The organism is Paraburkholderia sp., from assembly GCF_047605525.1.
Taxonomy (GTDB): Bacteria; Pseudomonadota; Gammaproteobacteria; order Burkholderiales; family Burkholderiaceae; genus Paraburkholderia.
In genome coordinates, this window is sequence record NZ_JASGFN010000039.1 from 1 (window position 1) to 49,937 (window position 49,937).

The window sequence follows — 49,937 nt, forward strand, 5'->3', positions numbered from 1 at the left end:
GGCGGCGCGCGCGCCACCGGCCGCGCGGTCGGCGCGCTGCGCGCCGGCCATCGCGCGGACTGGCTCGTGCTCGATGCCGATCATTCGGGCATCGCCGAACATGCGCGCGAGGCGTGGCTCTCGGGCGTTGTATTCTGTGAGCACGGCGAGACGCCGATCCGCGATGTCTATGCGGGCGGCGTCAAGGTCGTCGACAATCGCAGGCATCGCGACGAAGAGGGCGCTTATGCGCGCTATCGCGCGGCGCTCGCGGAACTGCTGAAATAAGCGCGGTTGCGCAGTGATGTGTCGAACCCATTCCCCGCTCCCATCGATTCCGGACTGACATGACTGCTTCGAACACTCCACCGGTTTTCTCGCTGCACCAGGGAAGCCTGCCGCTTCTGATCTCGATCCCGCATCTGGGCACGCAGATTCCCGCCGACATCGCCGCGACGATGACTCCCGTCGCGCAACGCACCGATGATTGCGACTGGCATCTCGATCGCCTGTATGCATTCGCGAAGCGCATGGGCGCGTCGATTCTGACGCCGACCTACGCGCGCTACGTCATCGACCTGAACCGTCCGCCGGATGGCGCGAATCTATACCCGGGGCAGGACACCACGGGCCTGCTGCCGGTCGATACGTTCGACAAGGAGCCGCTCTATCGCGACGGCCATCTGCCGGACGACGCCGAAGTCGCGCGTCGTCGCGACGCGTACTGGAAGCCGTATCACGACGCACTCGTCGGCGAACTCGCGGCGTTGAAGGCGAAGCACGGCAAGGTGCTGCTGTGGGAAGCGCATTCGATCCGCTCGCACGTGCCGCGTTTCTTCGAAGGACGTCTGCCGGATTTCAACTTCGGCACGTCGAACGGCGCGAGCGCGGCGCCGGGCATGGCGGACGAACTGGCCGCCATCGTCGGGCGGCATGGCGGCTATACGGCGGTGGCGAACGGCCGCTTCAAGGGCGGCTATATCACGCGCGAATACGGGCAGCCGGAGCAGGGCGTGCATGCGGTGCAGCTCGAACTGTCGCAGATCACGTATATGGAAGAGCGCATGCCCTATGCGTACGACGGGACCCTCGCGGCGAAGGTCGAGCCGCTGCTCGAAGCGCTCGTGAACGCCGCGCTGGAGCGCGTCAAGGCGGCCTGATAAACGCGACGAAGCCGGGCATTCAGGCTGCCGCGAAAGTGGCCTGAAAGCCGCACTGCCGGTTTCGTTCGATTCCTCTCCTTACCACGCGGGTCACTCACGCGGGTCGCTCATATAGCACCTTCGTCGGCACATCGCCTCGCGCCCCGGTCGAGCCGGACACCTCGCGTAGCGCGAACGTGTAACAGCATGTGTCCGTGATTGCACGCCAGCGTTTTCACGTGGAATGTATGGGACGTCGCAGGCGTGCGTGGCCGCTTTATACGCAGCCTGCGATAAAAAAAGAAGCCCCGCGCGAGCGGGGCTTTTCGATGCGTGCCGCGCTTCGTGGACACGGCATCGCCGCCATTAATGGCAGCGCTTTTCCCAGTGATGATGAACGCGCACCTTGTGGCATTCGCGGTGATGCTCATAAGCCTGAGCGGGAGCGATCGCGCTCAGGGTTGCGACGGCCGCGGCAATGGCGAGAACGATTTTCTTCATTACAAAACCCTTAAGTCAATGTTGTGGAGCAACCGATGCAGCACGGCGCGTACCGCATCGGCGTGTAAGCATGCCACATTGCGCGTTCGAAAACAGGAACGGCGCGCGAATCCGTGTGTCGATGCAACACGCGAAGCGCTGTCAATCCCATGTCATTCGACTTAGGCAGAGAACCGCCGCGCGCGAATCGCCGAGGCGGGATTGCATGCGATGCGCCGAAGCGGCTACCCTTTCAAAACGGTGACGCCCGCGAGGCTGTCATCGGTTCATCGGGCAACAGGAAGGAAGACCCGGCAATGGAAGATTCCGACGAATTGCTGCTGACAGTGTGGCGAGCAAATCTGGTGCTGTTGACCCGCGAGGTCGGTGCCGCGAACCGGCTCGCGCGCATGATGACGTTCTCCGTGAGCTATCTGAAGCTGATGCTCGCGGGCCAGCGCGAATTCAGCGAGGAATTCGTGCGCGGCGTCGAGGCGGTCACCGGCTTGCCGGTCGGCTGGATGGACGTGCCGCACACCGCGCACGAGGTTCCGGCCAATGCGCGCGAGGCGATCGACAACGAGCAGCCGCTTGCGCGCTTTCGCGGCACCGCGCATCCGGTGCGCAAGAAGGCGGTGCTGCGGCCCGAGCCGATTTTCGGCCAGTCGGGACCGGCGCGGCGCGGCGAGGAAGAAACGCTCGACGCCGAAGCTAACCGGCGTCACGCGCATTTTCGCAAGGTGCGCGAACTCGCGACGCAGGAGGTGCGGCGTTTCGAGCGGCATCTGCTGCATGCGCCGGTGGAACTCGCGTCGATGCGCGCGAAGGTCGAGGACGTGATCGCCGCGGCCGATCTCGACGACCGCATCGTGGCCGACCTCGCGGGGCGGCTCGAACAGATCGACAAGCATCGCCACATGCTGCTCAGGCATGTCGAGAAGCTGCAGGCATTGTTAAGCCAGCTTGCCGGCGGGGAGTGAAGTAGCTGCCGCCGCCGGGGCCGACACCGGAGCCACCCGCGCGGCGCGGCGCCGCGCGTGGAACTCGGCTTCGAGCCGCCACGTCACGCCGTCCGCTTCGAGCGCGACGCCGGTCCAGCGGAATGAATCGCGCGTGATGTCGGTGAAGTTCCAGCGGATGGGCGTACCGTCCGCATGCCGGCCGATCTGCACCAGATCGGCGCCGATGCGCCGGCCGGTCAGCTCGTCGTGCTGGCCGGTGCGCGGATTCACGTAGGTCACGCGCCAGAGCCGCGCCAGCGGATCCCACACGCGCAGCGTCGTGCCGTACATCGCGTCGCTGCTGTCGCGTTGTGGCCGCATGATCCATACGTCCTGCACCGCGCGGCCTTCCAGTATCCAGCCGAAATGAATCTCGCCGCGCCGCGGCGCGCTGCGCAGGTCGGCGCGATAGTGCATGACGTCCATGTCCCAACTGCCGATCAGCCAGCCGTACAGATCGTCGCCGGCGCTGATGTCGGCGGCGCGCGCGGGGGCGCTCAGCGTGGCGAGAAAATCGTTCGCAAGGTCGTTTTCGAGTCTGTCCATGTTGCTTGCTCCGTCAGGCAAATGCCGGTGAAATGTCGATCAGGTGTCGCGCGTGTTTCGACGCCGCGGCACCGGAGCCGGCGCGAAACGCGCCGGCCGCCGATGTGCTACAACCACGATACGGATCCGGCCGGAGTGCATCTTGGGGAAAATTGCCGTCACGTTGCAGCAGGCACTGGCGCGGCGCGAGCGGGAAGGCGCGCGCGGCGGGGTCGCGTCGCGCGTGCTCGCCGAAGGCGGCGGCTGGAACGTCGCCGATCTGCTGTGCACGTTCGGCCCGCGCGATCCGTCGTTCGAGGAGTGGCATGACGGCGTGCGCATCGCGATGGTGGTGGCCGGCTCGTTCGACTATCGCGCGGCGCCAGGCCGTGAACTGCTGACGCCGGGCGCGCTGCTGCTCGGCAATACCGGCGAGTGCTTCGAGTGCGGCCATCGGCACGGTCCCGGCGATCGCTGCATCTCGTTTCGCTATGCGCCTGAGTATTTCGAGCGTCTCGCCGCCGACGCGGGGTTCGCGGGCGGTCAACTGAATTTCCGGCACGCGAGCGTGCCGGCGCTGCGCAAGCTGTCGCCGCTGATCGCGCGAGCCTGCGCGGGAGCGGCCGACACGCGCGGTGAGGACGGTGAACGCGGAACGAGCGGAACGACCGTACGCCGGACCGCGTGGAACGAACTCGCCGTCGAGCTGGCCGCCGCGACGCTCGATGCGGCCGGCACGTTGAAACGCCAGGCGGCGCCCGCGAGCGCGACGGCCCGCTCGCGCGTCGCGCAGATCGTGCGCCTGATAGACGACACGCCGGGCGCGCCGCACACGCTGACGAATCTCGCGGTCGCCGCCGGCGTGAGCGACTTCTACTTTCTGCGCACGTTCCAGCAGGTGACCGGCGTGACGCCGCATCAATACCTGTTGCGCGCGCGCTTGCGGGCCGCCGCGCTGCGGCTGCGCGGTGGCGGCGAGAGGATCGTCGATATCGCGCTCGATTGCGGCTTCAACGATCTGTCCAATTTCAACCACGCGTTTCGCGTGGAGTTTGGCGCGAGTCCGCGCACCTGGCGCGTGCGGGGCGGGGCGCTTCGTTCATGACGCGCGCTCGCGCGTTCGTTGGCTTCAATGCAGCACTCGCGCGGGGCGCGCGCGTTGTCGCGCGGTTGGCGGTGGCATCGGCGGCGGGATGGGCGGCATTATCCGCGGCATCGTTGGCCGCATGCTTCGTCGCATTCCCCACGTCCGCGGCCGCAGAAGAAATCGCCACCTCCGGCGACGAACCCGCGCCCTCGACGATCGAGCGCGACGTCCATCTCTTCGTGATCCAGAAGGACGGCTCCGTCGAAGAACACGACGACACCGTGCTGCGCGCCGACACGGCGAGCGGCGTCGACGACATCGCGCAGCGCTACGTATGGTTCAACAAGGACATCGAGCAGGTGCAGTTGCTGGCCACCGAAACGATCGACCCGGACGGCACCGCGCACCCGGTCGGTCCCGAGGCGATTCGCGACGTGCAGGAGCCGCGCTCGGCCGGCGCGCCGAGTTTCGAGGACGGCGTGTTGCGCACCGTGATCTTTCCCGGCGTCGAGCGCGGCTCGCGCGTGCATCTCGCGTTTCGCAAGACCCGCGCGAGGCCGTTGCAGGCCGGCACGTTCGCGTATCTGGTCGAGCCGTCGCGCGACCCCGTCGAGCTGCAGCGGCTGATCTTCGATCTGCCCGCCGACGTGCCGCTGTATGCCGACGCGCGCGGCTATGACGCGCTGCCGCCGGTCACCGCGAACGGTCGCACCCGCTATGAGTTCGACTACCGGCACGGTCCGTATGCGCGGCTCGAAGCGGGCGCGGTCGGCTACGCGAACTGGGGCGACCGGCTGATGGTGTCGACGGTGCCGGACTTCGCGAGCTTCGCCGCGCGTTATCGCGGACCCGCCGGCAACGACGCGACGCGCGACGATCCCGCGATCGTCCGTCTCGCGCAGGGCCTGACGGCAGGGCTCACCGATCCGCGCGCGAAAGCCCGCGTGCTGTACGACTGGATGCGTCTGAACATCCGCTACGTCGCGCTCTTTCTCGGCGAGACGGCGGCGATTCCGCACAAGGCCGCCGATATCCTGCGTAACCGCTATGGCGACTGCAAGGACCACGTCGCGCTTTACGGCGCGCTGCTCGCCGCGGTCGGCATCCGCAGCGAGCCGGTGCTGCTTAATCTCGGACCGTACTACAGTCTGCCGGCGGTGCCCGGCTACGGCACCAGCGCGATCAATCACGCGATCATCTGGATTCCCGGGCTGTCGCAGTTCGCGGATACGACCGCGGGCGGCACCGAATTCGGCTATCTGCCGGCCGGCGTGATGGACCGGCCGGTACTGCTCGTCGATGAAGGCGTGCTCGCGCGCACGCCGGCCACGCAGGCGCGCGAGCGCAGCGCGCGCCTGCAGATCGATATCGACGACGACGGCGCCGCGAATTACGCGTACCGCGTCGAGGACGCGGGCTATACCGCCGAGATCGAACGCAATACGTTCCGGCGCGCGACGCGGCAGCGCGCGCAGCAGATCGCGGCGAGCCGTCTGCTGCAGACGGGGCTGCATGGCAGCGCGCAGTTGCAGACCGACGACGTCGCCGTAACGGGCGGACCATTCGCGACGTCGATGCAGGGCCGCGTGCCGCATCTGTTCTGGCGCGACGGCACGACGGCGGTGCCGGCGTTGACGAGCCTGTCGGGCGGGATGAGCTCGCAGGTCGAGGCATGGCTCGCCGAGCCGGTCAGGACGCAGCCGTGGGCGTGCATCGGCGGCGAGTTCGACGAGACGCTGGAAATGACGTTGCCGCGCTTCGCGCGCGTGACGGATCTGCCGGCCGACAGCACGGTCGACGATCCGATGCTCGCGTTTTCGTCGCGCTACGTATTCGATCCGGCGACGCGGACCTTGCAGGTGACGCGGCACCTGCGCGCCGCGTTCGGCCATCAGATGTGTTCCGCCGACGAATTCGCGGCGCTTCGCGATGACCTCGTGCGCATCGAGCGCGATCTCGATGCCGAGGTGGTCGTGAGGGCGCAGGCGCAATAGCGGCGCCGTAGCCCTGCATCGGCCCCACATGGGTCCGATGCCGTGCAGGGCGCGCTGTGGCGCGAGCGGATGGATACGACTGAGGCGATTACGAGCCGCTCTTCGTGACGATCGGCACCCACGCGCCGTTCTTCACCTGATACAGCGTCGATGCGCCGCTCTTCAGCGCGCCGGTGCTGTCGAACGAGATCTTGCCGGTCACGCCGTCGTAGTCGATGGCCTTCAGCACCGGACGGTACACGGCCGGCGAAGAGGACTTCGCCTTCTCCATTGCCTTGATCGCGACCCACGCGCCGTCATAGCCGAACGGCGCGTAAGACAGGATATCGACGCCGAACTGCTTCTTGAACTTCGCGGAAAACTCCTTGCCGCCCGGCAGTTGCGCGAGCGGACGGCCGTACTCCCAGGCCATCACGCCGTCGGCCGCGTCGCCCGCGAGCTTGATGAAGTCCTCGTCCATCACGCCGCCGCCGCCGACCAGTTGCGCGTTCAGGCCGAGCTGCTTCATGCGTCGCGCGAAGCCGGCCGCCTGGCTGTCGAGTCCGCCGAAGAACACGAGATCCGCATTTGCGCCCTTGAACTTGGTGATCTGCGTGCTGAAGTCGACCGCGTGGTTGTCGGTATAGTCGCGCGCGACGATCGTGCCGCCGTGCGCCTTCACCGCCTTCTCGAACTCGTCGGCCTCGCCCTGGCCGAATGCGGTGCGGTCGTCGATGATCGCGATGCGCCTGGCCTTCGTCACGTCGACCGCGTATGCGCCCGCGTTGCCGGCGTTCTGCGCGTCGGTCGAAATCACCATGAAGGCGTTCGCGAAGCCGCGGCCGGTGATGACCGGATTCGTCGCGGCCGGGTCGAGCATCGGAATGCCGGCCTGTTCGTAGACCTGCGAGGCCGGAATCGTCGTGCCCGAGTTGAAGTGGCCGACCACCACCGCGACACCCGAGTCGACCAGCTTCTGCGCGGCCTGCACGCCGATGCGCGGGTCGGCCTGGTCGTCCTGGGAGACGATTTCGAAGTGCGCGACCTTGTCGCCGATCTTGATCTTCTGCGCATTGGCTTCGTCGATCGCGAGCCGCACGCCGTTTTCCAGGTCCTTGCCGTAGCCGGCGTTGGCGCCCGTCAACGGCGCGGCAAAGCCGATCTTGACCGGCAGGTCGTCGGCGAAACTGGCGAGCGGAGCGATGGCGAACATGGCGCCAGCGAGCATGGCGATGGGTTTGAGCGTGTTGTAAATACTCATGGTCTCTCCTGGCATCGACGGTGTGATGAAAGCGGCAAGACAGCAACGCGATACGGCACGGCGAGCCGAAGCAACGCCTTGCGTATCGAAAGACTACGAACGATCGGTCGCCGCTCACAATGCTGGAATACGCTCAGTGGCGTTGTGCTTCGCAGCGTGTTCGGGCGATCAATCTGACGCGAATATAGGAAGCCAATTTGCGGTCGTCTTGGCAGTTCGTGGCGTTTTGGGTGCGCATTTCGGCACAGGCCGCGATACGTGCATCGCGTGCACAGAGAGCGTGCGTATGGGGTACAGGCTGGCTTGCCGCGAAAGACTCCGCATAGGGTGCGGATTGCGGCATATGCTTAAGAAGCCGGCGCGAGCGCGCCGGCCGGGGATGTCGCGTGCGTGCTTACCGCTCGCCTTGCTGGCGCAGCAGTTCTTCACGCAGACGCAGCAGCGGTGCCTTCGTGTCTTCGTCGGCCCACGTGTCGAGGTCGTCGATCGCGCGCTGGCAGCCGTCGAGCACGATGTCGAGATCGACCGGCACGCCGTTGTTCAGCGCGAATCCGATCGTTTCCGCAAACTGCTGGCACTCGTCCTCGCCGTACGAGATGTCGAGATTGTCCGCGATGATTGCGGCGATGTTGCTGCGCGCCTTGTCGTCGGGCGTCACCATGTCGACGATGCCGCTCGCGACGGCCGGCGAGTAGTAGAGCGCGATGTCGAGCCACTGCGCGGGATCGAAGTCGGGCTGGTCGAACTGGTTCTCGAAGAGCTCGATGGCTTCCTGCTCGTGCGCTTCGTCCGCGTCGACGCTGATGCACAACTGTTCAAAATATTCTTCCCGCTCGCTGCGGATATGACCGTCCATCGATGCCTCGTCTGCTGAATGCCGGATGCCTGAAAAATGCGGTGGAGAAGGGGCTTGCGCCTGCTGTCCACGCGGCACGCATTATAGGGCGGCGCCGGCGAGGCCGTGGCAGGCCCGGCATGCGGTGGCGAATCAACGAGACGGCACGCAACGCGCCTAAGCCGTATCCGCAACCCACGCATCGAACCACTCGTGCGGCTGCGCGATTTCGTTCTGCATCGCGACTAGTTCGAGTTCGTAACGGCCGGCCTGCCAGGTCGCCTTGACCACCGCGTTCACCGCGGCGAGCGTGTGCTCGAACGCCGAGCGGATCGAATCACCGAGCAGCGTGCGCGCGACGAACACCGCGCTGGTCAGATCGCCGACGCCGACCGGCTGCCGCGCGAACGGATAGAGCGGCCGCTGTCCCATCCACGCCTCGCGCTCGGTGACGACGAGCATGTTGAAACGGTCGGCGGGGCTGTTGCGATCGAGCAGATGCTTGACGAGCACGAGCTTCGGCCCGCGCGCGAGCACTTCGCGGCAGGCGGTCACGGCTTCTTCCAGCGTCTCGATCTCGCGGCCGACGAGGCGTTGCAATTCGGGGTGATTCGGCGCGATCGCGTCGGCCACTTCCGGCATCTCGCGCACGAGGAATTCCTGGATGCCCGGCTCGACGTTGCAACCGCCCGCGGCGCCCATCACCGGGTCGCAGAAGTACCACGCGCGCGGATTGACCGCCTTCACGGCCTTGACGATTTCGATCACCGCCCGCGCCTGCTCCGGTGTGCCGAGATAGCCCGAAAGCACGGCATCGCAGCGCGGCAGCATGCCGATCGCGCCGATCCCCTCGACGAGTTCTTCCATCTGCGATGCGTCGATCGCGCTGCCGCTCCAGTGCCCGTACTGCGTGTGATTCGAGAACTGCACGGTGTTGAGCGGCCAGACGTTGACGCCGAGCCGGCACATCGGAAACACGGCCGCGCTGTTGCCGGCGTGACCGAACACGACATGGGACTGGATGCTCAAAACGTTTTTCGTCATGGTAAGGCTCGCGCAACCGGTCGGGCGCGGTCAGGGAAACGGGAAGGGGGTGCCGCGCGGGCGGGGCGAGGGTCCCGGCGCCGCGCGGCGGACATGCCTGATCCGGATGGCGCAGGAAAAGTGCCTGCCCCGCACCGTCACGCGTTGCATCGTCAGTGAGTCAGCAAACAATACAGGAGTTTGCCGGATGCGAGTCGATCCGCCCCCATTGGTGTTGCGCCGAACCATCAAAAGTCATTCAATCTTTACGGAACCTGACAATCCCGCGCGCTGCCGCTGCTTCAGACGAGCTCGCGGTACAGCGCGAGATAGCGTTCGGCCGACGCGCCCCAGCCGAAGTCCTGGCGCATCGCGCGCCGTTGCGCCGCCTTCCATTCGGTGCGGCGCGCGTAGAGCGCGAACGCGCGCCGGATCGCCGACGCCAGTCCCTTCGGCTCGAAGCGTTCGAACACGAAGCCGGTCGCGAGATCGTCGGCGAGATTTTCGAGCGACGCGTCGGCGACCGTATCCGCGAGACCGCCGACGCAATGCACGAGCGGCAGCGACCCGTACGCGAGCGCGTAGAGCTGCGTGAGGCCGCAGGGCTCGAAGCGCGACGGCACCGCGACCACGTCGCTGCCCGCGATGATCGTATGCGCGAGCGTTTCGTCGAAGCCGAGCTCGACCGCGACCGATTCCGGGTGCGCCTGCGCGACCATCCTGAGGCCGGTCTCGAGCGCCGGATCGCCGCTGCCGAACACGACCAGTTGGCCGCCGCGCCTGACGATCTCGGGCACCGCGCCGAGCAGCAGATCGAGGCCTTTCTGTTCGGTCAGGCGGCTCACGACGCCGAACAGCAGCGCGTCGCTTTTCTGCGCGAGGCCGAAGCGCTTTTGCAGCGCTTCCTTGCACGCGAGCTTGCCGGCGAGGCGCGACGCGCTGTAGTGCGTCGCCAGCAGTGCATCGGTGGCGGGATTCCACACCGTGTAGTCGACGCCGTTGAGGATCCCGCTCAGATCGTGCGCGCGATGCCGCAGCAGCGCGTCGAGCCCGCCGCCTTGCGCGAGCGTCTGGATTTCGCGCGCATAGGTCGGGCTGACGGTCGTGATGCGGTCGCTGTAGTAGAGCCCCGCCTTCAGGAACGACAGTTGTCCGTAGAACTCGACGCCGTGCATGCTGAAGAAATCGTCCGGCAGGCCGAGCAGGCCGAACTGATGCGCGGGAAAAATGCCCTGATACGCGAGGTTGTGAATCGTGAACACGCTGCGCGCGAGCGCGCGCCCCTGCTCGCGCTCGGCGGCTTTCAGATAGGCGGGCGCGAGCCCCGCATGCCAGTCGTGCGCGTGGATGATCTGCGGCGACCACGCCGGGTCGAGCTGCTGCGCGAGTTGCGCGGCGACCCAGCCGAGCAGCGCGAAACGCTGCGCGTTGTCGCCGTAGGGCACGTGCTCGTCGTTCAGATACGGGTTGCCGGGCCGGTCGTATAGCGCCGCCGCGCGGATCACGTAGACGGTCAGCCCGTTGGCGGGCAGCGTGCCGCGCTCGAGCGTCACGCCCGGCGTGTCGAAACGGCGTCCCAGCTGCGCGACCGGCTGCAGGTCGCGCAAGCCGGCGAGCACCGCCGGAAAGCCGGGCAGCAGCACCCGCACGTCGGCGCCGCGCTCGATCAGCGCGGACGGCAGCGCGCCCGCGACATCGGCGAGGCCGCCCGTTTTGAGGAGGGGATACAGCTCGCTTGCGACGTGCAGGGCGCGAATCGTCATAGGCCGGGTCTCTGTCGGGTTGGTTGGGGCTGCCGGGTGCCGGTGGCGCGCGGCGCGTTGCTGGCCGCGCCGGCTCACTGCTCATTGCCGCCGGCGCGGGCACAGGCACGGGCACGGCGCGCTACTTCTGCTGTTTGCGCAGCGCCTCTTCGGTGACGAGCACGACGCCGTCGTCGGTGCGATAGAAGCGCTCGGCGTCGCGCGCCGGGTCTTCGCCGATCACCGTGCCTTCGGGAATCGTGCAGCCGCGGTCGATCACCACCTTCTGCAGGCGGCAGCTCGCGCCGACCGTGACCTGCGGCAACAAGACTGCCTCATTGATATTACAGAACGAACTCACTTTCACGTTCGACGACAGCACCGAGCGCGCAATCTGCGAACCCGAGATCACACAGCCGCCGCATACGATCAGATTGTTGGCCGAGCCCTGCAAGCCCTTCATGTCGCGCACGAACTTCGCGGGCGGCAACTGCTCCTGGTACGTCCAGATCGGCCAGCTACGGTCGTACAGGTCGAGCGTCGGGATCGTCGACGCGAGGTCGAGGTTCGCGGCCCAGTACGCGTCGATCGTGCCGACGTCGCGCCAGTACGGCTCGACGTTCGGGTCCGACGACACGCACGACATGCTGAACGGATGCGCGATCGCGGAGCCCTGGGTGACGACGCGCGGCAGGATGTCCTTGCCGAAGTCGTGATCGGTGTCGATCGCGGCGATGTTTTCTTCGAGCAACGTGTACAGGTAGTCGGCGTCGAACACGTAGATGCCCATGCTCGCGAGCGCGGTGTCCGGACGGCCGGGCATCGCGGGCGGGTCGGCCGGCTTTTCGACGAAGCCGGTCACGCGGCGGTTTTCGTCGACCGCCATCACACCGAACGCGACCGCGTCCATGCGCGGCACCTCGATGCAGCCGACCGTGCAGTCGGCGCCGCTGTCCGCGTGATCGGCGATCATGCGCGTGTAATCCATCTTGTAGATGTGGTCGCCCGCCAGCACGACCACGTACTTCGGGCGGATCGAGCGGATGATGTCGAGGTTCTGGAACACGGCGTCGGCGGTGCCGCGGTACCAGTGCGCGCCTTCGACGCGCTGCTGCGCGGGCCACAGGTCGATGAACTCGCCCATCTCGCCGCGCAGGAAGCTCCAGCCGCGCTGCAGATGACGCAGCAGCGAATGCGCCTTGTACTGCGTGACGACCGCGATGCGGCGGATGCCCGAATTCAGGCAGTTGGAAAGCGCGAAGTCGATGATCCGGTATTTGCCGCCGAAGTGCACCGCTGGTTTCACGCGCTTGTTCGTGAGCGGCCCGAGGCGGGTGCCGCGTCCGCCGGCGAGGACGATCGCGAGGGTGGTGCGTTGTAAGTCGTTCAGCCGTGCCGGAGTATTCATGTTCGTCTCCTTTGTCGACCGGAGTTAGTGCTTCAGCACTTACTCCGGTCCCATGCAGTTTTATCGCGGTCGACCGGAGTTATTGCTTGGCGCTTGCTCCGGTCCCATGCAAGGCAGTTGCTGATTGGTATGTCCCGGATGATCTGGTCGTTTGCTCTCCACTGATGATTCGACGGGTGCCGCCAGACGGCCCCGCCACGTTGCGTTGCCGCGCCTTTGCCACACTTTTCCGTATCGCCGCCGCTATTTTCGCGGGCCTGTCAGCTAGTTCTAGCACCGATTGGACACAAGCGAATAGGGTTTATTCAACAGACCCCGCACCGGACCACCTTCGCACGATCGGCTCCCGCCGCGCATCGCTCCGTGCGGCGAGACACATAGGGTGCGAGATCGCGCGTGTGAATCGAGCGCAAGCCGGGTGCAAACACGAGGCAATCCGCCAGCAAGCAATACGCATGCCACATTGCGGTGCGCCACGTGCGATGCTCGATCGGCGGCGCAATCCGGCGGCGCGTCGTAGAATCGTTGGCTCCCGGCAGGAGGAATGGGCGCCGGCCGCTGGCCGTCGCGACCGGCATCCGTTTCTCGTACGTTCACTGTTGTGTTTTTCAGAAAATCCCGATGAGCCTTCGCCGCCCAGCCCTGCTTGCCCTGTCGAGTGTCTGCACTGCTGTCGCGGTGTCCATGATGTCCGGTGCTTATGCCGCCACGCCGGCCAGCCCGATCGCCCCGAACGCCGCGGCCTCCGCCGTCGAGGATCCGGGCCCGGCCTACGGTCCGGAACTGCAAGGCTTCAACTATCCGTTGCCGGTCGAGCGTTTCGAGTTCACGTCGCAGGGCGTGCAGTTGCACATGGCCTACATGGACGTCAAACCGGCGCATCCGAACGGCCGCGCCGTCGTGTTGCTGCACGGCAAGAACTTCTGCTCGGCGACGTGGGACGCGACGATTCGCCGGTTGAGCGACGTCGGCTACCGCGTGATCGCGCCGGACCAGATCGGCTTCTGCAAATCGAGCAAGCCCGAGCACTACCAGTACAGCTTCCAGCAGCTCGCGCGCAACACGCGCGCGCTGCTCGAATCGATCGGCGTGAACGACGTGACGGTGGTCGGCCATTCGACCGGCGGCATGCTCGCGATCCGCTATGCGCTGATGTATCCGCACGAAACGCGGCAACTGGTGCTCGTGAACCCGATCGGGCTCGAGGACTGGAAGGCGAAGGGCGTACCGTCGCTGTCGGTGGACCAGTGGTATCAGCGCGAATTGAAGACGACGGCCGACGGCATCCGCCGCTACGAGCAGAACACCTACTACGCGGGCCAGTGGCGTGCCGACTACGAGCCGTGGGTGCAGATGCTCGCGGGCATGTATCGCGGGCCGGGCAAGCAGATCGTCGCGTGGAATTCCGCGCTGCTGTACGACATGATTTACACGCAGCCTGTCGTTTATGAACTCGGCCAGTTGCAGATGCCCACGCTGCTGCTGATCGGCCAGAAGGACACGACCGCGATCGGCAAGGACGCGGCGCCGCCCGCCGTGCGCGCGAAGCTCGGCCATTACCCGGAACTGGGCCGCGCGGCCGCGAAGGCGATTCCGCATGCGACGCTGGTCGAATTCGCGGGGCTCGGGCACGCGCCGCAGATGCAGGATCCGGATGCATTTCATAAGGCGCTGCTCGATGGGCTGGCGGCGGTGCCGGCTAATCGCTGAGCGTTCGAACGGTTTTTGGTCCTGCTACAGCATGCTTGTGCGAATGACTGCGAGGGGGCGTAAGCAGGTGAGACGGTCGTTTGTGCGCGGCCCCCTGGGATTTGCTACAGCTACTGCGAGGCAATCCACCAGGTCGTTCCCGACGAGTCTTGAACTCCACCACGCAAATCGTCATCCTCCCGCTTTCGCTGCGGCTCCTGGACGACAGTCGCGCCGGCCGCGACAGCACGATCGAAGGCAGCCATGGCATCCGGCACATAGAGATGGATATGCGGCGCGGTTGAGCGAGCCGCTGTAGCGCTCCCACCAATCATCAATATGCTGTCATCGATCCTGACCTCTGCGTGCATCAGCGAGCCATCTGGTCGATCAAAGCGGCGCATGAGCACCCCGCCGAACACCTGTTCGACAAACCCGATCAGCGCTTCCCCGTCGGAACAGATAAGGTACGGGCTCATCGATGGATAGTTTTCAGGTTTCCACGTCATCGTCACCTCTCCCGACAGTTGCGCGGCGATCGCGTCAAATGCCAAGACTAAGACGATGAGAACTCGATGACAATGGCAGGTGGACCTCTGACTCCCGGTAATCGAAGATCGAATTTCTTCGAGTCCGGCAGGAAGGGTTCATGAGCTCGTATATCAGCTATCAGCGGCGGGTGCTCACACCGGCTTCCTGTTCACAATGCTCACGGCCGAGCGACCCGGCGGCGCATTTCCCGTCGTGTTTGTTACTGATATCACTTATTCCCTGCCAGCAACTCCTCGCGCACCTCAGCGCCAATCTCGAACGAGCGCAGCCGCGCGTTGTGATCGTAGATCTGCGCGGTCAGCATCAATTCGTTCGCGCCGGTCTGCTCGATGATCGATTGCAGCCCTTCGCGCACCGTGTCGCGATCGCCGAGCACCGTGTACGCGAGCGCGTGCGAGACGTTGTTCAGCTCCATCTCCGACGCATCGAGCCGTTCGACCGGCGGCTGCAACTGCCCTGGCGTGCCGCGCCGCAGATTGATGAACTGCTGCTGCAGCGACGTGAAAAGACCCACGGCTTCATCGTGGGTGTCGGCCGCGAACAGATTGACGCCGACCATCGCATACGGCCTGTCGAGTGTCGCCGACGGCCGGAACTGCGCGCGATACACCTGCAACGCGGTCATCAGGTAGTCGGGCGCGAAGTGCGACGCGAACGCGAACGGCAGCCCGAGCGCCGCGGCCAACTGCGCGCTGTACAGCGACGAGCCGAGCAGCCACAGCGGGACGCGCAGGCCCGCGCCCGGCACCGCGCGAATGCGCTGACCCGCGACCGGATCGGCGAAGTAGCGTTGCAGCTCGACGACGTCATCGGGAAAGGTTTCGGCGCTCGCCTGCAGATCGCGGCGCAGCGCGCGGGCGGTGGTCTGATCGGTGCCGGGCGCGCGGCCGAGGCCGAGATCGATCCGGCCGGGGTAGAGCGACGCGAGCGTGCCGAACTGTTCGGCAATCACGAGCGGCGCATGGTTCGGCAGCATGATGCCGCCGGAGCCGACGCGAATCGTCTTCGTGCCGCCCGCCACGTAGCCGATCACGACCGAGGTCGCCGCGCTCGCGATGCCGGGCATGTTGTGATGCTCGGCGAGCCAGTAGCGCTTGTAGTTCAACTTTTCCGCGTGCCGCGCGAGTTCGAGCGTGTTCCTGAATGCGTCCGCCGGCGTGGCGCCCGCGGTGACCGGCGAGAGATCGAGGACCGAAAAGGGGATCATTGTGTGCATGGCTGTGGGCGGCGCTTTCGCGCGATGGGGCATTGTGGCAAAGCGCGCATTTTTCTGCTGACGGCGCGGCGATGTCCACGTCGGCGAAAGGGTCTGTCGGGGCTGCGCGGCCTTCGCGTGCGCCGCGGCGCGTGGCGCGGAAATTGCGCATGCGTAGCGTGTTCGTGCGTCGGCACTTTCCATTCACCGTATCGGCGTATAAGAAGTGCAATGAGAGGCATGCAAGCGGAACAAAACAGCGGGAACAATGCAATGAGCGACCGTGCGCCGAGCGGCATTCGAGTGTACGGTGGAAGCATCGGTGCGGTGACGCGACGTGTTGCCGAATATCTGGAAATGTTGTGAAGGAGTCTCCGATCCCATGAATGTCGTCAAAGAGTTTCGTACCCGATCATTCGAATATGTGTGCCACGCATTGCTCGACCGCGCGGAGATCGCGCTCGTCGACGTGCGTGAGGAAGCGCCGCACGCGCGCAGTCATCCGTTGTTCGCCGCCAATCTGCCGTTCTCGCGGCTCGAACTCGACGCGCCGTGGCTGCTGCCGCGCCCGGCGGTGCCGATCGTCGTGTTCGACAACGGTGAAGGTCTCGCCGGGCGCGCGGCCAGGCGTCTGACAGAACTCGGCTATAGCGATGTCGCGTTGCTTGAAGGCGGTCTGCAAGGTTGGCGTGAAGCGGGCGGCGAGCTGTTCAAGGACGTCAACGTGCCGAGCAAGGCGTTCGGCGAACTCGTGGATAGCGTGCGCCATACGCCGTCGCTGTCCGCGTACGAGGTGCAGGCACTGCTCGATCGCGAGGCCGACGTCGTCGTGCTCGACGCGCGCCGCTTCGAAGAATTCCAGACGATGAACATTCCCGGCAGCATCAGCGTGCCGGGCGCGGAACTGGTGCTGCGCGCGCGGCAGCTCGCGCCGGACCCGGCCACGCGCATCATCGTCAATTGCGCGGGACGCACGCGCAGCATCATCGGCGCGCAGTCGCTGATCAATGCGGGTGTGCCCAATCCGGTTGCGGCGCTGCGCAACGGCACGATGGGCTGGACCCTCGCCGGCCAGCCGCTTGCGCACGGCAGCACGCGGCGCTTCGAAGGCGCGGTCGACGACGCCTTGCGGCTGGCCGCCGCCGCTGGCGCGCGCGCGGTCGCGGATCGCGCGCGCGTGGGCCGTACGTCGCGCGACGAGGCGCGCCGCTGGGCCGACGAAGAGGTGCGCACCGTGTATCGCTTCGACGTGCGCACCCCGGAGGAATACGAGGCGGGTCATGTGCCCGGTTTTCGCAGCGCGCCGGGCGGCCAGCTCGTGCAGGAAACCGATATGTTCGCGCCGGTGCGCGGCGCGCGCGTGATTCTCGCCGACAGCGACGGCGTGCGCGCGAACATGAGCGCGTCGTGGCTCGCGCAGATGAACGTCGAGGTGTACGTGGTCGATGGTCTGACGGCCGCGGATTTCGCCGAGAAAGGGACGGCGCCGCTCGCGCGCCATGCGATCGCGCCGCCCGAGGTCGACGAAATCGAGCCGTTCGGGCTTGCCGCGCTGCTGCAGTCGCCGGGCACCGTGGTGCTCGATTTCACGCACAGTGCGAACTACGTGAAGCGGCACATTCCGGGCGCGTGGTTCGTGATCCGCAGCCAGCTCGACGACGCGTTGCGCACGCTGCCCGATGCGAAGCGCTATGTGGTGACGTGCGGCAGCAGCGTGCTGGCGCGCTTCGTCGCGCCGGAACTGGCGGCGTCGAGCGGCCGGCCGGTGCAGGTGTTGCGCGGCGGCACCCTCGCGTGGATCGGCGCCGGCCTGCCGGTGGAGGCGGGCGGCACGCGCATGGCGTCGCCGCGGATCGACCATTACCAGCGTCCCTATGAAGGCACCGACAACGGGCGCGAAGCAATGAGCGCGTATCTGGAGTGGGAGCATGGGCTCGTCGCGCAGCTCGCGCGCGACGGCACGCATGGGTTTCGTGTGATCTGAATGAGCCGGCGGCCCGCGCGAATCATCTGCCGATTCGGTGTAAACGCGCTCTCGTCCAAAGCGTCCAATGCGTTTAGATTAGCGGCATCTGGAAGGCTTATCGAGGGACCAGGGCGGCCACACAAGGCAGCGGTCTGTCATTCCGGCGATGGCGCAAGGTGAGCAGCCAAGGTTGCTCATCGCTTCGCCGGGAACAGACCGCTGCGCGTCGTCCGCGGTGCTTCGCGCGAGGCGGCCCACGAGCCGCCGTCACTTCCGGTTGACCGTATCGACCGAGCTGGCGACGCATTGCACTGCGTCGCCTTTTTGCTTCCGGCTGCCTTGTTTCCGGCTTTCTGTGTCCCATGGCGCGGTGGCGCGCCGCTTCGTCCGTCGCCGATCCGTCGCATTGATCCGCGTCGCATTCATCCGTTTTTTCCCCGTCCCGTGCGGACTGCGCGCAACACCTTGCGTGCGCGGCCGCACCCGTAGTCCGGCTGTGTCTCGCGGTTTTCCGCATGCGCGGTTATGCTTGTAGTACACACTACAGACCGGTCACGCGCGCAAGTACCGCATTCCCGCGTGTACAGCACGTACCGCGCGCATCCGGACAGGAAACCGCCGTGAGCCTCAAACCGCTTGGTGTCGTACTGCTGGCAGCGTGCTTCGCGCTGACCGGCTGCGACCAGCAGCAGAGCGATCAAGCCGTGCAAAAACTCAAGGACTTCTTCAACGCCGTCAAGCCGGACGCGATGCTGCTCAAGGGCATGACGCCGGGCGTCACGACCGAAGCGCAGATTCGCGCGCAGATGGGCAAGCCCGAAACCGAGCGCACCTTCACCGACGGCTCGAAGCGCTTCGAATATCCGCGTGGCCCGCAAGGCCTCAACACCTATATGGTCGACATCGATCGCGACGGCAAGCTGCAGGCGATCACGCAGGTGCTGACCGCCGCGAACTTCGCGAAGATCCGTGCGGGCATGAGCGAGGACGAAGTGCGCCGCCTGCTCGGCAAGCCCGGACAGATCGCGGTGTTTCCGCTGAAGCCGGAGACCGTGTGGAGCTGGAAGTGGCGCGAGGGCGGCGTGACCGAGGAAGGCATCTTCAACGTTCACTTCGACGCACATCAGAAGGTGTACACCACGTCGCGCTCGGACGTGATACGGGGGCGCTAGGCGGATTGAAAAGCGGATCGAAAAGCGCACCGCGAAGTCAGACGCGGAAGCGAACGAAAGAAGCAAACGAAAGCAGTGGACGAAAAAAAGCGGGGGTTAGCCATGATACGTCGACGTCGACATAGCCGGATCGGGCTGGTGTTGGGGGGCGGTGCCGCGCGCGGCTGGGCGCATATCGGCGCGATTCGCGCGCTGCACGACGCGGGCATCAAGCCCGACGTGGTGTGCGGCACGTCGATCGGCGCGCTGGTCGGCGCGGTCTACGCGAACGGCGATCTCGACTGGCTCGAGGAGTGGGTGTCGCGGCTCACGTGGCAGACGGTGGTGCGGCTGCTCGATCTGCGCATCTCGGGCGGCCTGCTCGGCGGGCGCAAGGTGATCCAGTTGTTCGCCGACAAATTCGCCGGCCGCTCGATCGCGCAACTGCACATGCCGTTCGCGGCGGTTGCGACCGAGCTCGATACCGGCCGCGAAATCTGGTTGCAGGACGGCAGCACGATCGACTCGGTGCGCGCGTCGATCGCGATTCCGGGCATTTTCACGCCGGTGTGGCACAACGGCGTGTGGCTCGTCGACGGCGGGCTCAGCAATCCGGTGCCGGTGTCGGTCGCGCGCGGCATGCGCGCGGACTGCGTGATCGCGATCGATCTGAACAACGACATTCTGAACGGCCGCGACTTCGGTGGCCCGGTCGTCGAAACACCCGCGCTCGATCCCAGCGCGCCGCGGCCCGTCGCGTTGCGCCGCAACGGCAAGCCCTGGCCGCGCTGGCTCGCGCCGGCCGAAGCGAGCGCGACCGACGACGTGCGCGTGCCGCCGAAGCCGAGTACGCACGTGCCGTCGATGCTCAGCTCGATCGCGCAAAGCATCGACATCATGCAGGTGCGGATCACGCGCAGCCGGCTCGCCGGGGAGCCCGCGGACATCCTGATCCAGCCGCGTCTGGGCGGCATGGGCATCTTCGATTTTCACCGCGCGGCGCCTGCCATCGAAGAAGGGCGCGCGGCGGTCGAATACATGCTGCCGGCGATCCGCGCGCGGCTCGCGCTCGATTGAGGTAGCGGCGGATACCCGAGCGGCGCCGGCCGACCGGCCGATGCGTGTCTCTATTGCAGCAGTGCCGCGAGCTCGGGTGGCGCGCCTTCGAACGCGAACGGATTGAGGAACTGGCGCCGCCACATCAGCTCGCGATCGACCTCGCTCAACTGCGCGTCGGCGCACACCGCGTCCCAGCGCTCGAGAATCACCTCGATCTGGTGCCACGCGAGCGCGATGGCTTCGTCACGCGACAGCAGAAAGAGCGGCGCCGCCTTCAGACATATGTCGACGCGGCTGAAGCGCTCGTTGCCGACGATCAGCATCGCCTGGGTCGCTTCGTTGCCCGCGCGCGCCTGCGGACAGATGTCGTACGCGGGCGTGAGCGTCAGCTCGCGGCCGTTCCAGTAGGCGGCGTGATTGCGCGCGTGATCGTCGGTGTTGCCGCACAGCACGTTGAACAGCAGCCGCGCGAACAGCTCCTTCGCCGTCGCGCCCGGATGCGTGAAGCGATGGCGGATCAGCGTCGCGAATTCCTCGTAGCTCGCGTAGCGCGCCATCATTTCGTCGAGTTCGAACAGCGTCAGCGCCGACACCATCGCGCGGCGCTGCCAGCCATGCTGCGCGCGCACGCGGTCGAACCGCTCGATCAGCAGCACGTCCTTGCCGCCGACGTGTTCGAGCCGCACCGGCGCGGCATGGATGCCGACCTCGGCGGCAAGGCGCATGGCGATGTATTCGGCCTTCACGACGCCGTAGACATCGCTTTGAGACGAAAACTTCGCGATGTATTTGCGCTCGTGCGTCGTGATCATCGCCTTCGGGCGCGCGCCGCCGATCGAGCTGCCGTGAAAGAGCGCGCGCTCGAGGTCGGGGCTGAGCTTCACGCCGCGCTCGATGCTCGCCACCGCGCTTTGCAGATCGCCGAGCGACGCGGGCGCCGTTTCGTGCGGCACGCGCGGCACGTATTCGGTGGGCGACAACTGGAAGTCGAGCGCGCCGATGCGATCCGAGCCGGATTCGAGCAGATAGGTCATTTCGTCGAGCTCGCCGGTGTCGATCTGCGCGCCGCGCGTGCCGAGCTTGCGATTGATGATCACGCGCCGCCCCCACGCATCCGGCGCCGCGTCGCGGATGCAGCCGGGCATCGTCAGGCCGTTGAGAAGCGGCAGGGTGCCGCGGCGCAGCGGCAGTTCCGGATCGTAGAGCGGGATCGCGTTGTCGCGCGCAAGATAGCTCTGGCCGTAGTTGAACAGCATCTGCCCGCCGGCCATGACGACGCGTCCGGCCACTACCGGCTCGGTCGCGCCGGGCAGCCAGGTCCACACGAAGGCTTCGTCGTGGGTGGCATCAGAAATCATCGCGGGTTTCCGGGCGAGGCGCGCGCACGGCGCGCGGCAGCAGCGTCAGCACCTCGGCGTTGGCGCGCAGCGCGGCGCTGAGGGCCGACGTGTCGGCATCGAAGAGCCGCACGCCGACGACCGCGGCGGCTTCGAAAACCGCTCCGATCGAGCAGCGCGGATCGCCTTTTTCGATCCGCTGCACGAGGCTGCGCGACAGCCCCGCGCGCTCGGCGAGCTGTGCCGCGGTGATCCTGCGTTCGAGCCGCGCGCGGCGGATCAACTGGCCGAGCAGGCGCGCGGCGTCCAGACTGTAGCGCGAGGCGGCACGGGTGGTGGGAGTGGACATGAAAGCTCGAATGGTTCATATATGAGTCATGAAGGGCCTTCCTGACTCATTTGTGAATCATTATGGCGCCTGGTTGATCAAAAAACAATCAATGACTCATATATAAGTCATAAAGGCCCTCTGCGACTCATATACGAGTCATTTCTCGCTTTGCCGCGCTGAACTCCTGTTGCATCCGGGCTCACGCGGATGTATCGAAAAAGCGACCCGAAACTTGCTAAATCGCGGCACGCGTGGCCGGCCACGCCGCGCATTACAAAAACATATTCCTTGTGAAACCAAGCACTCCGGGCGCGGCGCCGCGTCGAACCGCGCGATGTTGCGTCGCAACAAGACGTGGCCCCTCTATTTGAGAAATTGATTTCAGCTTGCGAGACTCCGCGCCATGCCGGATCAGCGGGCAGGGCCGTCAGGCCGCCGCCGTCCGCGCGATTTCAACGAACCTGGATGGAGACACGCGTGTTCCTGTACGGCTATGGTCCGGTGCTGCTCGCCGGCACGATCCAGACGATCGAGCTGTCCGTTCTGTCGCTGGCGGCCGCCGTGCTGCTCGGCCTCGCGGGCGCGGCGGCGAAGCTCTCGCTCAATCGCCCGTTGCGGGCCATCGCGACCGGCTACACCACGCTGATCCGCTCGGTGCCCGATCTCGTGCTGATGCTGCTGCTGTTCTACAGCATCCAGATCGCGGTCAACGACTTCACTGACGCGTTCGGCTGGGAGCAGTTCGACATCGATCCGTTCGTGGCCGGCGTGCTGACGCTCGGCTTCATCTACGGCGCGTATTTCACCGAAACCTTCCGCGGCGCGTTCCTCGCGGTGCCGCGCGGCCAGCTCGAAGCGGGCAGCGCCTACGGCATGAGCGGCGCGCGCGTGTTCACGCGCATCCTGTTTCCGCAGATGATGCGCTTCGCGCTGCCCGGCATCGGCAACAACTGGCAGGTGCTCGTGAAGGCCACCGCGCTGGTGTCGATCATCGGTCTCGCCGATGTGGTCAAGGCCGCGCAGGACGCGGGCAAGAGCACCTTCAACATGTTCTTCTTCATCCTGGTCGCCGCGCTGATCTATCTGGCGATCACCACGGTATCGAATCTCGCGCTGATCTGGCTGAACCGGCGCTATTCGATCGGCGTGCGGCACGCGGAGCTCTGAGCGACATGATCGACATTCTCAATCAGTTCTGGCGCGCGTACCTGTTCTGGGACGGTCAGCGTATGTCGGGTCTCGCGGTCACGCTGTGGCTGCTGGTCGCGTCGATCGCGATCGGCTTCGTCTGCTCGGTGCCGCTGGCGGTGGCGCGCGTGTCGAAGAAGCGCTGGCTCTCCACGCCGGTGCGTCTCTACACCTACGTGTTTCGCGGCACGCCGCTCTACGTGCAACTGCTGCTGATCTACACCGGCATGTACAGCCTCGCGTTCGTGCGTTCGCACAGTCTGCTCGACGCGTTCTTTCGCAGCGGCTTTCACTGCGCGATCCTCGCGTTCGCGTTGAACACCTGCGCGTACACGACCGAGATTTTCGCGGGTGCGATCCGTTCGACCTCGCACGGCGAAGTGGAGGCGGCGCGCGCCTACGGGATGAGCGGGTTCACGATGTACCGGCGCATTGTGATACCGTCCGCGCTGCGCCGCGCATTGCCGTTGTACAGTAACGAAGTGATCCTGATGCTGCACGCCACCACGGTCGCGTTCACCGCCACGGTGCCGGACATCCTGAAGGTGGCGCGCGACGCGAACTCGGCAACCTACCAGTCGTTCAACGCGTTCGGGCTCGCGGCGCTGATTTATCTCGTGGTGTCGTTCGCGCTGGTCGCGCTGTTCCGGCGCGCCGAGCGCCGCTGGCTCGCGTACCTCGCGGTGCGCACGCATTGAGCGTGTGTCGACACTATGGCGCCGGACGTCCGCGTATCGGCGCGGCGGCGTGCGCACCAGACTGATCCGTATTTTCACAGGCATAGGGAGAGCATCTTGCTCCATACCACTCAAACCGAAGCTTGCAAGCTCGCCGTACAGGACATCCACAAGCGCTACGGCGACAACGAAGTGCTCAAGGGCGTGTCGCTCAACGCGAACAAGGGCGACGTGATCAGCATCATCGGCGCGAGCGGCTCGGGCAAGAGCACCTTCCTGCGTTGCATCAACTTTCTCGAGCGGCCGAACGCCGGGCAGATCATCGTCGACGGCGAAGCGGTGAAGACGAAGGCCGATCGCGCCGGCAATCTCGAAGTAGCCGATCACAAGCAGTTGCAGCGCATCCGCACGAAGCTCGCGATGGTGTTCCAGCACTTCAACCTGTGGGCGCATATGAACGTGCTCGAGAACGTGGTCGAAGCGCCGATTCACGTGCTCGGTCTGAAGCGCAAGGATGCCGAGGACCGCGCGCGCGAATATCTGGAGAAGGTCGGGCTCGCGCCGCGCGTCGAGAAGCAGTACCCGTCGCATCTGTCGGGCGGGCAGCAGCAGCGCGTCGCGATTGCGCGCGCGCTCGCGATGAACCCGGACGTGATGCTGTTCGACGAACCGACTTCCGCGCTCGACCCCGAGCTCGTCGGCGAAGTGCTGAAGGTGATGCAGAAGCTCGCGGAAGAAGGCCGCACGATGATCGTCGTCACGCATGAAATGGGTTTCGCGCGCAACGTGTCGAACCATGTGATGTTCCTGCATCAGGGCCGCACCGAGGAAGAGGGCAATCCCGCCGAGGTGCTGAGCGCGCCGCGCAGCGAGCGCCTCAAGCAGTTCCTGTCCGGCAGCCTGAAGTAACGCGCGGCCCGCGCGTCAGTTCCATTCCTGTCGACCAGCAATGGCCCGCACGTCCAGCCCGGCTCGCACGACCCAGGTCGCGATCGTCGCGTTGCCGCCCGTGTCGATGTCGGGCGTCGGGCCGATCGTCGACGCGCTTACTCTCGCCAACGAAATCGACGGCCGCGCGCTGTACCGCGTGCAGGTGTGTTCGTGGGACGGCCGCCCGGTGCCGCTGGCGGGCGGTGCGCAATGGCCGGCCGACGCCGCGTTCGGCGACGCGATCGCGTGCGACTGGCTGATCGTCGTCAGCGAGCGCTTCCAGCAGTTCGCCGACTACCGCCTCTTTCTCGCGAGCCTCGCGCGCGTCGGTCAGCGCACGCCGCTCGTCACCGGCATCCACCACGGCGTGTGGTGGCTCGCGATGGCCGGGCAACTGTCCGGCTATCGCGTGAGCGTGAACTGGGAGACCTACCAGCAGTTTTCCGAGCAGTTCGAGCGCTCGATCGTCACCCAGCAGATCTTCGAAATCGACCGCGATCGCGCGACCTGCGCAGGCGGTCAGGCGACCGTCGACTTCATGCTCGCGATGATCGGCCGCGAGCACGGCCCCGAGCTCGCCGAGCGCATCGCCGATACGCTCGGTGTCGGGGCGTTGCGCACCGGCGAGGAGCGTCAGCGCATTCCGTTCGTGACCGCGCCGGGCGAGCGCCATCCGCGCCTGAACGACGCGCTGCTGCTGATGGAAGCGAATATCGAGGATCCGCTCACCACCGATGAAATCGCCGGTCTCGTCGGCGTGTCGCGGCGGCAACTGGAGCGTCTGTTTCGCCAGTATCTCGGCTCGATGCCGTCCAAATACTATCTGGGGCTGAGGCTGTCCAAGGCGCGCACGCAATTGCAGCGCACCAGCAAATCGGTCGTGCAGATCAGCCTCGCATGCGGATTTTCGTCGGCCGCGCATTTTTCGAATGCGTACCGCGAACGCTTCGGCGTCACGCCACGCGAGGATCGCCGCAACTGGATCGACCGGCAGACCGGCGCGCATGGCGCGGCGGCGAGCGAGCCGCGGCCGGCCGCGCTGATCGAGCGGCCGGAGCCGGAGTGAGGGGAGCGACGCGCATCGGGGCGGGCGCGGCCGCGACCCGGAAGCCTGCTGAAAGCCAGCCGGACATGAATTCGACACGAACCGTTCACACCGTACCCACGAAAAGCGCGAACGCGGTCCGCCGCGACGCGCGGAACCGCATAGAAAGCGTCGCGTATGCGCAAGACGTATCGCGCGAGGTTTCCTACACTAGCTGTATTACCCGTCACCCGTAAAAGGATTTGCCATGAACGACCTGACTGTGACACGCCAGACCTTCGACGAAGTCATGGTGCCGGTGTTTTCCCCCGCCGCCTTCGTACCGGATCGCGGTCTCGGCTCGCGCGTCTGGGATACGCAAGGCCGCGACTATATCGACTTCGCCGGCGGCATCGCCGTCACCGCGCTCGGTCATGCGCATCCCGAACTGCTGAAGGTGTTGCATGAGCAGGGCGGCAAGCTGTGGCACATCGGCAATGGCTACACGAACGAGCCGGTGCTGCGCCTCGCGAAGCGCCTCGAAAATCTGACCTTCGCCGACCGCGCGTTCTTCGCGAACTCGGGCGCCGAAGCGAACGAAGCCGCGTTGAAGCTCGCGCGCCGTGTCGCGTTCGACCGTTTCGGCGCCGAGAAGGTCGAGATCATTTCCTTTACGCAGTCGTTCCACGGCCGCACGCTCTTCACCGTCAGCGTCGGCGGCCAGCCGAAGTACTCGGAAGGCTTCGGCCCGGTGCCGGCCGGCATCACGCATCTGCCGTACAACGACATCGAGGCGGCGAAGAAGGCAATCGGCGCGCAGACCTGCGCGGTGATCGTCGAGCCGATCCAGGGCGAGGGCGGCGTGATCCCGGCCGATCCGGCGTTCCTGAAGGCGCTGCGCGAGGCCTGCGATCAGCACGACGCGCTGCTGATTTTCGACGAAGTGCAAACCGGCGTGGGCCGCAGCGGCTTCTTCTACGCGTACCAGGACACCGGTGTCACGCCCGACATCCTGACCACCGCGAAGGCGCTCGGCAACGGCTTCCCGATCGGCGCGATGCTGACCACCAGCGAGCTCGCCGCGCACTTCAAGGTCGGCGTGCACGGCACGACCTACGGCGGCAATCCGCTCGGCGCCGCGATCGCGGAAAAAGTGGTCGAGCTGGTCAGCGACCCGAAGCTGCTCGAAGGCGTGCGCTCGCGCGGCGAAGCGCTGAAGGGCCATCTCGCGAAACTGAATGAACGCTTCGGTCTTTTCACCGAAGTGCGCGGCAAGGGTCTCCTGATCGGCGCGGAGCTGAGCGACGCGTTCAGGGGCCGCGCGAAGGACTTCGTCACCGCGGCCGGCCAGCACGGCGTGATCATGCTGATGGCGGGCCCGGACGTGCTGCGTTTCGTGCCGTCGCTGATCATGCCGCTCGACGACATGGCCGAAGGCTTCGCGCGCCTCGAGAAGGCGTTCGGCGAACTCGTCGGCGCGGCGCAGGCGGCGTCGCACTGATGTTCATGCCGTCGCGCACGCACCAGCCCGCGCAGCGGATCATGCGTCATATTCAACAGGAGCGATGATGCTCTTCGTACGTCCAGGCCGCCTCGCCGATCTCGATGCGCTCGAGCAGATGGCGCGCACCGCGCAGCCGGTGCTGCATTCCCTGCCGCATGACCGGCGCGCGCTCGAGGCGCGCGTCGCGTTGTCGGAAGACTCGTTTCGCGCGGAAGTCGATTTTCCGGGCGAGGAGTTCTATCTGTTCGTGCTCGAAGACTCTGAGACCGGCAAGCTGATGGGCACCGCGAGCATCGTTGCGGCGGCCGGTTACGCGGACCCGTTCTACGTGTTTCGCAACGACGCGCTGATTCATGCGTCGCGCGAGCTGCACGTGAACCGCAAGATTCACGCGCTGACGATGTCGCATGAACTGACCGGCAAGAGCCGGCTCGCGGGCTACTACATCGACCCGTCGCTGCGCGGCGACGCGGCCGCGCAACTGATGTCGCGCGCGCGCATGATGTACATCGCCGCCAATCGCAAGCGCTTCACGCCCGAGGTGTTCTCGCTGCTGCTCGGCGTCACCGACGAAAACGGCGTGTCGCCGTTCTGGGAAGCGGTGGGGCGCAAGTTCTTCGGCCGCAATTTCGCCGACATCGAAGTCGAATCGGGTGGCCGCAGCCGTACGTTCATCGCCGAAGTGATGCCCACGTATCCGGTGTACGTGCCGTTGCTGCCGGAAGCGGCGCAGCGCGTGCTCGGCGAGCCCGATGCGAATGCGCTGCTTGCATATGAGATTCACCTCGAGGAAGGTTTCGAGACCGACCGCTACGTCGACATCTTCGACGCGGGGCCGGTATTGACCGCGCAGGTCGATCGCAGCGTGTCGGTCAGGTACAACGAAACGCGCGTCGTGCATGAAGCGCCGGCGGCGAACGGCGCGACTTATCTGATCGCGCACAACGGCGCCGGCGGCGAATTCCGCTGCGTGCTCGGCGATCTCGCGCCCGGCAAGGAATCGGGCGCCGCGCTGTCGCAGGCGGCGCGCGCCGCGCTCGGCGTGCGGGAAGGCGATGCGGTGCGCTGCGTGCCGCTGCATCAGCCGCACCAGGACGAACCATCGGGAGACGCGCAATGATCGTCGTTCGCGTGGTGCAACGAGGCGACGTGGACGCGCTGATGCGGCTCGCGCAGGAAACCGGTCCGGGCCTGACCACCTTCAAGCCGGATCGCGATGCGCTCGCGGCGCGGGTCGAACGCGCGCGCCGCACGATGGAAGACAAGGCCGAGCCGCACGAAGCCGGCTACTTCTTCGTGATGGAAGACACCGCGAGCGGCGACGTCGCCGGCGTGTGCGGCATCGAAACGTCGGTCGGTCTGCAGCAGCCGTTCTACAACTATCGCGTGAGCACGGTCGTGCACGCGAGCCAGGACCTCGGCATCTGGACGCGCATGCATGCGCTGAACATCTCGCACGACCTCACCGGCTATGCGGAAGTGTGCTCGCTGTTCCTGAGCCCGCGTTATCGCACCAGCGGCGTCGGCGGTCTGCTGTCGCGCTCGCGCTTCATGTTTCTCGCGCAGTTTCGCGAGCGCTTTCCGCAGCGTCTGTGCGCGGAGCTGCGCGGCCATTTCGATGCGCAAGGCACGTCGCCGTTCTGGCGCGCGGTCGGCTCGCATTTCTACCAGATCGATTTCAACGCGGCCGACTATCTGAGCTCGCACGGCCGCAAGGCGTTTCTCGCGGAGCTGATGCCGCGCTATCCGGTGTATGTCGAGCTGCTGCCGGAAGAGGCGCAGCGCTGCGTCGGCCTCACGCATGGCGACACGATTCCGGCGCGCCGCATGCTCGAGGCGGAAGGGCTGCGCTACGAGAATCACGTCGATATCTTCGACGCGGGCCCGGTGCTCGAATGCCATATCGCCGATCTGCGCACGGTGCGCGAGAGCGTGCTGGCGGCGGTTGAAATCGGCGACGAATCGGGCGACGCAGCGGCGCCGCAGGACGGGCCGAAATCGATGGTGTCGAACACGTCGCTCGGCGATTTTCGCGTCGGCGTGGTGACGGGCGTGCCGCAAGACGGCGTGTTCCGCCTGAGCGCGGCCGAGGCCGACGCGCTGCGCGTCGAGGCAGGCGACCCGCTGCGGGTGCTGCCGTTGAAACACAAACAGGGATGATCATGAGCGAGCTTTTCATCGACGGCGAATGGGCCGCCGGCACAGGACCCGCATTCGCATCGCGCAACCCCGGCACGGGCGCGGTGGTGTGGGAAGGCAACAGCGCGTCGGCGGACGACGTCGATCGCGCCGTGCGCGCCGCGCGCCGCGCGTTCGCCGCATGGTCGGCGCTGTCGCTCGACGCGCGTTGCGCGGTGGTGCGCCGCTTCGCCGCGCTCGTGACCGAGCGCAAGGAAGCGCTCGCCGAAGCGATCGGCCGCGAAACCGGCAAACCGCTGTGGGAAGCGCGCACCGAAGCGGCGTCGATGGCCGCGAAGGTCGAGATCTCGATCCAGTCGTACAACGAACGCACCGGCGAAAGGCGCTCGGCGATGGCCGACGGCACCGCGGTGCTGCGGCATCGTCCGCATGGCGTCGTGGCCGTGTTCGGTCCGTATAACTTTCCGGGTCATCTGCCGAACGGGCATATCGTGCCGGCGCTGATCGCGGGCAACGCGGTCGTGTTCAAGCCGTCCGAACTCGCGCCCGGCGTCGCGGCGCTGACCGTGCAGATCTGGCGCGACGCGGGCCTGCCCGCTGGTGTGCTGAATCTGGTGCAGGGCGAGAAGGACACCGGCATCGCGCTCGCGAATCACCGGCAGATCGACGGGCTCTTCTTCACCGGCAGCTCGGATACCGGCACGCTGCTGCACAAGCAGTTCGGCGGCCGGCCGGAGATCGTGCTCGCGCTCGAGATGGGCGGCAACAATCCGCTCGTGATCGGCCCGGTCGCGGATCTCGACGCGGCCGTGCATCACACGATCCAGTCGGCGTTTCTGTCGGCGGGGCAGCGCTGCACCTGCGCGCGCCGTATCTTCGTGCCCGACGATGCAGCCGGCGAGCGCTTTCTCGCGCGTCTGACCGAAGTCACCGCGCGCCTCGGCGTCGGTGAATACAACGCGGATCCGCAGCCGTTCATGGGCGCGGTCGTGTCGGCGCGCGCGGCGTCGCGGCTCGTCGCCGCGCAGGACCGCCTGCTCGCGAGCGGCGCGAAGGCGCTGCTGAAAATGGAACAACGCGATCCGCAACTCGGCTTCGTTACGCCCGCGATTCTCGACGTGACCGACGTGAAGGACCTGCCCGACGAAGAGCATTTCGGCCCGCTCGCGCAAGTCATCCGCTACCGCAACTTCGACGCAGCGCTCGAACAGGCCAACGACACCGAGTTCGGCCTCTCCGCCGGCCTGCTCGCCGACGACGAAGCGCTGTGGACGCATTTCCAGCGCACGATCCGCGCGGGCATCGTCAACTGGAACCGGCCGACCAATGGCGCGTCGTCGGGCGCGCCGTTCGGCGGTCCGGGCCGCTCGGGCAATCACCGGCCGAGCGCGTACTATGCCGCCGACTACTGCGCGTACCCGATGGCGTCGGTCGAAAGCGCGCAACTGCAAATGCCCGCGAGCGTATCGCCGGGCCTTCAATTCTAAGGATCGACGATGCAAGCCACTGAAGCCAATTTCGACGGCCTGGTCGGCCCGACTCACAACTATGCGGGGCTGTCGTTCGGCAACGTCGCGTCGCAGAGCAACGAGAAGTCGGTCGCGAATCCGAAGGCCGCGGCGCGCCAGGGTCTGCGCAAGATGAAGCAGCTCGCGGACCTCGGTTTTCACCAGGGCGTGCTGCCGCCGCAGGAGCGTCCGTCGATGCGTCTGTTGCGCGAGCTCGGTTTTTCCGGCGACGACGCGAGCGTGATCGCGCGCGTCGCGAAGAACGCGCCCGAGCTGCTGGCCGCGGCGAGCTCCGCGTCGGCGATGTGGACCGCGAACGCGGCGACCGTGAGCCCGTCGGCCGACACGCACGACGGCCGGGTGCATTTCACGCCGGCCAATCTGTGCAGCAAGCTGCATCGCGCGATCGAGCATGAATCGACGCGCCGCACGTTGCGCGCGATGTTCAGCGACCATGACCGCTTCGTCGTGCACGAGGCGCTGCCCGGCACGCCCGCGCTCGGCGACGAGGGCGCCGCGAATCACACGCGTTTTTGCGAGCAATACAGCGCGCGCGGCGTCGAATTCTTCGTGTACGGCCGCAGCGAATACCGTCGAGGGCCGGAGCCGACGCGTTATCCGGCGCGCCAGACGTTCGAGGCGAGCCGCGCGGTCGCGCATCGTCACGGGCTGCAGGAAGCGGCGACCGTGTACGCGCAGCAGAACCCCCAGGTGATCGACGCGGGGGTGTTCCATAACGACGTGATCGCGGTCGGCAATCGCAACACGCTGTTCTGCCATCAGCTCGCGTTCGTCGAGCAGAACGCGGTGTACGACGAACTGCGTTCGAAGCTCGCGAGCCTGCATGCGGGCTTCAACGTGATCGAAGTGCCCGACGCGCAGGTGAGCGTTGCCGATGCGGTGTCGTCGTATCTGTTCAACAGCCAGTTGCTGACGCGGCCCGATGGCAGGCAGGTACTCGTGGTGCCGCAGGAGTGCCGCGAAAATCCGCGCGTGGCCGCGTATCTGGATGAACTGACGTCGCACAGCGGTCCGATCGACGAAGTGCTGGTGTTCGATCTGCGCGAGAGCATGAAGAACGGCGGCGGCCCCGCCTGTTTGCGTCTGCGTGTCGTGCTCGACGACGCGGAACGCGCGGCGGTCGCACCGGGCGTGTGGATCGACGACACGCTGTTCGGCCGGCTCGATGCGTGGATCGGCAAGCACTATCGCGACCGCCTCGCGCCGTCCGATCTGAGCGATCCGCAACTGCTCGTCGAATCGCGCACCGCGCTCGACGAACTGACGCAGATTCTCGGACTGGGCTCGCTGTATGACTTCCAGCGCTGAGCACGCGATGCCGACCTCTGCCCCGACGCCGCTGCTCGACGACTTCCTCGCGTGGACGCTTGCCGGAACGCGGCCCGCCGCGCATGAAGCGCACGGCATGTGCGCGAACGGCATGCGCTGGAGATGGCTCGACGAGGGCGTGCTCGCGATGGAGCCCGCCGAAATGTCCGCGGACGTACGCAACGTGCTCGTGTCGGCGGGCGTGCATGGCGACGAGACCGCGCCGATCGAACTGCTGTCGCGCATCGTCGCCGATCTCGCGCACGGCCGTGCCGCGCTCGCGTGCCGGCTGCTCGTGATTCTCGGCAACGTCGATGCGATGCGCGACGGCTGCCGTTATCGCGACGACGATCTGAACCGGCTGTTCAGCGGCCGTCATCTGCAACTGCCCGACAGCCACGAAGCGCCGCGCGCGGCCGCGCTCGAACAGGCCGCGATCCGCTTCTTCGCGGATGCGTCCGATGCGCCGGGCGCGCGCTGGCATATCGACATGCATACGGCGATCCGCGCGTCCGCGTTCGAGCGTTTCGCGCTGCTGCCGCACACGGGCAAGCCGTTTTCGCGCGCGATGTTCGAATGGCTCGGCGACGCGCGCATCAGTGCGGTGCTGTTGCACACGACGAAGGGCAACACGTATTCGCACTTCACCGCGCACGCGTGCGGCGCCGACGCGTGCACGCTCGAGCTCGGCAAGGTGCGGCCGTTCGGCCAGAACGATCTCACGCGTTTCGCGGGCGCCGATCTCGCGGTGCGCGCGTTGCTCGCCGGCACGCGGGTTGGCCCGCAAGCCGATGGATCCGCCGATGCGGAAGCCGACCGCCCCGCGGAAATGCCGCGCGTTTTCACCGTGATCGACCAGTTGACCAAGCAAAGCGATGCGTTCGAACTGCTGCTGGCGCCCGACGTGCCGAACTTCACGCCGTTCGCGAAGGGCACCTTGCTCGCGCGCGACGGCGACTATCGCTATACGGTGCGTCACGACGAAGAGCGCATCGTGTTTCCGAACGCGACGGTCAAGCCCGGCCTGCGCGCCGGTCTGCTGGTGATCGACACCACCGCCGAAACGCTGTCGAAACTTGTCTAGACAGGTAGCGTGTACAATCGCGGGCGTCGCGGCTGTCGCATGTCATCCCGCGGGCCGCGCGAGCCTGCTCGCACCGGGCGTAACACGCCTGTCCACGCCGATCCGGCTCCGTTTTAGTCAACACCGTAGAGGAACCCCCGTAATGAAGATGAATTGGCCCAACATGGCCGCGCTCGCGCTGTTCGCGACCGCGGCATTCGCGGCAGACACCGCTGCGGCGGCGGATATCAAGGAAGTGCGCTTCGGCGTCGAGGCGTCGTATGCGCCGTTCGAATCGAAGTCGCCGGCCGGCGAGCTGCAGGGCTTCGATATCGACGTCGGCAATGCCGTGTGCGCGAAACTGAAGGCCAGATGCGTGTGGGTCGAGAATTCGTTCGACGGCCTGATTCCGGCGCTCGAGGCGCGCAAGTTCAACGCGATCAACTCGGACATGACGATCACCGACCAGCGTCGTCAGGCGATCGATTTCACCGATCCGATCTACACGATCCCGAACCAGATGATCGCGAAGAAGGGCAGCGGTCTGCAGCCGACGCCCGCGTCGCTGAAAGGCAAGCACGTCGGCGTGCTGCAGGGCACGATCCAGGAAACCTACGCGAAGGCGCGCTGGGCGACGGCCGGCGTCGACGTCGTGCCGTATCAGACGCAGGACCAGATCTACGCGGACCTCGCGTCGGGCCGTCTGGACGCGTCGTTCCAGGACGCCGAAGCGGCATCGAAGGGCTTCCTGAAGAAGCCGCAGGGCGCGGGCTTCGAGTTCGCCGGGCCGCCCGTCAGCGACGAGAAACTGCTCGGCGCGGGCGTCGGCTACGGCGTGCGCAAGAACGACAAGGCATTGAAGGACGCGCTGAACGGCGCGTTGAAGGAACTGAAGGCGGACGGCACGATCGACCGCCTCGCCGCGAAGTACTTCGACGTGAAAGTCGTGCTGAAGTAACGACGCGCAAGGTTGCGACGGCGTTGCCATGACGTGGCGACAGCGTTTCGACCGGTATCGATGCAAACGGCCGCCATGCGCGGCCGTTTGCATTTTCGCGCGCGCCGCGCGGCGAACGCGCGGGCGTCCTGGGCATGCGTCGATTTTTAAGAGATATTGCTCCGCAAACGTGTGCGGCTATAAGAGGCTGAGATAAAATCGCGAGACATACCGCCACGCGCGACGGATCTCACCGCCGTCACACCAATGCGCGATAGCGCGGCAAAAAACCAGAACACAGCGCCGGAATATAGCGGCAAGCGTCAGCGGCGCAAAGCGGGGGAGCTGAATGACCACCATCGCAATCGAGACTCAGAGCCGGATCGGCGCGAGCGACGCGTCGCTCGCGGCCAGCTTCGCGCGGCAGCCCATTCTGAATCGGGACGGCATGCTGTGCGGTTACGAGATCAAGGTGCGTGCGCCTGAACTGCCGCTCACGCCCTCAGACGAAGCGGACGATGCCGTCCCACAAACCCATGCCGAAGCCGACGCCGATGCGTCGCCGGGCCGCGCGCCGACACCGGCTCAGCGCGTCGCGCGCGCGATCGTGCGCGGTCTCGCGCAAGGCGACGTGCGCGGCGCGGTGACCGGCCATCCGGCCTACGTCGACGTGAGCCGCGACCTGCTGCTCGACGACGCGATCCTGAGGCTGCCCGCCGAGCGCTTCATGCTCGAGATACCGCCATCGCTCGAAGTGGACGACGCGTTGATCGCGCGTCTCGTGTATCTGCATGGCCGCCGCTATCGCTTCGTGCTCGACGACGTCACGCAGCCCACCGAGACCTTCGCGAAGCTGCTGCCCTACGCCGAGGTCGTCAAGATCGATATCACGCGCGCATCGCGCGCGCTGCTGCCGAAGCTCGCCAGCGTGCTGAAGTCGGCGGGCAAGCTGCTGCTCGCGTCGAACCTCGATACGCAGGCCGATTTCGAAATGGCGCACGGGCTCGGCTTCGACCGGTTTCAAGGTTATTACTTCGCGCGCCCGCAGAGCTCGGCGACGCGCCGTGTCAGCGCGCCGCGTCACGCGCTGCTCAATCTGCTGCAACTGCTCGCGGGAGACCCGACCGTCGCGCAGCTCGAAGCCGAGCTGAAGCTGAACCCGGTGCTCGTGATGCATCTGATGAAGCTCGCGAATTCGAGCGGTCTCGCCATCGGGCACAAGGTGACGACGCTGCGCGACGCGATCAACGCGACCGGCACCGATCGCATCGCCCGCTGGACGCAACTGCTGCTCTATGCCGACGGCCGCAAGGTCGCGCTCGAGGACGACCCGCTGCTGCAACTCGCGGCCACGCGCGCGCGCTTCATGGAACTCGCGATCGAGCGTATGCCCGAGGCGGGCCGCGACGAAGCGGACGCGGCGTTCCTGACCGGCGTGTTCTCGTTCGTCGATGCGGTGTTCGGCGGCTCGCTCGAAAAGACGCTGAATATCCTCACGCTGTCGCGCCCGATCCAGGCGGCGATCCTGCATCGCGAGGGCACGCTGGGTCTGCTGCTGAGCGCGGTCGAAGCGCTCGAGCGCGGCGCATGGGATCGCATCGGCGAGCTGTGCGGGCGTTTGCAGCCGTTGACGCCCGAGCAAGTCGCGCGATTGGGTCTCGCGGCGGCCGCGTGGGCCGGTGTCGCGGATCGCAGCGCGGAAGGACTCGAAAGAATCGAGGACTGAGCGCGGCGGCGGCCGCGTGGCAACGCTCGCGCTTACGACAACGCGCCATACCGGCGCGGATTCGTTTTCGGGCAAACACGGAACGGATGAAAGTGAAACGCGGGGATCAACGATCGCGCCACGTCTTCACATCATCTCCATTTCCCGCATCTGCCCCTGGCCGAAAAAACGGCCTAACTCCCGCGCCAGTTCGTTGAGCACGCTCATTTCCTTCTGCGAGATGCGGCGCGGCTCCTGCGTGTGCGACCAGTCGCCGTACAGCAGCGCGACGGTCTGATCGGTTTCGTCGACGACCGGCAGCAGCACGAACGCGCGCGCGTCGTCGAACGAGCGGCGGAACCATTCGGGCAGCCGGGCGACCATCTTCGGGTCGCGCGCGTTCTCGATGAAGATGCCCACCGAATTCGCGATCGCGAGATGAAACACGTCCGGCTCGAATGCGGTGTTGAACGTGAGCCTCGGCAGCGCGGCGTCGATCTTCGGACCGAGGCCGAGACGCGCCTTGAACGTGCCGTTGCTGTGCTTGACGAACACCACCGTGCGCGCGAAGCCGAGTCCGGCGAGCACGGTTTCCGCGGCCATCGCGAGGGCCGGCGCGAGCGGGCTGCCCTCGGGCAGGCCGCGCAGATCCTTCACGCCGACCGCGATGCGCGCCTCGGGCGTGAGCGCCTCGCGCGCGATCGCATCGGCATTCGCGCGCAGCTCGACGATTTCGCGCATCACGCCGTCGCCGCCTTCCTCGCGCGCGAGCGCGATGCTCATCTGCAGCAGCACGTCGGGGTCCGTGTTCAGCGCGCCGCTGTATTCCTGCGCGAGTTCGCCGATACGCGCCTCGCGCTCCCCGTCGGGCATGTTCTGCTGCGTGAGCACGTCGGCGACCGCGGTCGAGTAATTGGTGATCGCGCGCAGCCACTGCACCTGGCGCGGCTGCTCGGTGTCCTGCGGATCGAATTCGCCCATGCCCGAGCGGATCATGTCGGGCAGGCGCCAGCGCACCGCGGCTTCCTCGCCGATTTCGTCGAACGTGACGCCGAGCACCAGCACGCACGCTTCCGCTTCGGGCGCGCCGCCGTCGATATGGCGGCGGATCTGGTCCCACTCGGCGTCGAGATAGAACACCACCAGCAGCTTGCCGATCTGCCGCATCAGCGTGCAGACCACCGCTTCCTCGCCGGCGCGCAGGTCGCCGCGCTCGGTCAGCTTGCGCGCGACGCAGCCCGACAGCAGCGTGCGGTTCAGTTCGAGTTTCGCGTCGATGCGGCGCGGCGCGCTCTGATGAAAGTGATCGACGATCTTCAGGCCGACCACGAGATGGCCGACCGCATCCATGCCCAGCACCATCAGCGCGCGCGACACCGTCGTGATGTTGCCGCCGAAGGCCATGTACATTGCCGAGTTCGCGAGCCGCAGCACTTTTTGCGTGAGCGCGAAGTCCGACAGCACCACCTGTACGAGGCCGGTGAAGTCGAGGTCGTCGTTGTTCATCGCCGTCATGGTGGAGCGCAGCGATTGCGACAGCATCGGGAAATCGCCGCGCTCGCTCATGCGCGCCCAGAGCCGGTCGAGCACTGCCGCCTTTACCATGTGAGTCCCGCAAAAGCCATACGTGTTCCAGTGAGTGCGACGCCGGGGGTGAGCCGGCTTGTTCCGCTGCGTGAACGCCGCGCCTGCATCGGCCGCTACACGCAGTGCAGCTGAAGCTCGCGCGCCTCGAAACGCCGCGCGAGTTCTTCGGACGGCAGCGCCTTGCAGACGAGCCAGCCCTGAATGTGATCGCAGCCCATCTCCGTGAGCAGCGAGCGTTGTTCTTCCGTTTCGACGCCCTCGGCGACCAGTTCGAGATCGAGCGTTTGCGCGAGCCCGACGACCGCGCTAACGATTGCCTGATCGTTTCGCGAGGTTAGCAGATTCTCGACGAAGCTCCGGTCGATCTTCAGCTTGGCCAGCGGGAAACGCTGCAGGTACGCGAGGCTCGAATAGCCGGTGCCGAAATCGTCGATCGCGAAGCGGATGCCCATCGCGGTCAGGTCTTCGAGCAGCGCCTTCGCGTGCACGGGGTCGTGCATCAGCAGACTTTCGGTGATCTCGAAGACGACCCGGCGCGGATCGATGCCGGTCAGCTCGATCGCCTCGCGTACCGCGTCCTTGAAGCGCGGATCGCGAAACTGCTGCGGCGATACGTTGACGGCCACGTACTGCAGCGGGATGCCCTGCGTGTCCCACTGGATCAGTTGCATGCACGCGACCTTCAACACCCAGTTGCCGAGGAAGTTGATGAGGCCGATCGACTCCGCGAGCGGAATGAACATCGACGGCGGCAAGAGTCCGTGCACCGGATGCGTCCAGCGGATCAACGCCTCGACACCCACCACGCCGTTAGTGCGGCTGCTCGTGATCGGCTGGAAGTGCAGCGAGAACTCGCCGTTGCGCACGCCGTCGTAGAGATCGGCCTCGAGCTTCAGGCGCTCCGCGTCGGCGGGGTTGTCGTCCGGTACGTAGAACGCGAGCGTGTTGCCGCCCGCGGCCTTCGCCTGCAGCATCGCGTGGTCGGCCCAGCGCAGCAGGTGCGTGTCGTGACTGGCGGTGTCGTTCGCGTGGCGCACGTCCGGGTACAGTGCGATGCCGATGCTCGCCGACAGGTGCACCTGCTGGCCCTTGAACACGTACGGCTGCTGGATCGCGGTCAGCAGGCGGCGCGCCAGCGCTTCGGCGGCGGCCGCCGCGTCGGTGCGGTTCGCGGCCGGCTTCACGAGGATCGCGAACTCGTCGCTGGCGACGCGCGCGAGCGTTTCGTTCGGGCTCGTCATGTTGAGCAGCCGCCGCGACGTGTCGCGCAGCATTTCGTCGCCGGCGTCGTAGCCGAGCGCGCGGTTCACGCGCTGATAGTCGTCGATGTCGAGCAGCAGCAGCGCGACCGGCGTGCCGTGCGCGTCGGCCTTGTGCTGCGCGTCGAGCAGCGCGTGCAGCAGACCGGACTGGTTCGGCAGGCTGGTCAGGCGGTCCAGATGCAGCGCCTGGGTCAGGCGCTCCTCGGTGGCGCGCCAGGACGACACGTCGAAGCCGGCGATCGCATAGCCGTCGACGCCGTCGTGGTTGCTGCGTACGACGCGCAGCTCGACCGTGATCGGGTAAGTCAGCGACTTGACGAGCCCGAGCGTCGCCTTCTCGACGTTGCCCGAGGTCGCGGCGTGCCTGAGCAGCGCGTCGAGGCGCGGGATGTCGGCCGGCGCGACCAGATCGTGCAGCGTGACCGTCTCCAGATATTCGCGGTGATAGCCGATGAAGCGCAGACTCGCGTCGGACACGTAGATGAAACGCAGCGCGTCGTCGACGTGCGCGAGCAGGTCGACCGCGCCCACCACCTGCTCCAGTTGCGGGGCGCGGTTCGTGCCGCTCGGCTGGGTATCGTCCGCGCGCCGGCCGAATGCGCGAAGCCGGTCGATGACCGTGCGCAAGGAGCCCCGGCGGGGGGCGGTGATCGTGTTCGCTTCCATGTATGTCGGTGGTGGCAACCTGGGTGGGTCCGCTGGCGGGGCTGCTTGTCCGCCGGTTCGGGCGACCGGCGGGCAGCAGGCCGCTCTATCAGAACGAGATAACGACCCGCGCCGCAAAATCTTTAGCGGGCCGCCATGAAAATCATCGGCTGAGGAAATGCCCTTGTGCCGCGGGCGGGACGATCCGGCTAAAGTGGCGCCGCTTCGTGTCCGTTAATATGGAAAATCCCCTGTGCGATGCCGGCCGTGGCGCCGCCAGCCTCGTGGCCCTTTCGAACCTTGCGCCGATGATCCATGTCCGAACGCCCTGTTGCCGGGTCAGCCAGGCCCCCCGGGTCTTCCCGGGCCTGCTTGCGGGCCTGTTTTCAGGCTTCTTTCCGGTAGGCCGAGGTGGTTGATCCGGCCGCCGGCTCATCTGCCGGATCGTCCGCCGGCGGCGCTCAGCCGGACGGCGGCGCGCAGTATGTCTATCTCGGCCGCCAGCCGATTCTCGATCGCGACGGCGCGCTCAATGCCTACGAGCTGCTGTTCCGCGCGGGCGCGCACAACTATGCCGAAGTTAGCGACGATGTCCAGGCGACCGCCCAGGTGGTCGCGCGCACGATCGGCGGCATCGGCGTGCCGGCCGTGCTCGGACAGCACCGCGGCTTCGTCAATATCGACCGCGCGCTGCTCTTTAGCGACATCGTCCATCTGATGCCGCCCGAGCGCTTCGTGCTCGAAATCCTCGAAACCGTGCGCTACGACGTGCCGCTCGCGCGCCGTCTCGACGAACTGCGCGCCGCCGGCTTCGAGGTGGCGCTCGACGACGTCAGGGAAATCTCGGACGAGCTGATCGCGATGCTGCCGTACGCCGACATCGTCAAGATCGACTTCCTGCAGACGCCGCGCGGCATGGTCGCGAAGCTCGCGTCGATGCTGCGTGGCCACGGCAAGACGCTGATCGCCGAGAAGGTCGAGACGCGCGAGGATTTCGCGCTCGCGCACGAACTCGGCTTCGATCTGTTCCAGGGTTACTTCTTCGCGCGGCCGCAGGTGCTGGCCGCGCCGCGCAACCGCTCGCTGCGCCCCGGCCTGCTGCGGCTGCTCGCGCTGCTGTCGCGGGACGCCGGCATCGTCGAGCTCGAGGCGGAGCTGAAACTGAATCCGGGTGTCGTCGTGCAATTGCTGCGCCTCGTCAATTCGAGCGCGTTCGGGCTCGGACGCAACATCGCTTCGCTGCGCGAGGCGATCATCGCCACCGGCACGCGGCAGATCGCGCGCTGGGCGCAACTGCTGCTGTACGCCGATACGGGCGACCTGCCGTGGCGGGCCGATCCGCTGGTGCAACTGGCCGCGACGCGCTCGCGCTTCATGGAGCTCGCCGCGAGCTGGCTGCGCCCGTCCGACGGCGATTTCGCCGACGCCGCGTTCATGACCGGGATTTTCTCGCTGGTGCACGTGGTGCTCGGCAACACGCCGCGCGCGGTGCTCGAAAAACTCGGCCTGGCACCGCAGATTCGCGAAGCGATCGTCACGCGCGGGGGCGAACTCGGCGCGCTGCTGCGGATTGCCGAAGTGGCGGGCGAGGGCGGCGATGCCGCGCCTCTCGCGGCGGCGGCCGGCTTTACGGCGCTGACGCCCGATGTGCTGTCGGAGCTGAATCTGTCGGCGGCGGCGTGGTTCGGCGCGCACGTCTCGGAGCCGATCGTCTGATACTCCGGCGGCGGGGCGGGCGGCGCGCCCGATGCTTTCGATACGCTTGCCGTCCGTCCGGCTCCTTACGCGCGGTGCGCATCCGTGGTCCAATAGAAGACCCGGCGACGGGCCGGCGTTGCGCCGGGTGAAACCGTCCGCGGCTCATAGGGCCCAACGCATGCGCTCACACATGGAGGAGCAGATGAAGATAAAACACATACCGGCGGCGCTGGCCGCCGTCATGGCAATCGGATTCGCAATGCATTCGCCGCTCGCGTCGGCGACGCTGAAGCCCGGCGACACCGCGCCGACGTTTACCGCCGAGGCTTCGCTCGGCGGCAAGACCTACACCTATTCGCTCGCCGACGAACTGAAGAAGGGGCCGGTCGTGCTGTATTTTTATCCGGCCGCGTTCACGAAGGGCTGCACGATCGAGGCGCACGAGTTCGCGGAAGCGGTCGACCAGTACAAGAAGTACGGCGCGACGGTGATCGGCGTGTCGCACGACAACATCGATACGCTGACGAAATTCTCGGTCAGCGAATGCCGCAGCAAATTCCCGGTCGCGGCCGACGCCGACGCGAAGGTGATCGGCGCCTATGACGCGGGCATGCCGATGAAAGGCGGGATGGCGAATCGCGTGTCGTACGTGATCGCGCCGGACGGCAAGATCATTTACGAGTACACGGACCTGTCGCCGGACAAGCATGTCGAGAACACGCTGAAGGCGGTCAAGGACTGGGCGGCGGCGCATAAGGCGCAGTGATACGTCGCGCGGCGCCGCGGCGGGGTATCACCGGCGCTCGTGCCAGGCTCAACCCCTTTTTGTCGAATGAACTTGCGATGCCGATTCTCGTTGCGTTGATTGCGCTGCTCGCGCTGGTGTACGGCGCGGTGCGCGCCTTTTATGCGTTGCAGGCCGCGTTCGGGCCGGCCGTCGCGATCGGCGTCGCGGTGCTGGCTGCGTTGCTGCTGCTCGGTGCGCTCGCGTACTGGTGGCAACGTCGCCGCGAGGTCGCGCCGAACGTGCGCGATGGCGACTGGACGCACGAATTGAAGGGGGCCTGGGGTTCGGTACGGCTTGCCGCGGCGAAGCGGCTCTGCGAGATTCGCGTCGGCGACCAGCAGGGGGCGTACATCTTCGCCGATCTGCTCGGCGCGCAAGCACAGGGCCGCGACGCGCAGGCGCGGCTCGCGCTGCAGGTCAAGGACGCGCGGCACGGCGAATGGCTCGTGCCGATGTCGGGCGAGCGGCAGGCCCGGCAATGGCAGCGGATTTTTTCGCTGGCCATCGAGCAGAAGCTTTGAACGTTCGTCAGAATTTCTCTGACCCGCCGCGCCGCCTGCACCGCGTCATGACGACGTCGGCGCCGCACCACCGGCACGGCGAGCCTTTCTCGCCTCCCAGCGCACGCGGATGCGGTCCATATACAGGTACACAACCGGCGTCGTATAGAGCGTGAGCATCTGACTCACGATCAGCCCGCCGACGATCGAAATACCGAGCGGCGCGCGCAGTTCCGCGCCTTCGCCGTTGCCGAACGCGAGCGGCAGCGCGCCGAGCAGCGCCGCGAACGTGGTCATCATGATCGGCCGGAAGCGCAGCAGACACGCCTGGTGGATCGCATCGTACGACGACAGCCCCTGGCGCGACGCCTCGATCGCGAAGTCCACCATCATGATCGCGTTCTTCTTCACGATGCCGATCAGCAGGATCACGCCGATCAGCGCGATGATGCTGAACTCGGTCTTGAACAGCAGCAGCGCGAGCAGCGCGCCGACGCCCGCGGACGGCAGCGTCGAGAGGATCGTCAGCGGGTGGATGTAGCTCTCGTACAGGATACCGAGCACGATATAGACGGCCGCGAGCGCGGCGAGAATCAGGATCGGCTGGTCGGACATCGACTGCTGGAACGCCTGCGCGGTGCCCTGGAAGCTGCCGTGAATCGTCGCGGGCATGCCGATCTCGGCCATCGTGTCGTAGATCACCTGCGTGGCCGTCGACAGCGACACGCCCGGCGGCAGGTTGAACGAGATCGTCGACGCGACGAACTGGCTCTGGTGATTGACCGACAGCGGCGTGGTGCCGGGCCCGAAGCTCGCGATGGCCGACAGCGGCACCATCGTTTCCTTCGCGGTCGACACCGCCGAGCCCGACGACGCGCTCGACTTGCCGCTCGCCGCAATCGAGTTGATCGCCTGATTGCGGGCCGAGTCGGCGGCGATGCTGGCCGCGCTCGACGCGGTGGTGCCCGCTGCGCCGCCCGTCGCCGCGCTGGTCGGATTCGACGACGACGTGCTCGCCGTCACGGTGCCGGCCGGCGCGTTGGTGGTCTGCGCGCCGCTCGCGCTGCCGCCTGACGTGCTGACGAAAATCTGGTTCAGCATCTCCGGGCTCTGCCAGTAGCGCGGCGCGACTTCCATCACGACGTGGTACTGGTTCAGCGGGTTGTAGATCGTCGACACCTGGCGCTGGCCGAACGCGTCGTACAGCGTGTTGTCGATCTGCGCGGGCTTGATGCCGAGACGCGACGCGGTCGCGCGGTCGATCGTCACCATCGCCTCGAGGCCGCCTTGCTGCTGGTCGGAGTTCACGTCCGCGAGCTCCGTGCGCGCCTGCAGCGCCTCGGTGAGCTTCGGCCCCCACTTGTAGAGATCGGGCGTGGAGTCGGCGAGCAGCGTGAACTGATACTGCGCGTTCGATTGCCGGCCGCCGACGCGAATGTCCTGCACCGCCTGCAGGAACGTGCGCGCGCCGGCCACGTCGCCGAGCGGCGCGCGCAGCTGCTGGATCACCTGATCGGCGGACAGCTTGCGCTCGCTCTTCGATTTCAGCGACACGAACATGAAGCCCGAATTGGTCTGCCGGCCGCCGGTGAAGCCGACCACGCTCTCGACCGCGGGGTTCTTGCCGACGATCTCCATCATTTGCGAGAACTTGCCCTTCATCGCCTGGAACGACGTGCTCTGATCGGCCTGGATACCGCCGACGAGCCGCCCGGTGTCCTGCTGCGGGAAGAAGCCCTTCGGCACGATGATGTAAAGCGCGACGTTCAGCGCGATGGTCAGCAGCAGCACGATGAGGATCAGCAGCGGATGGCGCAGCGCCCAGCCGAGAGTGCGTTCGTAGCCGCGCTGCATCGACGTGAAACCGCGCTCGAGCCAGCGGCCGAAGCGGCTTTCCTCGTGTTCCTCGTGCGGCTCGCGCAGCAGGCGCGAGCACATCATCGGCGTGAGCGTGAGCGACACGATGAGCGACACCGCGATCGCGAGCGACAGCGTCAGCGCGAATTCGCGGAACAGCCGCCCGACGATGCCGCCCATCAGCAGGATCGGCAGGAACACGGCGACGAGCGAGATGCTGATCGACATCACCGTGAAGCCGACTTCGCGCGCGCCGAGGTACGCGGCCTTCATGCGCGGCACGCCGTTCTCGATGTGCCGCGAGATGTTCTCCAGCACGACGATCGCGTCGTCGACGACGAAGCCGGTCGCGATGGTCAGCGCCATCAGCGACAGGTTGTCGATCGAAAAGCCCATCAGGTACATCGCGCCGAACGTGCCGATGATCGAGATCGGCACGGCCACGCTCGGAATCAGCGTGGCGCGCCAGTTGCGCAGGAACAGGAACACCACCATCACGACCAGCACGACCGCGATCACGAGCGTGTGCTCGGTGTCCTTCAGCGACGCGCGGATCGTCGTGGAGCGGTCCGAGGTAGGGGAGATGTCGACGTCCGCCGGCAGCGATGCGTGCAACTGCGGCAGCATCGCCTTCACGCGGTCGACGGTCTCGATGATGTTCGCGCCGGGCTGCCGGTACAGGATCACGAGCACCGAGCGCTTGCCGTTGAAGAGGCCGAGGTTGCGCAGGTCCTCGACCGAATCGACGACCTCGCCCATGTCGGAGAGCTTGACCGGCGCGCCGTTGCGATAGGCGATCACCAGATCCTTGTATTGCGAAGCCTTGCTCGCCTGGTCGTTCGTGTAGAGCTGCACGCGGTTCTCGCCGAACTCGATCGAGCCCTTAGGGCTGTTCGCGTTGGCCGCGGCGAGCGCCGCGCGCACGTCCTCGAGACCGATGCCGTAATGCGACAGCGCATGCGGCTCGAGCTCGACGCGCACCGCCGGGTTCGCCGAGCCGCTCACGTCGACTTCGCCGACGCCCTGCACCTGCGACAGCGACTGCTGCAGCACCGTGGCCGCCGAGTCGTACAACTGGCCCGCGGTCAGCGTATTCGACGTGAGCGCGAGAATCAGGATCGGCGCGTCGGCCGGGTTGACCTTGTGATACGTCGGGTTGCTGCGCAGGCTCGCGGGCAGGTCGGCGCGCGCCGCGTTGATCGCCGCCTGCACGTCGCGCGCGGCGCCGTCGATGTCGCGGTTCAGGCCGAACTGCATCGTGATCCGCGTCGAGCCGACCGAGCTCGACGAGGTCATTTCGGTAACGTCGGCAATCGATCCCAGATGCCGCTCCAATGGACTCGCGACACTCGTGGCCACCGTCTCCGGGCTCGCGCCGGGCAACGAGGCCTGAATCGAGATGGTCGGGAAGTCGACCTGCGGCAGCGGCGCGACCGGCAGCTTCGTGAACGCGAAGACGCCGGACAGCGCGATGCCGATCGCCAGCAGCGTGGTGGCGACCGGGCGGGAAATAAACGGACGCGACAGATTCATCGCTCAGTTCCCTGCGTCGGTGGCGGGCGGCGTGGCGCTGCCGGACGAATCGCCGCGATGGAAGCGCTCGCGCAGACGGCGGGCAAGTGAATCGAACCCGAGATAGATCACCGGCGTCGTGAACAGCGTGAGCAACTGGCTCACGATCAGACCGCCCGCGATCGCGATGCCGAGCGGGCGGCGCAGCTCCGAGCCCGCGCCGGTGCCGAGCATCAGCGGCAGCGCGCCGAGCAGCGCGGCGAGCGTGGTCATCAGGATCGGCCGGAAGCGCAGCAGGCACGCCTGGTAAATCGCCTCGCGCGGCGGCTTGCCTTCCTCGCGCTCCGCGTAGAGCGCGAAGTCGATCATCATGATCGCGTTCTTCTTCACGATACCGATCAGCAGCACGATGCCGATGATGCCGATGATGTCCAGATCGTGGCCGGTGATCAGCAGCGCGAGCAGCGCGCCGACGCCGGCCGACGGCAGCGTGGAGAGGATCGTGATCGGATGGATGAAGCTTTCGTACAGCACGCCGAGCACGATATACATCGTGATGATCGCCGCGAGGATCAGGAACAGTTCGTTCGCGAGCGATGCCTGGAATGCGAGCGCCGCGCCCTGATAGCGCGTCTGGAACGATTCGGGCAGGCCGATGTCCTTCTGCGCCTGCCCGATCGCCTTGACCGCCGCGCCGAGCGACGAGCCCGGCGCGAGGTTGAACGACACCGTGGTGGCCGGGAACTGGCTCAGGTGCGTGACGAGCAGCGGCGCGGGCCGTTCGATGAACTTCGCGATCGACGACAGCGGCACCTGGCCGCCAGTGGACGTGGAGGAGGGCAGGTAGATCGAGTTCAGCGCGTCGGTGTAGTACTGCATCTGCGGCTGTGCTTCGAGAATCACGCGATACTGGTTCGACTGCGTGAAGATCGTCGAGATGATGCGCTGGCCGAAGGCGTCGTAGAGCGCGCTGTCGATCGTGGCCGGCGTAATGCCGAAGCGCGCGGCGGTCGCGCGGTCGATTTCGATGAACACCGAGCGGCCGTTGTCCTGCAGATCGGTTGCGACGTCCGCGAGCTCGGGCGATTGCTTGAGCCGGTCGATCAGCTTCGGCACCCACGTGGTGAATTCGCTGATGTTCGGATCGGTCAGCATGAACTGGTACTGCGTCGGGCTCACGGTCGAGTCGATCGTCAGGTCCTGCACCGGCTGCATGTAAAGCGACGCGCCCGGAATATGCGCGACGTCCTTCTGCAACTGGCGGATCACGTCGCTCGCGGTGTTGCTGCGGTCGTCGCGCGGCTTCAGGTTGATCAGCATGCGGCCGCTGTTCAGCGTGATGTTGCTGCCGTCCACGCCGATGAACGAGGTCAGGCTTTCGACGTCCGGATTTTTCAGGATCTGCGTGGCGAGTTGCTGCTGACGATCGGCCATCGACGCGAACGATACCGACTGGGGCATCTGCGTGATCGCCTGGATCACGCCGGTGTCCTGCACCGGGAAGAAGCCCTTCGGCACGAACACGTAGAGCAGCCCGGTCAGCACGAGCGTGAGCAGCGCGACGACGAGCGTGGAGCGCTGCCGGTTCAGCACCCACGTGAGCGCGACCGCGTAGTGCGCGATCACCCAGTCGATCGCGCGGTGCGCCTTCGCCTCGAAGCGGTGGCTTTCGTGCGGCGGCGTGTGGCGCAGCAGCTTCGCGCACATCATCGGCACGAGCGTGAGCGACACGACCGCCGAGATCACGATCGTCACCGCGAGCGTGATCGCGAATTCGTGGAACAGGCGCCCGACCACGTCGCCCATGAAGAGCAGCGGAATCAGCACCGCGATCAGCGAGACCGTCAGCGAGATGATCGTGAAGCCGATCTGCTTCGAGCCTTTCAGCGCGGCTTCGAGCGCCGGGTCGCCTTCCTCGACGTAGCGCGCGATGTTCTCGATCATCACGATCGCGTCGTCGACGACGAAGCCCGTGGCGATGGTCAGCGCCATCAGCGACAGATTATCGAGCGAGAAGCCGCACAGGTACATCACCGCGAGCGTGCCGATCAGCGACAGCGGCACCGACAGGCTGGGAATGATCGTCGCGTAGATGTTGGCGAGGAACAGGTACATCACCAGCACGACCAGCACGACCGACATCGCCAGTTCGAACTGCACGTCGCGCACGGACGCGCGGATCGTCGTGGTGCGGTCGGTGACGACCTGCACCTCGAGCGCGGCCGGCAGCGACTGCTGCAACTGCGGCAGCAGCTTCTTGATGCTGTCGACCACCTGGATCACGTTCGCGCCCGGCTGGCGCTGCACGTTCAGGATGATCGCGGGCGTGTTGTCGACCCACGCGCCGAGCTTGGTGTTCTCCGCGCCCGGCACGATGTTCGCGACGTCGGTCAGCATCACCGGGCGGCCGTTCTTGTACGCGACCACCGCGCTCTGGTACTCGTCGGCGCTGGTCAACTGGTCGTTCGAGTTGATCGTGTAGTTGCGCGTCGGGCCGTCGAAGTTGCCCTTCGGCGTGTTGACGTTGAGGTTCGAGATCGTGGTGCGCAGATCGTCGAGATTCAGTCCGTACGCGGCGAGCGCGCGCGGGTTCGCCTGGATGCGGATCGCCGGGCGCTGGCCACCCGACAGGCTCACGAGGCCGACGCCCGCGACCTGCGAAATTTTCTGCGCGAGGCGCGTGTCGGCGAGGTCCTGCACCTGCGTGAGCGGCAGCGTCTTCGAGGTGATCGCGAGCGTGAGGATCGGCGCGTCGGCCGGGTTGACCTTCGCGTAGATCGGCGGCGCGGGCAGGTCCGACGGCAGCAGGTTGCCCGCCGCGTTGATCGCGGCCTGCACTTCCTGCTCGGCGATGTCGAGCGGCAGATCGAGACTGAACTGCAGCGTGATGATCGACGAGCCGGCCGAGCTTTGCGACGACATCTGGTTCAGCGACGGCATCTGCCCGAACTGCCGCTCGAGCGGCGCGGTCACGGACGACGTCATCACGTCCGGGCTCGCGCCCGGATAGAAGGTCTGCACCTGGATCGTCGGATAATCGACCGAGGGCAGCGCGGAGAGCGGCAGAAAGCGCAGCGCGACGAGGCCGACCAGCATGATCGCCGCCATCAGCAGCGCGGTGCCGACGGGACGCAGAATAAAGGCGCGGGATGGATTCATGCGGTAAGTGCCGTGCCTTTACTTTATTGCGACGCTTGCGACGCGTGTCTGCCGTGACGGGCGTGCGCGCCGGATGCGCCCGAGGCGCCGGCCGCCGCGCTCGCGCCCGATGCGCCGCTCGCGCGCGCCGCCGGAATCGTGATCTTCGAGCCTTCGCGCAGACGGTCCGAACCGTCTATCACGACGCGCTCGCCGACCGCGAGGCCCGACTGGATGCTGGTGCGCTCGCCGTCGACGGGGCCGACCTTGACCTGGCGCACGGTGACCGTGTTGTCGGGCTTCACGACGTACACGAAGGTCCCCATCGAGCCGTTGAGCACCGCCGAGGTCGGCACGATCACCGCGTCCTTGATCGTATCGACGAGCAGCCGCGTATTGACGAACTGGTTCGGGAACAGGCCGTTGTCCTTGTTCTCGAAGATCGCGCGCAGCTTGATCGTGCCGGTGGTCGTGTCGATCTGGTTGTCCATCGTCTTCAGCGAGCCGACTTCGAGCGGGTGCGTGTTGCTGCGGTCGTACGCGGTGGCCGACAGCGACTCGCCGTTGCGCGTGTGCTGGATGATCTGTTGCAGGTTGTCTTCGGAGGTCGTGAACACCACGCTGATCGGATCGAGCTGCGTAATCACGACGATGCCGTTGGTCAGGCCCGAGGTCACGTAGTTGCCCGGATCGACCTGGCGCAGGCCGACGCGGCCCGAGACCGGCGCGGTGATGCGCGCGTACACGAGGTCGAGCTTGAAGCTGTCGATGTTCGCCTGGTCGGACTTCACGGTGCCTTCGTATTGCCGCACGAGCGACGCCTGCGTGTCGACCTGCTGGCTCGCGATCGAATCCTGCGCGAGCAGCGTCTGATAGCGCTTCAGGTCGAGGCGCGCGGTGGCGAGCAGCGCCTGGTCGCGCACCAGCGTGCCTTCGGCGTTGCGCAGCGAAATCTCGTAGGGACGCGGGTCGATCTGCGCGAGCACGTCGCCTTTCTTGACCATCTGGCCTTCCTTGAAATAGACGTCCTGCAGCACGCCGCTCAACTGCGGCAGCACGGTGACGGTGGCAAGCGGCGTGACCGTGCCGAGCGCGGTCAGCACGACCGGCATCTCGCCCTGCGTCGCGGTCGCCACATGCACCGGCTGAGCCATGTTGGCCATCGCGGCCCCCCCGCGGCCGAAGCGGCCGCCGCGCGCGCCGCTCGCGGC

Annotated in this window: 39 protein-coding genes and 1 pseudogene; 24 read left to right on the forward strand and 16 right to left on the reverse strand. The window is 66.5% G+C overall.

Features of this window, described 5'->3' with window-relative positions:
* Both QM685_RS34265 and hutG read left to right on the forward strand, forming a co-directional pair.
* Positions 1 to 267: pseudogene (locus QM685_RS34265) on the forward strand (formimidoylglutamate deiminase); the annotation flags it as partial.
* A gap of 59 nt (positions 268 to 326) precedes the next feature.
* On the forward strand, positions 327 to 1,139 hold the full coding sequence (gene hutG / locus QM685_RS34270) for an N-formylglutamate deformylase (protein WP_415123691.1): 813 nt from the start codon (positions 327 to 329) through the stop codon (positions 1,137 to 1,139).
* A gap of 348 nt (positions 1,140 to 1,487) precedes the next feature.
* Here the strand turns inward: hutG and QM685_RS34275 are convergent, their stop codons facing one another.
* Positions 1,488 to 1,622: a hypothetical protein gene (locus QM685_RS34275; protein WP_415123692.1), complete on the reverse strand. Its 135-nt coding sequence runs from the start codon at positions 1,620 to 1,622 to the stop codon at positions 1,488 to 1,490.
* A gap of 296 nt (positions 1,623 to 1,918) precedes the next feature.
* Here QM685_RS34275 and QM685_RS34280 point away from each other — a divergent pair, with 296 nt between their 5' ends.
* Complete coding sequence (locus tag QM685_RS34280) at positions 1,919 to 2,581, forward strand: hypothetical protein (RefSeq protein WP_415123693.1); 663 nt, start codon at positions 1,919 to 1,921, stop codon at positions 2,579 to 2,581.
* On the opposite strand, the gene QM685_RS34285 is transcribed toward QM685_RS34280, so the two are convergent.
* Positions 2,555 to 3,148: a hypothetical protein gene (locus QM685_RS34285; protein WP_415123694.1), complete on the reverse strand. Its 594-nt coding sequence runs from the start codon at positions 3,146 to 3,148 to the stop codon at positions 2,555 to 2,557. The two genes, QM685_RS34280 and QM685_RS34285, sit on opposite strands and share 27 nt — an antisense overlap.
* 142 nt (positions 3,149 to 3,290) lie before the next feature.
* Between QM685_RS34285 and QM685_RS34290 the strand changes: the two genes are divergently transcribed.
* Both QM685_RS34290 and QM685_RS34295 read left to right on the forward strand, forming a co-directional pair.
* Complete coding sequence (locus tag QM685_RS34290; RefSeq protein ID WP_415123695.1) at positions 3,291 to 4,232, forward strand: helix-turn-helix domain-containing protein; 942 nt, start codon at positions 3,291 to 3,293, stop codon at positions 4,230 to 4,232.
* Positions 4,229 to 6,208: a DUF3857 domain-containing transglutaminase family protein gene (locus QM685_RS34295; RefSeq protein ID WP_415123696.1), complete on the forward strand. Its 1,980-nt coding sequence runs from the start codon at positions 4,229 to 4,231 to the stop codon at positions 6,206 to 6,208. The genes QM685_RS34290 and QM685_RS34295 overlap by 4 nt, the downstream gene beginning before the upstream one ends.
* An 88-nt stretch (positions 6,209 to 6,296) precedes the next feature.
* On the opposite strand, the gene QM685_RS34300 is transcribed toward QM685_RS34295, so the two are convergent.
* The 5 genes from QM685_RS34300 to glgC all read right to left on the reverse strand — a co-directional run bounded on the left by QM685_RS34300 (position 6,297) and on the right by glgC (position 12,456).
* Positions 6,297 to 7,448 carry a branched-chain amino acid ABC transporter substrate-binding protein gene (locus QM685_RS34300; protein WP_415123697.1) on the reverse strand — a complete coding sequence of 384 codons (1,152 nt, stop codon included), beginning with the start codon at positions 7,446 to 7,448 and terminating at the stop codon, positions 6,297 to 6,299.
* A gap of 394 nt (positions 7,449 to 7,842) precedes the next feature.
* Entirely contained in the window at positions 7,843 to 8,304 is a 462-nt protein-coding gene (locus QM685_RS34305; RefSeq protein ID WP_415123698.1) for a hypothetical protein, read from the reverse strand.
* Between the two features lie 156 nt (positions 8,305 to 8,460).
* Positions 8,461 to 9,327 carry a pyridoxal kinase PdxY gene (gene pdxY, locus QM685_RS34310; RefSeq protein ID WP_415123699.1) on the reverse strand — a complete coding sequence of 289 codons (867 nt, stop codon included), beginning with the start codon at positions 9,325 to 9,327 and terminating at the stop codon, positions 8,461 to 8,463.
* Positions 9,328 to 9,608: 281 nt separating this feature from the next.
* Entirely contained in the window at positions 9,609 to 11,069 is a 1,461-nt protein-coding gene (gene glgA / locus QM685_RS34315; protein WP_415123700.1) for a glycogen synthase GlgA, read from the reverse strand.
* Between the two features lie 121 nt (positions 11,070 to 11,190).
* Positions 11,191 to 12,456, reverse strand: a complete 1,266-nt coding sequence (gene glgC / locus QM685_RS34320) for a glucose-1-phosphate adenylyltransferase (RefSeq protein ID WP_415123701.1) — start codon at positions 12,454 to 12,456, stop codon at positions 11,191 to 11,193.
* Positions 12,457 to 13,077: 621 nt separating this feature from the next.
* Between glgC and QM685_RS34325 the strand changes: the two genes are divergently transcribed.
* The gene (locus tag QM685_RS34325; protein WP_415123702.1) at positions 13,078 to 14,166 is read left to right on the forward strand and encodes an alpha/beta fold hydrolase; all 1,089 of its coding nucleotides are present in this window, start codon (positions 13,078 to 13,080) and stop codon (positions 14,164 to 14,166) included.
* Positions 14,167 to 14,276: 110 nt separating this feature from the next.
* Here the strand turns inward: QM685_RS34325 and QM685_RS34330 are convergent, their stop codons facing one another.
* Entirely contained in the window at positions 14,277 to 14,654 is a 378-nt protein-coding gene (locus QM685_RS34330; protein ID WP_415123703.1) for a VOC family protein, read from the reverse strand.
* Between the two features lie 251 nt (positions 14,655 to 14,905).
* Positions 14,906 to 15,904, reverse strand: coding sequence for an LLM class flavin-dependent oxidoreductase (locus QM685_RS34335; protein ID WP_415123727.1), 999 nt, complete (start codon positions 15,902 to 15,904; stop codon positions 14,906 to 14,908).
* Between the two features lie 370 nt (positions 15,905 to 16,274).
* Between QM685_RS34335 and QM685_RS34340 the strand changes: the two genes are divergently transcribed.
* The 3 genes from QM685_RS34340 (at position 16,275) to QM685_RS34350 (ending at position 20,086) form a co-directional block, all read left to right on the forward strand.
* Complete coding sequence (locus QM685_RS34340; protein WP_415123704.1) at positions 16,275 to 17,876, forward strand: rhodanese homology domain-containing protein; 1,602 nt, start codon at positions 16,275 to 16,277, stop codon at positions 17,874 to 17,876.
* A 602-nt stretch (positions 17,877 to 18,478) separates the two neighbouring features.
* Positions 18,479 to 19,030 (forward strand): hypothetical protein, encoded by a 552-nt coding sequence (locus QM685_RS34345; protein WP_415123705.1) that lies wholly within the window; start codon positions 18,479 to 18,481, stop codon positions 19,028 to 19,030.
* Between the two features lie 102 nt (positions 19,031 to 19,132).
* On the forward strand, positions 19,133 to 20,086 hold the full coding sequence (locus QM685_RS34350; protein ID WP_415123706.1) for a patatin-like phospholipase family protein: 954 nt from the start codon (positions 19,133 to 19,135) through the stop codon (positions 20,084 to 20,086).
* 50 nt (positions 20,087 to 20,136) lie between these two features.
* On the opposite strand, the gene QM685_RS34355 is transcribed toward QM685_RS34350, so the two are convergent.
* Positions 20,137 to 21,426 carry a type II toxin-antitoxin system HipA family toxin gene (locus tag QM685_RS34355; protein WP_415123707.1) on the reverse strand — a complete coding sequence of 430 codons (1,290 nt, stop codon included), beginning with the start codon at positions 21,424 to 21,426 and terminating at the stop codon, positions 20,137 to 20,139.
* Positions 21,416 to 21,754, reverse strand: a complete 339-nt coding sequence (locus QM685_RS34360; protein ID WP_415123708.1) for a helix-turn-helix transcriptional regulator — start codon at positions 21,752 to 21,754, stop codon at positions 21,416 to 21,418. The genes QM685_RS34355 and QM685_RS34360 overlap by 11 nt, the downstream gene beginning before the upstream one ends.
* A gap of 459 nt (positions 21,755 to 22,213) precedes the next feature.
* Here QM685_RS34360 and QM685_RS34365 point away from each other — a divergent pair, with 459 nt between their 5' ends.
* The 12 genes from QM685_RS34365 (at position 22,214) to QM685_RS34420 (ending at position 35,761) form a co-directional block, all read left to right on the forward strand.
* Entirely contained in the window at positions 22,214 to 22,903 is a 690-nt protein-coding gene (locus tag QM685_RS34365; protein WP_415123728.1) for an ABC transporter permease, read from the forward strand.
* A 5-nt stretch (positions 22,904 to 22,908) separates the two neighbouring features.
* Positions 22,909 to 23,622, forward strand: a complete 714-nt coding sequence (locus tag QM685_RS34370) for an ABC transporter permease (protein ID WP_415123709.1) — start codon at positions 22,909 to 22,911, stop codon at positions 23,620 to 23,622.
* Positions 23,623 to 23,718: 96 nt separating this feature from the next.
* Entirely contained in the window at positions 23,719 to 24,510 is a 792-nt protein-coding gene (locus QM685_RS34375) for an ABC transporter ATP-binding protein (protein ID WP_415123710.1), read from the forward strand.
* A gap of 40 nt (positions 24,511 to 24,550) precedes the next feature.
* The gene (locus QM685_RS34380; RefSeq protein WP_415123711.1) at positions 24,551 to 25,597 is read left to right on the forward strand and encodes a GlxA family transcriptional regulator; all 1,047 of its coding nucleotides are present in this window, start codon (positions 24,551 to 24,553) and stop codon (positions 25,595 to 25,597) included.
* Between the two features lie 226 nt (positions 25,598 to 25,823).
* A complete protein-coding gene (locus tag QM685_RS34385; RefSeq protein WP_415123712.1) occupies positions 25,824 to 27,056 on the forward strand; it encodes an aspartate aminotransferase family protein in 1,233 nt (410 codons plus the stop codon).
* Between the two features lie 67 nt (positions 27,057 to 27,123).
* Positions 27,124 to 28,179: an arginine/ornithine succinyltransferase subunit alpha gene (aruF, locus tag QM685_RS34390; protein ID WP_415123729.1), complete on the forward strand. Its 1,056-nt coding sequence runs from the start codon at positions 27,124 to 27,126 to the stop codon at positions 28,177 to 28,179.
* Positions 28,176 to 29,219: an arginine N-succinyltransferase gene (gene astA / locus QM685_RS34395; protein WP_415123713.1), complete on the forward strand. Its 1,044-nt coding sequence runs from the start codon at positions 28,176 to 28,178 to the stop codon at positions 29,217 to 29,219. Before aruF ends, astA begins: the two co-directional genes overlap by 4 nt.
* Positions 29,220 to 29,221: 2 nt before the next feature.
* Positions 29,222 to 30,685 carry a succinylglutamate-semialdehyde dehydrogenase gene (gene astD, locus QM685_RS34400; RefSeq protein WP_415123714.1) on the forward strand — a complete coding sequence of 488 codons (1,464 nt, stop codon included), beginning with the start codon at positions 29,222 to 29,224 and terminating at the stop codon, positions 30,683 to 30,685.
* A 9-nt stretch (positions 30,686 to 30,694) separates the two neighbouring features.
* Positions 30,695 to 32,035, forward strand: a complete 1,341-nt coding sequence (gene astB / locus QM685_RS34405) for an N-succinylarginine dihydrolase (protein WP_415123715.1) — start codon at positions 30,695 to 30,697, stop codon at positions 32,033 to 32,035.
* Positions 32,019 to 33,119 (forward strand): succinylglutamate desuccinylase, encoded by a 1,101-nt coding sequence (gene astE, locus QM685_RS34410; RefSeq protein WP_415123716.1) that lies wholly within the window; start codon positions 32,019 to 32,021, stop codon positions 33,117 to 33,119. Before astB ends, astE begins: the two co-directional genes overlap by 17 nt.
* A 142-nt stretch (positions 33,120 to 33,261) precedes the next feature.
* Entirely contained in the window at positions 33,262 to 34,056 is a 795-nt protein-coding gene (locus tag QM685_RS34415) for an ABC transporter substrate-binding protein (protein WP_415123717.1), read from the forward strand.
* A 328-nt stretch (positions 34,057 to 34,384) separates the two neighbouring features.
* Positions 34,385 to 35,761 carry an EAL and HDOD domain-containing protein gene (locus QM685_RS34420; protein WP_415123718.1) on the forward strand — a complete coding sequence of 459 codons (1,377 nt, stop codon included), beginning with the start codon at positions 34,385 to 34,387 and terminating at the stop codon, positions 35,759 to 35,761.
* A gap of 126 nt (positions 35,762 to 35,887) precedes the next feature.
* On the opposite strand, the gene QM685_RS34425 is transcribed toward QM685_RS34420, so the two are convergent.
* Together QM685_RS34425 and QM685_RS34430 are read right to left on the reverse strand one after the other, a co-directional pair.
* A complete protein-coding gene (locus tag QM685_RS34425) occupies positions 35,888 to 37,345 on the reverse strand; it encodes an HDOD domain-containing protein (RefSeq protein WP_415123719.1) in 1,458 nt (485 codons plus the stop codon).
* A gap of 95 nt (positions 37,346 to 37,440) precedes the next feature.
* Entirely contained in the window at positions 37,441 to 39,255 is a 1,815-nt protein-coding gene (locus QM685_RS34430) for a putative bifunctional diguanylate cyclase/phosphodiesterase (protein WP_415123720.1), read from the reverse strand.
* Between the two features lie 390 nt (positions 39,256 to 39,645).
* Between QM685_RS34430 and QM685_RS34435 the strand changes: the two genes are divergently transcribed.
* The 3 genes from QM685_RS34435 (at position 39,646) to QM685_RS34445 (ending at position 42,240) form a co-directional block, all read left to right on the forward strand.
* The gene (locus QM685_RS34435; RefSeq protein ID WP_415123721.1) at positions 39,646 to 40,950 is read left to right on the forward strand and encodes an EAL and HDOD domain-containing protein; all 1,305 of its coding nucleotides are present in this window, start codon (positions 39,646 to 39,648) and stop codon (positions 40,948 to 40,950) included.
* 184 nt (positions 40,951 to 41,134) lie between these two features.
* Positions 41,135 to 41,698 (forward strand): peroxiredoxin, encoded by a 564-nt coding sequence (locus QM685_RS34440; RefSeq protein ID WP_415123722.1) that lies wholly within the window; start codon positions 41,135 to 41,137, stop codon positions 41,696 to 41,698.
* A gap of 77 nt (positions 41,699 to 41,775) precedes the next feature.
* Positions 41,776 to 42,240 carry a hypothetical protein gene (locus QM685_RS34445; protein WP_415123723.1) on the forward strand — a complete coding sequence of 155 codons (465 nt, stop codon included), beginning with the start codon at positions 41,776 to 41,778 and terminating at the stop codon, positions 42,238 to 42,240.
* 45 nt (positions 42,241 to 42,285) lie between these two features.
* Here the strand turns inward: QM685_RS34445 and QM685_RS34450 are convergent, their stop codons facing one another.
* The 3 genes from QM685_RS34450 to QM685_RS34460 form a co-directional block, all read right to left on the reverse strand.
* Positions 42,286 to 45,609 (reverse strand): efflux RND transporter permease subunit, encoded by a 3,324-nt coding sequence (locus tag QM685_RS34450; RefSeq protein ID WP_415123724.1) that lies wholly within the window; start codon positions 45,607 to 45,609, stop codon positions 42,286 to 42,288.
* A 3-nt stretch (positions 45,610 to 45,612) separates the two neighbouring features.
* Positions 45,613 to 48,747, reverse strand: a complete 3,135-nt coding sequence (locus QM685_RS34455; RefSeq protein WP_415123725.1) for an MdtB/MuxB family multidrug efflux RND transporter permease subunit — start codon at positions 48,745 to 48,747, stop codon at positions 45,613 to 45,615.
* Between the two features lie 23 nt (positions 48,748 to 48,770).
* The coding region (locus QM685_RS34460) for an MdtA/MuxA family multidrug efflux RND transporter periplasmic adaptor subunit (RefSeq protein ID WP_415123726.1) at positions 48,771 to 49,937 on the reverse strand (1,167 nt) is incomplete at its 5' end.

Coding starts and splice junctions, on each gene's coding strand:
- QM685_RS34285 (WP_415123694.1), bottom strand. CDS start 3,148: ATGGACAGACTCGAAAACGACCTTGCGAACGATTTTCTCGCCACGCTG.
- aruF (WP_415123729.1), top strand. CDS start 27,124: ATGCTCTTCGTACGTCCAGGCCGCCTCGCCGATCTCGATGCGCTCGAG.
- glgC (WP_415123701.1), bottom strand. CDS start 12,456: ATGAATACTCCGGCACGGCTGAACGACTTACAACGCACCACCCTCGCG.
- QM685_RS34430 (WP_415123720.1), bottom strand. CDS start 39,255: ATGGAAGCGAACACGATCACCGCCCCCCGCCGGGGCTCCTTGCGCACG.
- glgA (WP_415123700.1), bottom strand. CDS start 11,069: ATGACGATTCGCGCCCTGCACGTCGCAAGCGAGCTGTATCCCCTCCTC.
- QM685_RS34340 (WP_415123704.1), top strand. CDS start 16,275: ATGAATGTCGTCAAAGAGTTTCGTACCCGATCATTCGAATATGTGTGC.
- QM685_RS34325 (WP_415123702.1), top strand. CDS start 13,078: ATGAGCCTTCGCCGCCCAGCCCTGCTTGCCCTGTCGAGTGTCTGCACT.
- QM685_RS34455 (WP_415123725.1), bottom strand. CDS start 48,747: ATGAATCCATCCCGCGCCTTTATTCTGCGTCCCGTCGGCACCGCGCTG.
- astA (WP_415123713.1), top strand. CDS start 28,176: ATGATCGTCGTTCGCGTGGTGCAACGAGGCGACGTGGACGCGCTGATG.
- QM685_RS34335 (WP_415123727.1), bottom strand. CDS start 15,904: ATGATCCCCTTTTCGGTCCTCGATCTCTCGCCGGTCACCGCGGGCGCC.
- astE (WP_415123716.1), top strand. CDS start 32,019: ATGACTTCCAGCGCTGAGCACGCGATGCCGACCTCTGCCCCGACGCCG.
- QM685_RS34305 (WP_415123698.1), bottom strand. CDS start 8,304: ATGGACGGTCATATCCGCAGCGAGCGGGAAGAATATTTTGAACAGTTG.
- QM685_RS34360 (WP_415123708.1), bottom strand. CDS start 21,754: ATGTCCACTCCCACCACCCGTGCCGCCTCGCGCTACAGTCTGGACGCC.
- QM685_RS34415 (WP_415123717.1), top strand. CDS start 33,262: ATGAAGATGAATTGGCCCAACATGGCCGCGCTCGCGCTGTTCGCGACC.
- QM685_RS34295 (WP_415123696.1), top strand. CDS start 4,229: ATGACGCGCGCTCGCGCGTTCGTTGGCTTCAATGCAGCACTCGCGCGG.
- QM685_RS34300 (WP_415123697.1), bottom strand. CDS start 7,448: ATGAGTATTTACAACACGCTCAAACCCATCGCCATGCTCGCTGGCGCC.
- QM685_RS34450 (WP_415123724.1), bottom strand. CDS start 45,609: ATGAATCTGTCGCGTCCGTTTATTTCCCGCCCGGTCGCCACCACGCTG.
- astB (WP_415123715.1), top strand. CDS start 30,695: ATGCAAGCCACTGAAGCCAATTTCGACGGCCTGGTCGGCCCGACTCAC.
- QM685_RS34385 (WP_415123712.1), top strand. CDS start 25,824: ATGAACGACCTGACTGTGACACGCCAGACCTTCGACGAAGTCATGGTG.
- QM685_RS34425 (WP_415123719.1), bottom strand. CDS start 37,345: ATGGTAAAGGCGGCAGTGCTCGACCGGCTCTGGGCGCGCATGAGCGAG.
- QM685_RS34350 (WP_415123706.1), top strand. CDS start 19,133: ATGATACGTCGACGTCGACATAGCCGGATCGGGCTGGTGTTGGGGGGC.
- QM685_RS34420 (WP_415123718.1), top strand. CDS start 34,385: ATGACCACCATCGCAATCGAGACTCAGAGCCGGATCGGCGCGAGCGAC.
- QM685_RS34445 (WP_415123723.1), top strand. CDS start 41,776: ATGCCGATTCTCGTTGCGTTGATTGCGCTGCTCGCGCTGGTGTACGGC.
- QM685_RS34275 (WP_415123692.1), bottom strand. CDS start 1,622: ATGAAGAAAATCGTTCTCGCCATTGCCGCGGCCGTCGCAACCCTGAGC.
- pdxY (WP_415123699.1), bottom strand. CDS start 9,327: ATGACGAAAAACGTTTTGAGCATCCAGTCCCATGTCGTGTTCGGTCAC.
- QM685_RS34380 (WP_415123711.1), top strand. CDS start 24,551: ATGGCCCGCACGTCCAGCCCGGCTCGCACGACCCAGGTCGCGATCGTC.
- QM685_RS34370 (WP_415123709.1), top strand. CDS start 22,909: ATGATCGACATTCTCAATCAGTTCTGGCGCGCGTACCTGTTCTGGGAC.
- QM685_RS34280 (WP_415123693.1), top strand. CDS start 1,919: ATGGAAGATTCCGACGAATTGCTGCTGACAGTGTGGCGAGCAAATCTG.
- QM685_RS34330 (WP_415123703.1), bottom strand. CDS start 14,654: ATGACGTGGAAACCTGAAAACTATCCATCGATGAGCCCGTACCTTATC.
- QM685_RS34355 (WP_415123707.1), bottom strand. CDS start 21,426: ATGATTTCTGATGCCACCCACGACGAAGCCTTCGTGTGGACCTGGCTG.
- QM685_RS34440 (WP_415123722.1), top strand. CDS start 41,135: ATGAAGATAAAACACATACCGGCGGCGCTGGCCGCCGTCATGGCAATC.
- hutG (WP_415123691.1), top strand. CDS start 327: ATGACTGCTTCGAACACTCCACCGGTTTTCTCGCTGCACCAGGGAAGC.
- astD (WP_415123714.1), top strand. CDS start 29,222: ATGAGCGAGCTTTTCATCGACGGCGAATGGGCCGCCGGCACAGGACCC.